Raw genomic sequence first — 57,671 nt, forward strand, 5'->3', positions numbered from 1 at the left:
TAGCGTTTCCAAGCCTGAGAATAAGGAAATTTTAAGATGCTTCCGCTCCGGCGGCCCGGCTTCGTCAGCATGACAAATAAATAGCTTCGGCTTTATAGCTTCACCTGTAATGTCACGTAAACGCTACGTCCATCGGAAGGTAGAATGCCGGGGCCGGGGTAGCCGGTGGCTCGCCGGGTGAAATAAGTCCGGTTTGCGAGATTATTTAAACTGCCTTCGAGCCGAAATCGACTAAACTGATACGACAGGCTGGCGTCCATAATGGCGTAGGCTGGAATCAGGCCGATAACTGCCGAAACACCGCCTTCGCGGGCATTGGTAGCATCCGAAAACTGGTCGGAAAGATATGTGTATTGGAAGGATGCTTTCAGGTTTTTGTAGCCCAAACGTACCCCACTTTTCAGGTTTACGTTCGGCACAAACTCTACCTGATTACCGACCACGCCCGCCACTTCGCTGGCATTGTAGCGAGAACGTATCAACGCTACGTTGGCGAATAAAACCCCACTCAGGTTCGGATTTTTCGGGTTCGCCATTCGTAAGAAATCACCTTCAGCGTAGGTTTCAAGGCCCATTATGATGGCCTGGCCAATGTTGCCCCGGCGACGTAACACGCGGTCATTCTGGTCGTAGAACTGCACTTCGCCGATGCGATTGTTGTAGTTGAGGTAGAACGTGCTAACATCGAAATTGTACAGCGTGGTTTGCGTGCTACGTATCCCCAAATCCAGCGAATAGCCTTTTTCATCCTGCAAATTCGGGTCAATCACCATCGACGGGTTAGCAATTCGCATGTCGCTGAACGTAATGGAACGGTAATTCTGCGACAAATTTCCATAAATATCTAACGTAGCGGCCGGTTTATAGCTGATTCCCAGCCCCGCCAGCACAAACTGCCGGCTGTTGGTTCGGTATTCGTTGGTGCGTATCGAACTAAGAATATTTCCGGCCAGATCGCGGGTGATGGTCCCATAGAAACCGTCGGCGGTGGTATGAATATATTCGTACCGAAGGCCGGGCGTAACTGACAGTTTATCACCAACGTAGAGAATGTTTTCGGCAAACAGTGCTACGTTCCGGTTCGGAAATTGATAATCGGATTGAATAGCCTGCTCATTGTCGATAAAATTGAAATCAGCGCTTTTGCCCGTACTGCCCAACCCCTGAATACTGTGGTTATAGCCGTGGTAATAGCGACCGCCCACCAACAGAATGGCCTGTTTGTTCGCTACGTAGTACCGCTTCAGATAACGCGCTTCGGTACCCCAGTTCTGAAAATCACCTTTGATTAAATCGCGCTCGCTGTTATCATCAATGCTAGCCACGCGGTTGGGCCGGAATCCAAGCGAATATCGGTAGGCATACAAGCCAAACAGTCTCAGATTGAACTCGTTATTAGCGTTGAACCTGTGGTCGAAGTGGAGAGCGGGCATAGTCCAGTTTACGTTGAACCAGTTGCGTTCACGATTACTCTGGCGCGGGTCGGCGCGGAACATCCCGTCGGTGAGGCCGCCCGGCTGCTGGGCCAGGTAGCTCATCTGTGTAATATCGAAACCCAGCGATGTATTCTCCGAAAAACGATAATCGATGTCGGCGAAAGCAGTGTAGTTGGTGAAGTTGGAATTGGGCCGCCAGCCACCGCCTTTTTTGTACTGAAAATACGTGTAATAGCTCAACTTGCCCACGGTTCCGCTGGCACTGGTGAATGCATTGTAAAACCCAAATGAACCCAACGTTTGTCGGATAATCAATTCAAATTTTCGGTCCGCAACGGGCTTTTTCATTACAAAATTGAGCAATCCGCCAAACTGCGTACCGTATTGCAGCGAAGCGGCTCCGCGCACAATCTGAATTCGACCCACGGCTTCGGTAGGTGGCGTGTAATAACTTTCAGGATAGCCCAGCGCGTCGGCACTGATATCGTAGCCGTTCTGTCGCACGTTGAAATTCGAACTACGATTCGGATCGAGGCCACGCCCACCGATGCTGAGTTGAAGTCCTGCGCCTTCGTTTTCCCAGATGTTCAGGCCAGCTACACGGGCGTAAATCTGGCGGGCGTTGTTGGTCGATAAATTGGCGACAAGTTGCTCAGGAATAATGACTTCGGATTTTTTGCCCTCATAAATCCCCATGTTTTCGACGCCCCGCATCCGGGTAAAACCAAAGTCGGATTGCTTATCCGTAACGGTCACTTCCGACAGCGTTTCAAGCCGACTGACCAGCCAAATTGCTACGTCCTGACTCCGGCCATCGATAGTTGCGTTCTGTTTCGAGGCTTTAAAATCAGGGCAAGTGGTTTGTAATATGTACTGGCCGTTGGGCAGGTTATCGAAAACGAATTTTCCCAAACTGTCGGTCAACATACTACGTCGGCCATTGTTCAGATACACCGTACAGCTCTTTACGGCTACACTATCATGCCAGGCACGTACCGTTCCCGAAAGCTGATATTGTGCGAAAGAACTGTGGGTGAGCCCACATAAAATCAGTGCAAACGCTAAAAAACTAAAAACCGTAAATCGTATCATTGAGCGGGGTAATCCATGCTTTTGGCCGAAACGATTCCTGTTCGTTAGCCAGGTTTGTGTTCGGGTCGACGAGGGGTTTTCCCATGCGACCATTCAGTGCTACGTACGAATCGACATAAACCTGCGGCTTTTCAAAACCACGCTGAGCGTAATAATCACGCAGAAAATGAGCGTATTGCAGAAGCATATCCGGTTGAGTCGACATCATTTTTTCCTGCAAAGTTGTCAGAAAATCATTGTTGTTGACAATGGTTCGATGGCCTGCATTGTCTTTGACCATAAACTGCGCATAGCCCGCTTTTTCCATCAGCATTACCCGCCACGAAAATCGATAGCCCTGTTCCGTCCAGAAAAGCTCACCCGGATAGAGCAGGAAACGTAGCGGGGTCAGCAATTGAATGACAAAGAAAAGTCCTAAAAAACTAAGAATCAGCTTCGTCGCTACTGGCCCGTACTGATACGTTCGGCGTGGTAGCAGGAACGTACCCGAAATAGACATCCAGCGACTTAATTGCCGAATTATCGTCTGGTGAAAATGAGCCGGAAAGAAAATGAGTGCCGTCACGATCATGATATACGGAAACATGCCAATCGGGAAAAGCAGGGCCGTCAGTCCGTGAAAAACGACGACCGTTACGTATGCCCAGGAACGTGTCGGGCGATACCAGAGTAGAAACGGAATTGTGAGATCATACAAACAACCGAACCAGCTAAATAGGTAGGCTACCCAGCGGTAATTGAACAAAAAACCCACCATTGGAAAGTCGTTATGTGCTGGTAACCAGATACGTAGCGGCAACGCATGCAGTAACCAGTCGCTGTTGAGTTTGGCCAGCCCCGCAAATACGTAGAGTAGCATAACAAACAAACGTAGCGAATCGAGGCACCAGGCTGGAATCTGGTCGGCAATTAAGGTACGTCGTCGGTAGGCATCGACGGAAAAATAGGCGTGAGCGGGCAGAAAAATCAGCAATAGACAAACCAGACTGGTGAAATAGTAATGGTTCAGGTACGTGCTTTTGTCGATGAGTTCGATGTAGGTAAAACTCAGAAACAGAATCACCGCAGCCAGTCGGTAGAAAAGCCCAATGGCTACCAACAAGGCCGAAATTCCGCAGATAGCAAACAATACGTAGGTATACTGCCCCAGCGGTTTGACAAACTCGAAACCGTAAAAAGGGAAAAAATAATGCGGTCTGATGTACAGTTCCTCAATCCAGCCTTTGCTCCAGAAACGAATCGTACTGCCCAGCAGCATCAGGCCGAACAGGATTCTGAAAACGGCCAACGGAGCAGCTGAAGTAATCTTGCGGAAATAAGCCTGCATGAACGAAAGTCGTCAGGAAATAGTCGTTAGTCATCAGTCGATAGTCGCTCGTAATTGGCTGGTCAGCAAACTAACGACTAATGACTGTTGAGTAACGACTGTATTAATCCCCGTCGTTATCAGTGTATGTAATGGTGATGCTCATGGCGGTGGTCATATCGACTTTGAGCATCCGAATAATTTTCTGCATCTGCGTGTAGGTCTGAACCATCGCTGTGTTGTTGGCTTTAACCTCGTCGTACAGATTGGGTTTCAGCGTATTGAGTTGCTGCGTGATGGCGTCAAACTGTTTGCTGATCGTTTCTGTCAGCGACGCACCGGTACTGGTATCTTTGGCTCCCAGTGAGTTCAGGTACGTTTTCAGACCCGGCCCTTCCTGCCCGTTTTTTGCACTTTTTCCGTTGAAGAAATCAATTGAAGCCTGATGAGCCGCTTTGGCCAACGCCAGCGAAATGTCTTTTTTGTAGAAGGCTTCCACTTTATCGGGCGCAACGGTGCCGTTGGTCATAGCCCCCGACGGAATACCGAATTTGCCCGACCGGATGTATCGTTCGTAATTCAGTACGTATCCATTGACCAGTTTTGACGTAGAGCAGCCCGCGTTGAGAGCCGTGCAGTTGATGAACGTATCGCGATAACCACCAGACGTCCAGGCAATATTGACGGTATTGAATACCGAATTCATCTGAGTGGTCAGGCGTGTAATGTACGCAATACGTTTTGCTGCATCGGTGGCTGTTGTGTACTTAGCCAGAATCGCGTCGTCGGTAGTGCCGAGGCCATTCAGCAGGTAATCCAGTGCCGGAAAACCTTGTTTGGGATAGGAAGCCGGTACGTCGAACGCGCCCGTTCCTGCTGTTACGTACGATTCGATGCCTGCTACGTCGGCAGGATAAATGTTAAAGAAGTTACGTAGCGTGTACTGTTCAGCCGGACCAACGTCGAAGAGTTCAACCTTTTGCCATTCTATGTAAGCATCCGCCCACGACTGACGAAATTCGGTAAGTGTCGTTTTATCAGGCTTGGCTGTAAATGCAGCCGATTTTGTCAGCATAGCGTCGAACTTGGTTTTGAAGTTGGCGTAGCTGGGCAAGATGATGTTGTCGGCAATGTTGGTGAGCATCGCTTTCCGGTCCGACGCTGCCTGGTCGGTTGGATTTGTCGGATTGCCGGGCGTCGGCGTATCCGTACCGCTCCCACCACAGGCCCATAACGTGGTTACGAACGCACAGACAAACCCGAGTTTTTTCCACCTGAGTTGGTTCATGATATAAAAAAGAAGACAGAGCGATACGTGGCCGATCGCTCTGTGGTGAGTTTTTAAGTTTTCTGTCTACAGTTTGTTAATGTATTCATTTAGTGAGGTCAGGTTTGGGAACCTGATTTCACTAAATTATAAACTTAAACCCAATTATTGTATATTAAATTTCGTCTTGATGGCAGAAGAAGCCGCATCAATTTTGGCGTTAGTCAGCCCCCAGAAACCGTTTGGAGCCGAGTAAACCAGATTGTTGAGCAGACCGTCGGAGAAAGCAGCATCAGCATTATTCATCTTAGCATAACGCAGACTGTAAATAAAGCCTAACCCTTCGCCCATAGCGTGCGCAGCTGCCGCCGTGTTCGTACCGGCGGTTTTCCATTTGCCCAGATAACCCAGCGCAGCACCAGCAATAGCTTTTTCCATAGCCGAGCGAATCAGAGTTGCCTGTGTTTTCAGTAACGTTTTGTCGTTGTTAACGATGGCTGCACGACCGGTTAACAGTGCTTTATGAATTTTCGGGAAATCCTCCTTATTGTATTCCCAGAGATAAGAACCGATAAAACTTTCGCCCGAAGACGTAGCAGTAGCTTTGCCGCCATACACTGGATTTGCGGTGATGATGCCAAAAATTTCGTCCCAGTTCTGCTCAAGTGCTGTGTAGTTTTTGCCGCTCACCAGTGTCTGATTATCCAGCGCCAGATTCTTATCGCTCAGCAGTACGTTAGCGATGTAATCGACCTGAAAAGCGCCAATCAGACCTTTCTGGATGATCTGTGCCCACTCAATGCCTTTATCGTCAACCAGATACGTACCAAGTTTACCCGGCTTGCCTTCTGAAGCCGTAGCCGAAGCAAATTTGCTGATAGCCGCCATTGGGGTAAATCCAGCTTCAACAGTGGCACGCTCTTTCTCTGCGTCGGCAGCCGATAACGACGAAGCCGTTACGTTCCGCAACTGTACGCCCGATGTGTTCAGGCTGGCGTTTGCCGTACCTGAAAATGGATTTCCCGTGTTCGAGAACATATTTTTCAATACCGTCGCATCCAGCACTGCGCCAGTGCTAGCGGCCGTTCCGTTATACGTATTGATCGCCCGAAACATACCCAGGCGCGCGCTGCCTACGGTCAGGTCAACGGTTTTCGCGCCTTTATCATCGACAAAAAAGTTGGCGTAGGTAGTCGTATCGGTCAGCTTGGCGTAATCGACGCTTTTACGAAGTTGGGGGGAAACGGTAGTTGGGTTTTCTTCCCAGTTATTACAAGCGGTTAAAGATGCCGTTAGTAGGACAAGAGAAGCTAATTTGGCAGGTAAATGGCGGTGAACCATGATCAATGGAGTTTTTAGTGAGCAGATTGTCGCCACAAATGTAAATACTATTTAGACTGATTATAAAAGTTATTATCGAAAATATTCCATATGTCTTCCTAAAGCGTAGCTTAAAATACCCTGGTTGATACGTTATTCCGGGTTAAAAGTGAACTGGATCGGCAGGAATATCAATTAGCTTTAGTTGTTGAATATCAGAAGATTATTCATTGGAAAGGGAATAGGCAGTTGTTTGCGCTAGATCACTCTAAAGCTTACTGACTTGTCCAGCCGCTATCATATTGGTGAGTGTGTACGCCAGTATGTTCCTGCAGTATTGCTCACTTACGTAACCCAGCTTACTACGTATTAGCCTTATAAGCTACTTGTCTGGCTGAATTCTGCTAACGGTCGGGCAAAATGACCCTTTTATACAGTTTGGCATACCTGTTACTAACTTCGTCATGGATGATAGCTGCCGAATTTATTGATTTGTACTCACTAAGCCACTACGTCGACTTCAGGACAGTGGAATACGATTGGGTTACTAACCCGTTAATGAAACTCAAGTACAAATAAGTTGGCCAAAGTTTTTTAACAGTAAGTAAAACACAAATGCTATCATGAAAACACTGTACAAACGAGTCTTGGGACTATTGCTGTGCCTGGTCGGCATAAACACGCTATCGGTTGACGCTCAAACCCTTATTAAAGACATTAAACCCGGTGCTGGCTCATCGTTGCCTGAACAACTCACCAACATAAACGGGAAACTGTATTTTGTGGCCGACGACGGGGTGCACGGGAAAGAACTCTGGAAGTCGGACGGTACAGAGCAGGGGACCGTGTTGGTTAAAGATATTATACCGGGTGCTGTTGAAGGTAATGTTAAAAACCTGACCAATATGAATGGTACGTTGTTCTTTAGCGCGAAAACACCCGTTCCTCAATTTGGCATTTACTCCAACCAACTCTGGAAATCAGATGGTACCGAGGGCGGTACGGTGGAACTTCTGGACGGGCAAGGCAGCAAGCCGGAAAGTAAAGATCCTCAGAACCTTACGAATGTAGGAGGCTTACTTTACTACTCAAATACGCTGGCGCTTGGTGGTGCTGGCTATTCAGGTTTACTCAAATCGGATGGCACAAATTCACCCGGTACCACCCGTATTACGTACTATCCATCGGAGCCATTTTTTTTTCCTAAAATCTCGCAACTGACGAATCTTAATGGCACGCTCTATTTTATATATGGGGGTGGACTATACAAGTCTACTGGTACTACTGCTTCAACCGAGCTGGTGAAAACGATTGCACCAGGACCAGCAGATAACAATAAAATTCAGCACCTGATCAATGTCAACGGCACGCTTTTCTTCACCGCGAACGACGGTCAGGCTGGCGATTTTCACCGGCTCTGGAAATCGGATGGTACGGCGGCTGGTACCGTTAAACTCGTCGATGGAATTTCAAATCCGGCTGAAGGACCAAATCCGGCCAACCTGACCGATGTCAATGGCACATTGTATTACACCAGCCGGATTATCAAAGGAGGTTCCAGCTACTGGGGGCTTTTTAAATCAAACGGCTCAAATAATCCAGGTACTGGTTTCTTCGCAACCTTTGTGAGCTCCTCAAGTGATAGTCCGCTTAGCAATGATGTTCCCTACGGTGCTACCGGCGATCCGACACTCTCACCATCGAGTCTCATCAACGTAAATGGAACCCTATATTTTGTTTTTGCCAATAAGCTCTGGAAGTCGAATGGTACGTTGGAGGGCACTGTACAAGTGATCTGTCCAGCTGCGCCAAGTTATCTGACGAATGTCGATGGCACGCTTTATTTTGTCGGTGGTCTTGGTTCAATTTTCAAAACAGATCCTTCTACTAACCAGGCTACAAGTGTTTATACGTCGAGTGATCCAACCGCTGATCTGACGAATGTGAATGGCACGCTCTTTTTCACCCACACCGATCCAGTTAAGGGTAAAGAACTTTATACGTTAAGTGCGCCACCGCCACCGGTTTCCAGCGCTCTTGAACTCAAAGCACCAAGTTATAATTGTGCGACAGGTCAATTTACCTTTCAAACCAACGGTGGCAACGGTTCACCCATCGAGTTCAAGGCCATTGGTATCACTGATTGGTCAACCAATCCCAATCAGTACGTAGACGTTGAACTACGTACTGCGGCCGATGCCGCTCCGATTCTGCTACGTGCTCGTCAGAATGGGTCAGAAGCGTTCTATACCTGGGACATTCGGGCGCAGTGCCCTGTCGGTGGCAATCCGCCCAATCCCGGCAATGGTAATCTGCAACTGACTGCACCTCAATATAACTGCCAGACGGGTGCTTTTACGTTCCAGACCAGCGGAGGTAATGGTACGCCCATTGAATTCCGGGCTATTGGCATCACTGATTGGACGACCAATCCCAATCAATTTGTTGATGTGGAACTACGTACCGCAGCCGATGCCGCTCCAATTCTGCTACGTGCCCGCCAGAACGGCGCAGAGGTTACTTATATCTGGGACATCCGGGCGCAGTGTCCTGTGGGCGGAAATCCTCCTAATCCCGGCAATGGTAATCTGCAATTGCTGGCTCCTCAATACAATTGCCAAACAGGTGCCTTTACGTTCCTGACTAGTGGCGGTAATGGTACGCCCATTGAGTTTCGCTCCATCGGTATCACCGATTGGACAACTAATCCTAACCAGTTTGTTGACCTGGAATTACGTACTGCAGCCGATGCGCAGCCCCTGCTGCTACGTGCCCGCCAGAGTGGTGCAGAGGTTACTTATATCTGGAACATCCGGGCGCAATGTCCTGTGGGGGCCAGACTTGCGGCCAGTCCGACTACCGAGCTGATTGCCAACCTCAAAGCAGGTGTCTATCCAAATCCGGTAGGGGAGGAATTTACGGTTACAATTGATAATGCACAGGATAAATCGGTACGTCTGTTTCTAACCGATCTGAATGGTCGGCCCATACTTGATCGGTCTATACATGTTACCACGCTACGTCATGAGGAGCGCTTACGTATCGATCAGGCAATTAGTGGAATGTACCTGCTACGTGTCAGCACTGCTCAAGAAGTAATCTCCATCAAAGTCATCAAACAATAAGCCGTTTTTAGATAATCTACCAATTGGTAGTCACCAGAAAATCAGTTAAACGTACTAATAAACTACCCCGACAGGCGACTAAGAAGAGCGTGTCGGGGTAGTTTATTGTACAGCCTCTTTATTTTTAGACGCCCTTGATACGTGTTAATTCACTATTAAATAGGTAGATAAACTATTGCATGCTACGTTCAGCAGTGTTATCTTTGATTCCTGCTTCTGAGTTTCACACCACGTTGTTCTGTTTTCCATTGCATAATCCAGGTGCTGAATAGTTGATGATCACACCCGTTGCGACATTTTACAGCCTTCTCTGTTTAGTTATTTTGGCGCCGTAATCAGTCGGTGAATTGATTTTCGCTTTCTGCCAATCATCGTCCTGCGTGTCAAATCATGGCTTTTCATTATTCAACCGGCACTTTGCCTCTAACTCCCCCATCCGTCTGGATTGTCGATGACGACGAGGACGATCGGCTTTTTCTGCGTTCGGCCTTCGAAGACATGACAAACCCGGTGAGTGTACTTACGCTCAACGACGGCGACCAGTTGTTACCCAAGCTGGCCAATTCGGCTGAATTACCCCAGCTCATTCTGCTCGACATCAATATGACGCGCCAGGATGGCTTCGAAACGCTCGCTCAACTGCGAAACTCTCCAAAATTTGCGAGTCTGCCGGTGGTTATGCTCACGACATCGTCAGACAATTCAGACCGTCAGCGGAGTATGGCGCTTGGCGCTGATCAGTGTCTTACAAAGCCAGCCAGTTATAAACAATTGGTAGGACTAGTGAAGGGATTGACTGAACAATGGGCACTGGCCTAATGGCTTGTCTGCAAACGTATTCGTGGAATTCTCCCTAATTTTACGGGCCAAATCTGAACCAACTGCGGCTGGTATCCGATTTTGTCTGTATGTCTTCATCACTACGTTTAGAATTAACAACTCCCGATAACGACGAGCGCCCAGTATATGTATCGGGCAATTTCTGTGACTGGTTGCCCGACATAGATGTCTTTCAGATGACACCCGTGGGCCCCGGTCAGTTTATCTATGAATTTCCTGGTGACCTGCCCTTACCCGACCAACTGGAATATAAATATACCCGTGGCGGTTGGGATCATGTCGAACTTGATGCGTTTGGTGGGCCAGTTCCCAATCGGACGGCGCTCCGAACAAACGACGTAAGGCGGGAATACGTACCGCACTGGCGATGGTTTGGCGGACCGTTTAATCCGGCGTATCTGCCCAGAATTGAGCTACTTGGCGATACGTTCAAGGTGCCAACAATCGACCGTTTTCGTCGGGTCCATGCCTTACTGCCGCACGATTATGATGAATCTGACAAGCGTTATCCTGTGCTTTACCTGCACGACGGTCAGAATCTGTTTGGTGGCGGAGCGGGGTACGGAAGCTGGGAAATTGATCAGAAAATGGCCATTCTGGCCGCCCGTCATCATCACGAAGTCATTCTGATTTCGATTGATCACGCCAATGACGAACGTATCAGAGAATTTACGTTCCATCGGACACGGGCTGGTAATGGTCGTGGACAATTTTACCTGGATTTCATCCGCCATACCCTGAAACCCATTGTCGACCGGTCATTCCGCACACTACCTGACACCGCCAATACGGGCATTGGCGGAAGTTCGTTGGGTGGCCTGATCAGTCTGTATGCCGGACTTATGCACCCCAATGTATTTGGCCGACTGATGATATTTTCGCCAGCGTTGTGGATTTCACCCAAAATTTATTTTGATGCTATTCGCTTTCAGGCACCAGTGCCGATGAAAATCTATGCTTACGGCGGTGAACAGGAATCGAAATATATGGTGCCTAATATTCAGCGGTTTAAGGATTCGCTGATTCGTCAGCAGTACGTTGGAAATCCGATAAATTTGCATCTGTCAGTCGATCCAGAAGGCACGCATCAGGAAGTTCACTGGAGCCGCGAATTTCCCAAAGCCATCGAATGGTTGTTTTATTGACGAGCTGTTTAAATTATTGAAACAAGCATTTTTTGTCATGCTGACGAAGGAAGCATCTTAAATTATCCTTACCTGCGAGTGATGATAATTTAAGATGCTTCCTTCGTCAGCATGACAAAAAATGCTACTAAATCTTATCTTCCGTGACGATAACACTTAATACTCAACCACCAGCCACTGGCGAACTACTTATCCCGATTGGTCAGACGGAGACGCTGGCCGATCAACTGACGAAACTGGCTCCGCGACTGTCTATTGATACGTTTATACTTCAGCGCGATTTTAAGGCAGAAGCGAAAGACGTACTGTCGCTTTATAGCCCCGATGGGAACAAAACGTACTTACTCGGTGTCGGCGCTGACCCGCAATCGATGGATTGGTTACGAATTTTTCGAAAATTCTTTTTTGACTATAAAAGCAAGCTCCCTGCTACGTTAGGTATCGACCTGACTATGTTACCCGGCGACGTAGTGGAGGCTGTGGTGCTGGGAATCCGGTGGGGCGGTTATGACTTACGCCTGTATCAGACCGATAAGCATGAAGGCCCGGCCATTTTTGCGGAAGCTGGTCAGATAACGCTCTACGTCGATGAGATGCAGTTGACTTCGGCGCAGGAAGCTCTGCTACGTGGTGAAGCGATTGCGCAGACGCAGCGTCAGATGCTGGATTTGATGAATGCGCCGGCCAACCTGAAAAAACCGCAAACGCTGGCCGATTGGGCTGTTACGTCGGGGCGAGAGCATAACTACAACGTAACGATTCTCGACAAAAACGAACTTGAACTTCAGCACTTGGGCGCATTGCTGAGTGTGAGTCAGGGCAGCGAAGCGCCACCGGTGCTGATTATTGCTGATTACAAGCCAGAAGGTGTAGGCAACGTGCTGAAAGTGGGGCTGGTAGGTAAAGGTGTTACGTTCGATACGGGCGGTGTTTCGATAAAAACCTCGGCGAGTATGCACCTTATGAAGAGCGATATGGGAGGGGCTGCGGCAGTACTCGGCGCGGTTGAAGTAGCGGCTAAATTAAAGCTACCGATTCATGTAATTGGTATTGTCCCCGCTACCGAAAACGCCATCGACGGACGTTCGACCAAGCCAGGCGATGTCATTACGTCGTATCTGGGTAAAACCATCGAAATCATCGATACCGATGCCGAAGGGCGGGTGATTCTGGCCGATGGGCTGGGCTATATGGTTCGTAATTACCAGCCCGATATTCTGATCGACCTTGCTACGTTGACGGGCAACGTAATAGCCGCTTTGGGATATCATGCCGCTGGGCTGTTTACATCAAATGATACGTTAGCCAGCAAATTAATCGAAGCCGCCGACCAGACGGGCGAGCGACTCTGGCGATTGCCCATCTGGGATACTTATAAGGAAGACATCAAATCGGACGTAGCAGATTTGAAGAATTTCAGTGGTAAACCGATTGCCGGAGCCATTAGTGCGGCTAAATTTCTGGAAGTCTTTACCGAAAATCATCCCGCCTGGGCCCATCTGGACATTGCCGGAATGGCTTTTGCCGATACTGAATTTGGGTCACAGAAAAACGCTACCGGATTCGGCATTCGGTTGTTAATCGCGTATTTACGCGGTCTGATTGCAGAAATGCGATAAGAAAAATTTCGAGTCTGGTGTTTTTGCTGTACTTTAAGTTCTGATACGTTGATCCAGGTTTTCGCCCGGCGCACTTCCGGAAACCTGGAACAGCTACCCTTAATCGCAAACGCCCTTCCTATGAGCCAGTTGTCTTTTTTGTGCATTGCTACGTTTTTTAAGGGACATGATTTTATGCGCGCCTGTAAAGAGATGGGCAACACGGTTTATTTGCTGACCGACCAGAAACTGGCCAACGAAGACTGGCCGCGTGAAGCCATCGATGAACTGTTTTTTCTACCATCACATAGCAATGAACCCAACGATTTGGAGCAAATGATTGTGGGGTTGGCTCATACCATGCGGTCGCGGCAGATCGACCGGGTTGTGGCGCTGGACGATTTTGACGTAGAAAAAGGGGCACTCATCCGCGAAACGTTCCGCATCGATGGCATGGGGCAGACGACCTCCCGGTATTTTCGCGATAAGCTGGCCATGCGGACTCGGGCGGCTTCGGCTGGCATTCGGGTGCCAGCCTTCAGTGCGTTATTTCACGACGAAACCGTTACAAACTTCCTGCAAACGACTGAAGGCCCCTGGCTGATCAAACCCCGTTCGGAAGCCTCTACGACCGGTATTCGCAAAGTTCATTCGCTGGACGAAGCCTGGTCGGCCATTCATCTGCTGGGCGACCTTCGGCATCACTACCTCATCGAAACGTTTAAACCGGGTAAAGTCTATCACGTCGATTCGCTGTCAGTTGATGGAAAGGCCGTGTTTTCACGGGTGAGCCAGTATCTGGCAACGCCAATGGAGGTAGCGCACGGCGGGGGCGTCTTTCGGACTGCTACGTTGCCTCTCGATGGTGATGAAACGGCGGCACTACGTCAGATTAACGATCAGGTACTGGAAGCGTTCGGAATGCGCTACAGTGCTTCGCATTCGGAATACATCCGGGGCGACCACGACGGCGAATTGTATTTTCTGGAAACGGCTTCACGAGTGGGTGGGGCGCACATTGCCGAGATGGTCGAGGCCGCATCAGGCGTCAATCTTTGGCGGGAGTGGGCCAAACTAGAAGTGGCGATGGCCCGAAAAGAACACTACGTACCACCAACTGATAGTGGTCAGTACGCAGGCTTAATTGTCTCATTAGCTCGCCAGCAATGGCCTGATTTATCGGTATTTGGTGAATCGGAAATCTGGTGGCGCATGAAAAAGGAATACCACGTTGGTGTGATTGCCAACTCCAACAGCCGGGAGCGTATTCTGGAACTGCTCGATACGTATATGCATCGGATTTATCAGGAATTCCACGCATCGGCTCCCGTCCCCGATAAGCCTACGAGTTAATGCGAATTATGGGTAGTTAGTTTTGTCATCCTGAGGCAGGAAGGGTATTAAGGTTTCCTGGAAATCTAGTAAAGAAGCTTTAAGATCCTTCCTGCCTCAGGATGACAAAAAATCTCGATTAGGTGTTATTAGCCAAAGAGTTAACTTTTAACTATCTATAATTCACATGAATTAGACCATTTATAGCCTAATTCTTCCGTAATGAATCTTTTTTGGCTTTGCCGATGGGAACCGATACGCCAAACGAGCGTGGATCGCTGGGTGGTAGGGCTTTTCGTTTTTTCCCATCTGCGGGAGGAGGGGGCGTAGTTGTTGGCACCTGCGCTGTTAGCCCTGGCCCTGAAGTGGGTGTGTCGACACCCGGAATAAATACCTGTTTCTGAACAGGTTCCTGGGTCGTTTTAGATGAATCGGCCTGTCCGAAACAGACGGAGCCGAATAAGCAAATCGCGAAGCAAACGATAGCGGATTTCATGAGAAAAGATAGTTCGTTGAGTAAAAAAGCCTTCCGTTACGTAGCGGATACATGGCAACCAATTAACTACGTTTTCCGACCAACGGTTTTTCTTAGTAGAATAAATCTCGGGTTCTTTTCAAAGCTTGCTGCTGATAGGCCGTAGATCAATCCATTAGTTAACGTGAATAATGAATTGATGAATAAATAACCAATACGTTGACTTAGCCAATAGTTATGTTATTTACCTTCATACAAAAACGCCCGGTTCATTTTCAGAAACCGGGCGTTTTCACGTAGCACAACAATCGTACTGTAATAAATTCGCTTAAAAACCTAACCTTAAGCGCGAATTGGCCTGATACGTTAGTTTACCACCGATTCCATAGCCAAGACTCAGCGCCTGAGCTACATAGCCAGCAGGCAAAGCAACGGCATGATTGAGTAAAACCCTGTCGGTCTGAGTAGGCACTGTCCCGCACGACCAGACCGTGGGGTCATTCCAATTCCCGGCCTTCATTGAGGTAATGGCTCCACTCGCGCTCCGACAGTTGTTAGAATCAATCACCCGTAGGATAAAGCTGGTGCTCACCGTCAAGCCTTGTGGGTCGGTAGCTGTCACGGTTACTGAACTCACTCCTGTTACGCTGGGTATTCCTCCAATCTGCGTGGGCGGACTGAAATTCAGTCCCGTTGGCAGACCACTCACCGTCAAACTGAGACTGTGGGGCGACTCGTTGTCGGTGAACGTAGTTTGAGGCAGTGTGTAACCAAAGGCTTCGCCCACTTTGGCCACCTGATCCGTAAGGGCCTGATTAACCCGTGGGGGCGTATTGGGCTGAGGGTTCCGGCAGAAACTCAGCCAGTTGTAGGTGAATGAAGCTACTCCGGCAGACCCTGCCTGCTGGGCTTTGAGTATAACAATGGGATTGTCATTGTAGAGTTGCAGACTGTAAGGACCAGTTGCCGTAGTAGGAGACATTTCATCCTCTACCCAGAAGCTAATGGCCTGTCCGTTGAGGCCGCTGTATTGAGGCAAAAAGCTAATGTCATAGCGGTTATTGGCGATCTGAGTACAGGTCAACGGATTAACACCTGTGATAGCAAAAGGACCCGTAGCAGTTACCGATGACGGCAGAACATTAATAGCAAAGGTTGCCGTCGCTGAAAGTCCACCGGAGTCGGTAGCCGTCAGCGAGACGGTTGACGTACCACTAAGGGAAGGTGTCCCGGAGATACTGGTACCTGTCAGCGTTAGCCCGGTTGGTAAACCACTGGATGCCAGCGTAAGTGCCTGCGGAGTCTGCGCATCGGTGAACGTATTGGCCAGGCTCAGACTGAAGGATTGCCCCTGAACGGCGACCTGGTTAGGCACCGGATTAGCCAGAGTAGGCGGGGTGTTTGCAGCCGAAGGATCTACAACTGTCAGCACAAAAGTGGTTGCCACAGTGAGACCACCGGGATCTGTAGCCGTTACGGTTACCGAACTCGTTCCCGCCAAAGTAGGAACACCTCCAATTTGATAAGGTGGCGTAAAGGTTAATCCGGCAGGTAATCCGTTAACCGTTATGCTCAGACTTTGTGGTGATTCATTATCGGTAAACGTAGTCTGGGGCAACGTATAGCCGAATCCCTGACCTACCCGAGCGACCTGATTGGTCAGCAGCTGGTCCACTCGGGGTGGGGTGTTGGGCATAGGATTCTGACAGATATCCAGCCAATTATACGTGTATGAGGCCTCACCCGGTGTGCCCGTTTGCTGGGCATGGAGAATGAGGGTTGGATTGTCGGTATAAAGCTGGAGTGTGTAAGGTCCAGGGGCCGTAGTTGGGAATATTTCACCAGCGATTGAAAAGCTGACCGGTTGCCCGTTGAGCCCGCTATACTGTGGAGTGAAGCTAATGACATAGCGGTTACTGGCAATCTGCTGACAGCTGTGGTTGGTGATGGCTGTGATAGCAAAAGTCCCTGTTGGTGGGCTGGTTTGCAGAGCGGTGACCGAAGCCTGACCCGAACAGTTACCCACTGTGCCCGTGACCGAATATACACTTGGCGCATTGACAACAATGGCAGTGGTGCTGACTCCGGTGCTCCAGAGGTAGGTGCTGGCTCCGCTGGCAGTGAGCGTTGCATTCTGACCGGGAGTGATGGTCAAGGATGGATTGACAGAAATACTCACCGAGGGGGGCGTAGTGTTCTGGAATACCTGAACCGACGTAGTGACGGTGCAACCATTGGAGCCTGTCAGCGTGACGGAATACGTAGTGGCCGACGTAGCGCTGATGGAGGGCGTAGTAGCTCCGGTGCTCCAGCGATACGTCCCCGTTCCGATAGCCGATAAACTGACCGACGGTGTTGCACAAGTCAACGTAACAGAACTCGGGTTAATACTGACCGAGGGCGCACTGGTGTTCTGACCTACCACCACACTAGCCGAAGCTGTACAACCGTTGGTGGCAGTGATCGTCACCGAGTAAGTGTTAGCTGACGTAGCGCTGATACTTTGCGTGATGGCTCCAGTATTCCACCGATATGTTCCAATTCCCACCGCACTCAAACTGACCGACGACATAGCACAGGTCAACGTAGCGCTGCTGGGCGTGATGCTCACGGTGGGTGCATTGTTGTCCTGATAAATCGTCAAACTAGTCGTACTTGAGCAGCCTGACGACGTAACGGTGACGGAATACGTTCCCCCAGCCGTGACGCTACGTACCGCACTGGTGGCACTATCATCCCACCGATATGTTCCTCCGCCGGTTGCGGTCAGGCTGATGCTGGTGGTGGTGCAGGTCAACGTAGTGCTGGTTGGGGTGAGGATAGAAGCGGTAGGGACAGATGTGTTGCTGCTGACCGTAGTGGTAGTGGTGCTCACGCAGCCATTCGCATTGGCTGCCGTCACGGAGTACGTACCGGCGGTGCTGACCACTCGCGTATTACCACTGCCCGTTATGACCTGTCCACTGGGGTTGGCGAACGTATAGGAAGTGCCCCCACTGGCCGTCAGCGTCACTGAGGTTTGGGAGCAGGTCAGAGGGCCGTTGTTTGTCAGACCGGCGGTGGGCAGTGCGTTCACTGTTATGCTGGTGGTCGCCGTTGCTGATTGGCCATTGCTGGTTACTGTCAACGTAAAGCTCTGACTGCCATTGCCCGAAGCCACCAGATTCTGACTGAAATTTGTGCCAGACGTAGCACCTATTGTGCTGCTGCTGCCGTTGGTGAGTGTGTAGTTGTAGCTGCCTGTTACGTTACCCACCGTAGCGGTGAAAGTAAAGGGGCTACCGACACAAACAGCCGAAGAACTGGCCGCAAAGCCTGCAATTGTCGGTGTCTGAGGATTCACCGTCAGGCTGACAATCCCTATTGCTTGCTGGCCTATATTATCCTGAATTGTGTAGGTAAACGAATCCGCACCAATATAGTTGAAGGCTGGCGAATAGGTGAACGTGCCGTTAGAATTCATGCTGACCGCACCACCCTGCGTAGATAAGGTTTGATACTGAACAATCGTTAAAGCCGTTCCCGCATCATTACCCAGCACACTAGATGCATTCAGGATCGTATTGGCCAGGGTCGTGTAGCTGTCGGGCTGGGCCACGGGTGCGGCTGTATTCACCGTGAGCGAGTACGTAGCACTCACTCCCGAGCAGCCATTGGCATCGGTGGCCCGTACCATGATGGGGAAAATGCCACTCTGAGTGGGCGTACCCGATAAAACGCCTGTCGTCGCTAAGCTCAATCCGGTCGGCAACGTACCACTGGCCAGCGAGAAACTTCTGGGTGTTACCCCACCACCTGCGGTAAATGTCTGGCTAAAGGGAATTCCTAACGTAGCGGTTGTGGTGGACGGATTGGAAACGGTCACGGTAGCGGTGCTGGTGCCTACGGTAGTTGTGGTTGTACTCACACAGCCGCTGGCGTTGGCTACACTCACCGAATAGGTACCCGAATTGGTGACAACAACTGTATTGGACGCACCGGGTGTACCTATTACGCCACCACTATTGGCAAACGTATAGGACGTACCACCCGAAGCCGTCAGTGTTACGTTAGTTAGCGTGCAGCTCAGCGGGCCATTGTTGGTCAAATTGGCTGTGGGTAAGCTATTCACCGTTACGTTGGCAGTAGCCGTTGTCGACTGGCCATTGCTGGTCACCGTCAGGGTATAGGTTTGGGGGCCTGAACCAATTGCGGGCACCACTACGCTGAGGGAAGTGGTAGAAGTTGGGCCGGGGCTTCCGATTGGAGGCCCTCCGTTGGAAAGCGACCAGCCGTAATCGCCGGTGAAATTGCCAATCGTTGCCGTTAAAGTGATGGGACTACCCGCACAAACCGTAGTCGGACTAGCGGCTAAACCTGTAATAGTCGGCACTGGCGCAGCTGGATTTTGCACCTCTAATGCGCCCATATCGACCCGGATTCCAATAATACGTGGGTTAGACGCTGCATCGGTGGCAGGCAGGTTAGTAGCCGAGTAAGGCCCACTGGCCACGGTGACGCTGGCGGGGTCACCCGCATTGACGGCGGGCGAGGTATTGGGCAGGGTAGGGTCATTGGCTGACACGTAGGGCGAGCTGGTGGTGGTCAGGTTGCCGGGGCCGCTGGTATAGCCCGTGATGGCCTGGTCCAGCAGACTGTACTGGGTTGTAACAACCTGCGAGCTCCCAGCTTGATTCCGGAACGTACTACTGCCTCCTGTATTCCAGAGTACACAGTTACTAAACACCAGACTAACCGGCGCATTCGGACGTGCACTATTGCTTGAAACACCGCCCGAAAGATTCAGAAAAGAGCAGTTAACGAAACGGGTCAGTAGCTGGCCATTTCCTGAATTATAAGTAAGCAACGATACATTGCTGCTGTTGGCGAATACACAGTTTGTAAACACGGGATTCAGTTGCGTGGGGGAGAGGCTGGAAGCATCATCTCGTACATCATTATAAATCCCCCCTCTTGTGTTATCCCGAAAAACACAGTTGACAAAGCTCGGATTAGTAACACCACCCTTTCTGGGTGTGTTGACTACAAAAATTCCGCTGGAATTACTTTGGTCATTGCCAGCCGTATATCCTGTAAACAGTAAGTTCCGAAACTGTGGGCTACACTCACTACCGAATTGCGCTTCGGGCGAGGTTTCGTTGGGGTCTCCATTACTGTTGTTCATGATTGCTCCCGTTCCGGTACCTGATAGCGGAGGAGTGATGACGGCTCCGTCCAGAATAGCCGTGTTAGTGAGTCGCAGAGTATTATAAATAATGTAGCGAGAGTTGTTAGCTACCGTACCATCGCCATCAATATCCGCCGATAGCGTGGTCGATGAAGGATTGCTCAGGGTGATAGGAGGGCGTTGACTCAGGTCCATTTCGGTACCCTCAAAGCCGCCGTAGATGGCTACGTCGGGTAGCATCGAAAAGGCATCGCTGATGGCGCCCGATCGTGGTTTATACACCCCCCGGGCAATCCAGATCTCGCGCAGGCTACCCACGCAGGGGTAAAGTAGGGCCGACTGCAGATCCGTAAAGGCATCCTGCCAGTTCAGGCCCGTGTTGGCACCAGTGGCATTCGCTTTCACGTACAGCCGGGTCACTCCAGATTGGCCTACCATCAGGCTGGTAACCGCCGTTGCGGACTGACCGCCATTGCTCACGAGTAAGGTGAAATTCTGCGTGCCCGACCCGCTAGTTGTTACGTTCAGGCTGAAATTGCCGCTGGCTGTGCCGGATAGAGGGCTGCTACCGTTGGTGAGGGTGTAGTTGTAGTTACCCGTTACGTTGCCTATTGTGGCGGTGAACGTAACAGGGCTGCCTGAACAAACTACTGCCGGACTGGCCGAAAAGTTGGCAATTGTGGGCGTAGCAAACGTATTGGTCAGATTAAAGATCCGGCTTGGAGAAGCGCCATTGGCACTGGCTGTCACACTGTAAGGGCCTCCCGACGTAGCATTAGCCGTCACCGAAGCCGGAGCTACTGCTCCGCTAATACTGGCCGTCACTGAGACAGGATTGATACTGGCTCCTAAACCAGGACCTGCGAACGTAACCACCCCGCCATTGACGGGCTCGATAGCCTGATTGGCGGTAACGGCTACCCGTAGCGGATTGGCAAAAGCCGTACTGACCGTAGTATTCTGATTGTTACCACTGGTCAAAACCATGTTGAAGCCTCTGGACTCAAACGAGCCAATATCCGTGTTGCCTACCCGATTGATGCCACGCGCATCGGTGGCGGGTGCCCCCGTATTTGTACCGGCATTGATGGCGGGACTACCCGGTAGCAGCGCGTGAGTTTGGGTTGGGCCACCATAGTTGCCCAGGGTTGACAGCAGGGGGGTGACGCCCACAATGTTGTTATTAACTCCGTTAGTTAGGCCACCCGAACCACCCGTGCCGATTACATTGTAGGAAGAGGAACTGATCGTGCCACCATCATTATTAATGTCATTGGCTGCTGTTCCTGCCTGATTGGTGTTGCCAGCGATGATACAATTTTTAAATGTGACGGTACTGTTATTGTAGATAGTGATGCCTCCCCCATTACTTTTATTCTGGCTGATGGTGGTGTTGATAATAGATTTATCACCTACACCCGATACGGCTCCTCCTACGTTTTCGGCAGTATTATTGCTGAATGTGCAGTTGGTGATAGTGATCGTAGTTGCTGCTCTACTTTCCATCCCTCCACCACTTAAAGCCATATTGCCTGTAAATAAACAATTGGCAACTGAGGCATTAGCACTGCCTGTAAACAATCCACCACCTGAAGTCGCTGAGTTCGAGATAAAGGTGCTATTTGTAATACTTAGGAATGAGCCATCGTGCACGACGCCACCACCGCCACCCGTATTCAAATTCAACACTGCTGAGTTTCCTTCAAAGCGGCAGTTCGTAACTGTTAGCCTCCCTCCGATCGCATTCTGTACACCCCCACCGTTCTCATTAGTCTGATTATTCCTCAAAATACAGTTAGATAGGGTCAGCGTGCCAAAGTTTTTGATTCCCCCGCCTTCAGACTGATCGGCGAAGCCATCGGCAATCGTAAACCCATCGAAGCTGACAGTGTTCGTATTAGGAATAGTAAAAATACGATAGTTCCCTCCCGAGTTTCGACGGACGGTAAGGTTGCTGGCTCCCGGCCCGATGAAGGTAATGTCTTTAGTAATATCGGGCAGCACACTGGCCAGGTTAATCGTGCCACTCACGCTAGCTGTAATGGTAAAGGGACCAGGGCAGGTAGTGGCCGCTATATCGAGCATGGCCTGTCTCAAGCTTCCCGCTCCTGCATCATTCGTGTTGGTGACGGTGTAGGTGCTGGAACAAACGTAATAGGTAAATGGCACTATATACGTGCAACTCCCTCCCTGTGGTGTTATTTTGGCGTAGAGTGTATGCAAACCCACCGATAAGCCCGATGGTGTAAACGTATTGGGAGCGGTGAACGTACCGGCCGACGTAGTAGCAGCAGTGTTTGAATAAATACCGTTGACCGTTCCGTTGTACGTACCACCATAGGTAAAGATGGGCGTGGGGGAATTGTTAACGATAACAGAAGGATTCGTACTATTTACAATCGCATTACCGGTTCGGCTTCCATATTTTAGAACACCATTGTTGGTGAACGTACCATCCGGATTGTTTAATGCGCCACTAATTTGAACCAAACCCAAATTTGTAAAATTATCCACAGCATTTACTTCATCTGCAAAAATTCTACCACACGCATTATTGGTTATTGATACATTTGAGCCTGATAACCCGTCTATATTTCCCGTTGTAATTGTACCGCTGTTACTTATTGTAGCTGTAGAAGTAGGCCATAGGGTAAACGCTTTTCCGGGAGGTATCGTTATACTCCCTGAAGAGTTATTTATAATATTTAGTGAAGTATTTTCCAATGCCATAAGATAGTTTGTATGCGAAAGTCTTCCACTATTTATTAGTGTAGCACTGACAGGATTAGTAGTATTATCAGAATTTTTAGAATACAATGCGCTCGAATTGATAGTACCATTATTCTGCAAAAGACTCCCTGGGGCCAGTTGTATTGCAAATTCAGTGTCTGATAAATTTAGAGTGCAACCACTTTGGACTAATAGGTTTGTATTAGATTGTACAGCTAAAAACTGAATATTAACAGTTAAACCATTGCTGATTATAGGGTAATTTCCCGTTTGATTAGGGTCGATGTAGACTCTATCGTTTGCAATAGGTACTCGTCCAAGACTCCAATTGGAAGGTGTATTCCAGTCTGTATCAGTGGTCCCTCTCCATACTATTAAAGTTTGAGCAATTGACTTGAAGCTTGTTGTTAAGCAAAGTCCCAGGAAGAGAAGGTAAAACGTTCGGTTCATAAAAATTGAGTTTTAAATGGCTAATTGATTGAGGTATATCGTGGATGTATCCGAGTTATTTTTCTATTGTGCACCGTCAACGTGTACAATCGTTAGGTGATTGAATGAATAACCAGCGCTACGTTCCAGGCACGTAGTGATTGCCCGCACTAAAGACGTATCGGGTTGGCGTACTGGCTGCTTTACTAGACTATGTTCATGTATGGGTTGGAGCTGAAACGTTACGTTACTCTATCATTATGGGTTAACTCCTGAGCCAGCCGTTGACCGGTGGCCCTTCTCGATAAATAAGTCCAGTAAATATCTGAATAATGACAGGCTGGATTAAGTGTGGATAGAAGTCGATTTAGGGGGGCAAGTTCACTAAACGGTCATCGCTGTGCTAACACTCTCGTCGCATTCATTAACACTCTCGTCGCATCGAGCAAAAAAAGCCCGGAAATCCGGGCTTTTAAAGAAATATGTTCACTTGAATGTAATTGTAATTAATTGGTATTCAATTTCAAGTTACTGAAAGAGTTGAACAGTAGTCTCCCCGAAGGGCCATAAATCACTCGCTGCGCAACTCCCTGATAACTAGTCGGCAACGTAACGGCGTGGTTTACCGTCACCACATCGCTGATTAGTGGCAGACGCCCGCACGACCAAACACTGATATCGTTCCAGTTGCCCGCCTTCACCGTAACCATCGATAAACAGGGCGGATAAATCGTTAGCTGAAACGTAGTAAAAACCGATAATCCACCCGGATCAGTCGCCACCACCGTTACGCTCACTGGCGACCCTACTGTGCTGGATGGCGTACCCGTGATGGTTGAGGGCGATACGAAACTCAAACCTGCCGGCAAACCACTTACCGATAGAACCAGATTAACAGGTGTTTCGGGGTCGGTAAAGGTGTTGGCTGCAATCGTGTAACTGAAGCTCTGACCCACCGTAGCCGACTGGGGCGGAATCGCATTTGCCACCGTGGGCGAACAGTTCTGATAGCTGACGTTGAGCGAAGCCGTGGAGGTGCAACCTGCCGCGTTTCGAGCCGTGACCGAGTAAAGACCTGGATTGCTGAGTATGGCCGTATTGCCCGCCGAACCACCTTGTTGGCTGGCCCCTGCACTGAAACTATAGCTGGTAAAGCCAGCCGTAGCCGTCAGTGTAGTACTTGCTGCTGAACAGGTTAAGGGGTTACTAACGGTCAGGTTCAAGGGCGAAGGCGTCGTATTGCTGATGACTGTCGCAGACGCCCTGGCAGTACACCCATTAACTGCTGTAAGGGTCACCGAATAGGTACCTGTGGTATTTACCGAAATAGCTGTTGTTGTGGCTCCCGTACTCCAGAGAAGCGTTCCTGAGCCTATGGCTGACAGAGACACCGTAGGATTCGTACAGGTTAACGTAGCACTGCTCGGGCTGATACTTACCGTGGGGACCGAACTATCCTGATTGACTGTTACAGACGTAGTACTAAAACAGCCCGTTGCTGCATTCGTCACAGTGACAGAATACGTGCCTGCGGTATTCGCCGAAATAACTGACGTAGTGGCTCCCGTGCTCCATTGATAGGCTGTTCCACCCGATGCTGTCAAATTGACCGAAGGACTCGCACAGGTTAACGTAGCAGTGCTCGGACTGATACTCGCCGTGGGGCGCGCGTTTACTGTTACGTTGGTCGTTGCCCTCGTAATACCGTTGACATTGTTTACGGTCAACGTAAAGGACTGCGAACCCGAACCGCTGGTCGTAATAGCCTGACTAAAGGCCGTACTGGACGTATTGCCCGTAGTAGTACTGCTTCCGTTCGTGAGCGTATAGGCGTAGCTACCCGTTATGCTACCAATCGTAGCCGTAAACGTAGCCGTTACACCCGAGCAAATTGGGTTCGGAGTTGCGGTAAGGCCGGTGATGGTGGGCGGCAAGGCGGTTGTAATATTGTATGTTGTATTATTGATAATGCCCTGAAAGACGCGACTATCAACGTCTTTGAAAACACCTTTCTGTATTTGGATGGCATAGGCCGTACCACCACCCAGCGTTGCATTTGGGTTCACTACCCAGCTTGTACCGCTACCCGTTACGCGGGCATCCGTAACCGGAATTGTCTCAATAGTAGAATTAGTAGATGTCTGAACAACAAGCAGATTTCCGGTACCTTTTGTTACGCTGCGGTCGAAGGTCAACGTAAAGTTAGATGTGGGTGATACGTTGGTTGCATTATCAGCCGGAACCGTCGATGACAGTATAGGTGGCGTGCCGCTTTGCTGCCATACGCCCAGGGTATTGCCTGTGCCCGTGTTCTCCCGGTCGATGATATCCACGTCGCCATCGTTATCGTAATCAAAGACAAACCAGCCTCCGTTGTTAAGCAGCTGACCAGCGAAACTTATCCCGGCAAAGGGCGTACCGGCGCTGGTGGCGTTGGGTATATCGGTAAAGCTGCCTGCGCCGTTGTTACGCACGTAGCCAAAGCCCGTTCCCTGGGTGTTGGTGCTCTGATAGAGAATATCAACGTCGCCGTCGTTATCGTAATCGCCTGGAAGTATACGACCCGGAAAGGCCATGCTCATGGTAAAGGGATTGGTTACCGATGCGAACGTACCACTGTTGTTACGCCACACGCCAAGTGTATTGCCCGTACCCGTATTTTCCCGGTCGATGATATCCACGTCGCCATCGTTATCGTAATCAAAGACAAACCAGCCTCCGTTGTTAAGCAGCTGACCAGCGAAACTTATCCCGGCAAAGGGCGTACCGGCGCTGGTGGCGTTAGGTATATCGGTAAAGCTGCCTGCGCCGTTGTTACGCACATAGCCAAAGCCCGTTCCCTGGGTGTTGGTGCTCTGATAGAGAATATCAACATCACCGTCGTTATCGTAATCGCCTGGAAGTATACGGCCCGGAAAGGCCATGCTCATGGTAAAGGGATTGGTTACCGATGCGAACGTACCACTGTTGTTACGCCACACGCCAAGTGTATTGCCCGTACCCGTATTTTCCCGGTCGATGATATCCACATCGCCATCGTTATCGTAATCAAAGACAAACCAGCCTCCGTTGTTAAGCAGCTGACCAGCGAAACTTATCCCGGCAAAGGGCGTACCGGCGCTGGTGGCGTTGGGTATATCGGTAAAGCTGCCTGCGCCGTTGTTACGCACGTAGCCAAAGCCCGTTCCCTGGGTGTTGGTGCTCTGATAGAGAATATCAACATCACCGTCGTTATCGTAATCGCCTGGAAGTATACGGCCCGGAAAGGCCATGCTCATGGTAAAGGGATTGGTTACCGATGCGAACGAAGACGGAATAAAGGCACTTGAAGTGGTTAGCGTTTTACTGGGTAGAAGCGGAATGGCAAAGCTGTTTCCCGAAAAGAAAAAGAGCGCGAATACTGCGAACAGAAACCTTAACTTAAACTTTGATGAGCAGATAATTAAACAGTTTGCGACTATAGTCAACAGGTAAAAATTATTCTTCATAAAACGAGGAGATTAAAAAATAGACGTGGTAGATGAAAGTCGTAAAACTATATAATAAGTCCAATCATATTGAAATATACTAATCTATATTTCAACGACTTGGCTGTATTGTAACAAGTGTACGATACCTGACATTTTTTATGAAAAATCGCTTTTAGGTCGGCGTTGCTGGCTGGCGACCGTATTGCGAAGGGGAGACACCAAACCGCTCCTGAAAGGTTTTCGCGAAATAAGACAGGTTATCGAAGCCAACGGTGTAGGCTATCTGCGTCACGGTCTGCTCACCAGTAGTCAGTAGTTCAGCCGCCTTCATCAGCCGGATATCGCGAACAAAATTGGTCGGCGACGTATCGAGTAAGGTTTTCAGCTTTCGGTGTAACTGCGAACGACTCAGATTGACAGTTTCAGAAAGAACTTCGACAGAGAATGCAGGTTCATCCAGGTGTTCGTGAACAACGGCTGTCAGTCGGTCGATGAATACTTGCTCGTTGGTTAACAGGGCCAGCGCAGGAGCAGAAGAATCTGCTGTGTCCGTTGCCACGTCGGCCGTTGCTACGTCGATCGTTACGTTTTGTTGGCGACCGAACCAGTTATACAAACGCTTCCGCTGTTCGAGCAGATTTCGTACTCTGATTTGCAGTTCGGTTCGGTTGAAGGGCTTGGTCAGGTAATCGTCGGCACCCAGCTCAAATCCTTCGATGCGGTCTTCGGTGGTGGCTTTGGCCGTCAGCATCACCACCGGAATGTGGCTGGTGGCCGGCTGGGTTTTCAGGGCCTGGCAAAATTCGAAGCCGTTCAGGCGGGGCATCATCAGGTCGCAAATCACTACGTTGGGCTGCAATTGCGTCGCTTTTTCCAGGCCATCCTGTCCGTCAATGGCTTCGAGAATCTGATAGTCTGATTCGAAAATGCTACGTACATAAGCCCGTATGTCGGCGTTATCGTCGATGATGAGCAGCAGATTGGTCGATGCTACGTCGGCTGTCTGGACAAACGGTTGACTTTCGCCTGTCTGAAACGCTTCAGTCCGATTGATCGCAATTAATGGCTCAGTTTCCTGACCGTTTGCTACGTCCCAATCGGCAGCCAGATTCGCGGCTGGTGATTCGGTCCTGGGTCTGGCTATCGGAACAAGGGGCAAATCAACTGTGAACGTAGTGCCCTCACCCTCCTGACTCGTTACGTTGATCGTTCCACCAAGTACCTGAACCAGTTCGTTTACCAATGCCAAACCTACGCCCGTGCCTTCGTAAGCGCGATTCTCTTGCCCGTCGACCTGGTAAAATCGCTCGAAAATGTGTGTCAGATTCGTCGGTGAAATGCCAATGCCCGTATCCTGAATCTTGACAATAACCTGTCTTTCGTTTGGATACCGAACGTTCATACGGACTTCGTTTCCCTCGGGCGTGAACTTAAAGGCGTTCGAAAGCAGGTTTGTGATGATTTTCTCCAGCTTATCACGGTCATACAGCGTCCACCAGCCCGTTTCTGACTGCTCGAATATGAATTTTATCTGTCGGCTCTGGGCCAGTGAACTGAACGAACTGGCCAGCGTACGGAAAAATACGGCAATATCGCCCGGCTCAGGTTCGGCCTTTAGCTGACCGGCTTCGAGTTTGCTGAGGTCGAGTAGCTGATTGATCAGCGTCAGTAGCCGTTTGCCGTTACGTTCCATCAGCGAGAGAACCTGCTCGGCTGGATATCGCTGTTTCAAGTCGGTCAGCGGGGCCAGAATGAGCGTAAGGGGCGTCCGAAATTCGTGAGAAATGTTTGTGAAAAACTGGGTTTTCAGACTATCCAGTTCCGACAGACGAATAGCTTCTTTTTGTTCAAAAGCGACCTTCTGCTCCAGCAACAGCCGTTGCGTCTGGAATCGGTACAGTTGCCAGCCAATAACCGCCAACACCAGAACGTAGCACAAATAGGCCCACCAACTGAGGTAAAAAGGCGGATGAACCCGAACCTGTAAGTCGACGGGTTTGCTCCAGGTTTGTCCATCGGCGGTTCCCATCATTTGAAACGTGTAACTCCCGGCAGGTAATTGGGCGTAATTGGCAAAACGATTGGTACCTGCTTCGATCCAGCGTTTATCGATACCAGCGAGCCGGTAGCGATACCGATTTTTGGCGGAGTTGGCAAAGTCCATCACCCCAAATTCGAGTGTAAGCAGATTCTGGGTATGGGCCAGATCGATACGTTGCGTATTCTCAATGGTTTCAGACAAAATACCATCCGGGTTACCAACGCCAACCGTTTCATTATTGATTTTCAGGCCAATCAGCTGCGCCTTCGGAACCTGACTGTTGGACCGGAGAACGTTACGTGCCTGAAACGTAGTGAGTCCGTGTACGCCCCCAAAAAGCAATTCGCCCGAAGGTGTTTTAAAAAAGGAACCTGTATTGAATTCATCGTCCTGTAAGCCATCGGCTTTGGTGAAGTTACAGAACGTTTTTCGTTCAGGATTGAACAGCGCCAGTCCCCGGTTCGTGCTTAGCCAAAGGTTTTTAAACTCATCCGACAAAATGCCATATACGACTTTGTTCGGTAGCCCGTCCTTTTCCGTAAAATGATCGAACTGGCGGGTTTGCTTATTCAAGCGATTCAGACCACCGCCTTTTGTGCCGACCCAAAGGTATTTGTTGGGCTGATTAGGATCGTCGAGCAGGCTGGATACCAGGTCGTTGCTCAGGCTCTGCCGATCTTTCGTGCTGTTTTTGTAAAGAGAGAAAACGGGGTTTGTCAGTGGATGATCGGCTCGGATAAGTCCTCGGGTTGTCCCAATCCAGAGTGTACCCGTCTGATCGAAATAGAGCGCACTGGTTTCGATCTCGGATATTTTCTGAGGTAAAAGTGACTGGTAGGAGAATACCCGGAACGTTTCGGTTTTCGGATCGAACAAAAGCAGTTTGCCATCTAAAAGCCCTGTCCAGAGCCGCCCCTGATTATCTTCAACGGTCCGGTTATTATAGAAACCAAAGGCAGTGTTTGGAGGTAGTTTATACTTTTTGAGAAGTTTCCAGTCCGACGAAAATTTGAACAGACTCATTTCCTGATTCTGGAAATTCGTGTTCGATATCCAGAATGTTCCCTGGCGATCCTGCATCATATAACGCGCCCGTTTGTCGGCTGGCGGTAAGTTGGCAGGCAAAAAAGAGATCAATCGATTCGTAAACCAATCAAGTTGGTCGTACGCAAATTCATGACGGATGTACGTCCGGTTTTGTTGGTCAGTGTAGATGTAAGAAAGCGTAGTCGTTGGCAGCAACGACTGAAACCGTTTTATTTTCGGATTGAACTTACGAAGGCCATACCCGCTGGTGCCAACCCAGACATTGCCCGTTTGATCGATAAGAAATTCTGTAATTGCATAAAGATTTGAAGGTAAGATCGTAAAGGCGTTACGTTTAGTCAGGCTATCCTGACGCATAAGCTCCTCGGGCGACATGAGCCATAGTAAGTCACTGACCGCAATTGCGATTAGTTTGGGTGTAAGTAGCCTTAAGGTAATCAAGGAATCCTTTCTCGGCTCCAGGGGAATATCTTTCTGAATACCTTGTCGACGAATACTAATTTTATTAGGGAGGGCAACGCACCAGAGATTCTGGTTTATATCACCTTTAGTGGTAAAAAAAACGGATGTTTTAAATGGGGCTAACGCTAATTCCCCTAAGCTTTTGAGGGTCTTCCAGTTAAAATACTGGCTGGCTCTGTCATATACAGCTAACGCCTGCCCATCCGGGCGAAAACTAAGGCTATTGATCGACGTAATTTTTTTTTCCGGAACTGCTAGTTGTGAAATCTGTACCTGCTTTGTCAGATTAGACTGCTTCGGTAAGCTGGCTTTAAGCTCGTCGGGCAGACTAATTTTGAATAATTTCTTGATATCGGCTACGACCCATATATCGCCCTTTGGGTCTTCGTAGAGGTAATTAATGGCATAATTTCCGGCATTAGCCGATGTCTGATCACGGATATCGAGATGATAAAATCGCTGGGTACGCGTGTTGAACAGATTTAGCCCCTGGTTAAGCGTGCCTACCCAAAGCCACCCCCGGCTATCGACCAGCAAGGCTGAGCAGTTGTTATCGGAAAGGCTATACTCATTATAGGGATCGTGCGTGAAAACTGTGAAATTGTGGCCGTCGTACCGGTTCAGCCCGTCTTTGGTCGCAATCCAGATGAATCCTTTCTGATCCTGTTTGAGGTCATAAATCATCCCCTGCGACAAACCATCGGATATCGTAAGTTCCTGCCAACCTGTTTGTTGTGCGAAAAGGGAAATCGGAAAGAGAAAAAGTAAATAAATAAACCGCATTCGAGAGGCCAATTTACAGTAGTAGTACGCAAAAGGAAATGCCTTCGATTGTTTAGTAGCAATAAATATACCGTTACCAATAAGTCGACTGATTGAACGAATGGATTTTGGATTGAAACCAGAAACTGGGAAATAGCCGATATATCAGGGCTGACGGTAAGGGGAGAAATAAAGGCATATTTGTGTATGCTATTTAATCTATTAATTAAATCTATTGTAAGTTAATCAAATATAATATTAATCAAATATTACTGATTGGGTTAAATTGATAACTATGCACTTGTTGAGCCTGTTTGAACTTTTGGAATTAATCCCAAAATGCGTGTTTTTGCCATGCTGAGGAACGAATCGGACCGCCGAAGCGGCATCTTAACGTATCCAAACCTGAGAGTGAAGAAACGTTAAGATGCCGCTTCGGCGGTCCGATTCGTTCCTCAGCATGACAAAAAAGCATCTCAACAAAAGTTTAAACAGGTTCGTTGTTAAATCGATAAGGCATCAAAGTTCATCGACACGGACGAATTGATAAGATTTCTTGCGGAGCTCAGTCAGTAACTCGTCCAGACGGGTATATAGCTTGTTGATACGTCGAGAATCCGTGCCGATGTGCATCAGGAGTATGAATCCGTTCAAACCGTTACGTTTCTTCTGTTCATAGACGCGAATTGATTCCAGAATTACGTCACTGCTACGGTAGTTTCGGTCGTTGGGTGTGGTGTAATCAGCGTGGCTGAGCGTACCGGGCGTGTAGTTAACCAATTGAATACCTTCGGCTTTGGTCCACGTAGCAATGCTATCGTTATACCATTCATACGGCGGCAGAAAGAACGTAGCATTACCGGATTTCCCGATGAACGTAGCGAGTGCTACGTAGTTGGCCCGTAGATCAGCAACAAACAGTTCGCGGCTAACCAGCAGACTATCAGGCTTTCTCCAGTCGCAGTACAAAAGATGCTGATCGGAGTGTGGACCAATGTAGTGCCCGTCCTGAATGAGCTGGCGAATAACCGGCGCGAACGTAGCGTTACGTAGAAAACGCCCCGTCAGAAAAAACGAAGCCCGAACGCCATGTTTCTTAAGCGTTCGGGCGATAACAGTGCCGCCATCGGCAAACTCATCACCGGTAAAAACCAGCGACAACCGACGTAGTGACGTATCACCTCGAATTTTTGCCCCTTTGTAATACGTCGATTTTGGATCAATAACTGGCTTTTTGCTACGTTGAAGAACAGGCTTGATGGTCCTTTTCGACGTAGCAATGTTACGTCCTGACGTTGGGCGCTCAGTTTGTTTGGCAGCTAGCAGATAGATCAGCGACGCGGTTCCGTCCATTGTCGGCTCGTTGGTACTGTAGTCGCCGTAGTCATCGTGATAAACCGCTACGTTGCTCTGAAAAGCTGCATATTCATCAGGCTGATAGAGCGTAATCCCAATCAGTTTCCCGTAAATGCTACCCCTCACCGGCCCATCGACTAACCCGCCATCAATGGGGTAATTTTTCAGATGCGTGAATGCCGAATGTGGGTCAGCAGGCGTGTCGCCGTTGGCAGGAAGGCCATACACAAAACTCGTTCCCCACGGATTGCAGCCAAACAGCCAGTCGAAGTTCGCCTGCTCAAACACTACGTACTGCGAATCACCGGTGAGGGTTCGATACCAATAACATTGTGTGGCAAACGACGTAGTGTAATTGTTGCTGCACCAGATGAACGGAATCCCTCGGTAAAAGGCATTCTGTTTCGCCCGTTGCCAGACCGTTTCGATGCCTTTTTTGTAATAATCCGTAACGGATTTCCGCTGACTAACAGGCAATTTTTTAGCCAGCTCCGCATGACCGACGTTCACAAACGGATACCATTGATAATGCCGCGCCGTGTCATTTGTCATCCAGGGTGTAACGGGTTCTTGCCGGGCGAAATACAGTGCTGTTTTTTGAAGTTGCTGCACCTGTTTACCTGCTTCGTTGATCAGTTTAAGCTGCTCAACCGTAGCCAGTTCCATGTCATCGACGTAGTTATCTTCTTCGTAGAAATACGGTGCGCGACCGGGCGCCGTCTGACAATTTCCAGGCTTTTTCAGTCCCAGCCGATACGCTGATTCCGACCGTTTCCGAAGCTGGCTGGCGTAAACTGGTTCGTGGGAACGTAGCAATTGGTATCCCAACGCCAGCGCACTACTGACTTTACCCGCCGTCGATGCTACGCCCGTCGCCCGATTTTTGTACTTAAACATCCCCTGCGGCTGCCCCGTCGCAAAATAAACGGGTCGCTCGTAGCCTTTGCCGTAAGCACTATCCTCTTTCGGAATCCGCATCCCGGCATGGTCGCGGTCGTCGCCGAGCTGGTTAAACAGCCAGTCGTCGGTGGGATGCATTTTTAGCAGCCAGTCGAGCCCCCAATGCGCTTCGTCCAGTACATCAGGCACGTTGTTTGTGCCGTTACGTCCGTTGGCCTGATGCTGGTCACTAAAAGCAGTTGGGAAATCGCGGGCTGCCGCCAGCAGGTGATACGTAGCATTGGCCGACGTAGTGACGTACTGCAAATAATCGGAAGCATCGTGCCAGCCGCCCACTACGTCGATGTGCGTGCTGTCGGGCATGGGGCCGTATAGCGTGTAGCCATCGTGCGTGTGGCAGGAGTCGTTCAGAAATGGATTAAAACCGCTACGTTGCTGGCGCATGTAACGTAAGCAGAAATCAGCCGCGCCATCGTAGACATCATCGCCAATCCGAAACGTGGGCGAGCGGGTTCCGTCATCAGCCTGAACGTAGTACGTTCCCGGTTTCTGAACACTCGAAAAATCCAGCCGATACGTTTGCCGAAACGGCCCGTATGCGCCAATTCCTCGGCTCAACGTACCCTGATAAATGCTCTTACCCGTTTGTTCTTCGATAAGCTGGAAGCGGGTAATCGTTTTTTCAGTCAGACTTCCCCAAACGGCCACTTTGGGCGAATGTGGCCGATAGCCTAGTAGATTGATACGTATTACAGCCGGTTCATCTGCCTGAAAGACGAAGGCAAACAGGTTGATTAGCAACGTAACACCGATACCCAGGCGAATGGAATGATTGAAACTTCGAATAGACATGATTTGGCATGATCTGTTAATACGTTGTTCAAAGACCGTTTTTGTCATGCTGAGGCACGAAGCATCTTAAATTCCCCTCGCTAATTCGTTCAGATATTTTAAGATGCTTCGTGCCTCAGCATGACAAAAATGCGCAGGTTTCAACTTGCTCTTAAAAATTAAACCGATTCTATATTTTCTTCAGCAGTTCCATCATCATTTCCTCAAAATAAGCTCCGTTGTAAGGACCAAACCAGTTCATATCGCGGGTTTCGTAGGTTGGTCGGTCGTAATACGCGTCGGGTGTTACGTAACCAATATAGCCACCGTCGAAGCTGGTAATGAAGAGGTTGACGTTTTTCTGCCTGGCCAATGGCGCAAAATCAGTGACAAATTCTCCAGAATAATCGCAGGGTGTACCTAGTAATACGTTGTTGCCGATACGTAGCGCTTTCAGTTCGGAAGGGTAGTCGCCGTAGATGGCGTAGAATAGCCAGGGACGTACCCGCCAATTGCCAATCACGCGTGGGTGCGGCTCGCGTAGGCCAAGTGGCAGGGTGAGCATGGCTAACGTACTATCTGATTTTATTTGAATTTTAGGCACTGTCCGTTCGATACGTGCCGCCAGATCACCAGCATAATTTCGAATCTCCTGAAAGTCAGTCACCCCCCGCGATTCAGGGCCGGTACTGCCTACAGCTCCCGCCAGAAATACCGCGAAACTGGCCGATTTTTTCTCCAGCCGGTCGACCAGCGAACCGGGATAATCGCGGCTGAGGTAATCACCATTTCCCCCATCGAATAACGTAGCGTGCCCGGCAAAACTGCACAGCAGCGCTGATTCGCCGGAGGCTTTCTGCAACTTCAATAACCGAACGTTGCCATCGAGGGGGCGCGTTGGGCCTGATTTGCCGATTCGATTATAAATGTGGTCGGTGGCATCGATCTGGCCGTAGCCAATCTGTACGGGTGCTACGTTGGCCTGTGCTTTTCGGATGGCATCCAGCACGCCATCGGTAATGCGCGTAACGATTTTTTCGTCGTATCCGCCAGCAATCAATTGCCCCACCAGACCCGGCGCCCAGCCACCCACGCTGTTGTGCGAATGGATAGCACCGATGTACACGTTTTCCCAGCGCAAACCCACTTCAGGTAATCGCTTTTTTAGGGCTTCAGCAACGGTTGGAGGGGTAATGAGCAGATCTAAACCCACAACCGCTACGGGTTCATTACCGTTGTTCAGGACGATGGCCCGCGCAAAAATCGAATCGCTCACTACGTGCCAGTGCTTGCCGCGACGAACGCCGTAGCCTCCTGTAGGCGTCGTGTAGGGAGGAGTGATATTGGCTTTCGCCCAACCCGCCTGAATGCCTGTTTTGGCAGCCGGTGAAGCAGGCAATTGCACCAGTCGTTGCTTGGTCTGGACGTAGTACGGCATCTGCTGATAGGGCGTATCATCGACAGGGGCCAGACTGACTGCCAGAAAAAGCAGGATAAAAACAACCAGTCCGAGCAGGACTTTAAGTACTATGCTAAAAACCCTTTTTATACCCTTTCGTTGCTTGTTAGCCATTCGTAAAAGTAATTGTCATTTTTTGATGATATACCATTCTGCTTCACCTCAACCGGCTCGATAACGTACCGGAGTAAGATACGTATCAACCAATACACCAATACCGACGCCTGCACTGTAACAAAGCAGATCGCTCCAAAGGAAACCAAAACCCAGAATCAGTCCTCCCAAACGAGTCGCCCGCAGACTGTCGATCCAGGGCTCATGGTACAACTGACTGATCTCAATGCCAAACGAGAATCCCAGCGCGGCAACTGCAATAGCCTGGGTTGACCAATGGCGGAAGATAAAGGCAAGTCCAAAAAAAATCATCAACGCCCACAACGCATCGCCTACATACATTCTGATGAATGAAAAATCGCCCAGAAATCGTCTGGATGCCAGACCAGTCAGTGAGACACTGATCGTAAGACACCCGTAAACAACTCGGTTTCTGGCTACTGACGATTTGGACATCTTTGGGGTATTTGCTGGTATAACGTGAATAATGGATTAATAAGAAGTTTATCTAATTCATTTATAGTACGTGGCTGACGCTTGGGGCTTCGACAGGCTCAGCCTGACAGTCCAACTTGAGTTAACCAATTTAAGTAGACTGTCAGGCTGAGCCTGTCGAAGCCCCAAGCGTCAGCAATACGTTAATTGAGCTATTAGTCACGTTGGTATATTTTCCGAAATTCGGGCTTTGCGTAGTATTTTTCGCAGTAGTGACGTATTCCAATAGTCAACAAAGCATCTAAAGTTATACCTGGTAAAGGTAGCGCGAATTCGGTTTTTTTATGAGACAACTCATTCCATTCTGTATTGCATTGCTCCTGCTTAGTTCGTGTACCGCTAAGAAGGAGAATGAAAAAACTGCATTCGTCGACGTACCGGTTTCGGGGCTTTCTGGCAAACAACTCGCCCTTACTCACTGCAGCCGTTGTCATGCTTTTGTGAAACCCGAGCTATTGGCAAAATCGAATTGGCGTGATGTGCTTCCAGCGATGGGCCATCGAATGGGTATCTACAGCAGCGGATTCAGGCCTGATAGTTTGTTCGATACAGGCATAAGCGGTTCCATCGTGCGCGATGTCAACATTTTTCCGGAAAGGCCCGTTCTGGCAAAAGAAGACTGGCGTAAACTAGAGCAGTATTTTCTGGAGAATGCGCCAGATACCATCCTGCCTCCACTTCGCGGACACAAGATTCAGCTTGGTCTAAAGCATTTTACTTACAAAGAAGCCCCCTTTTCGCATCGCCCCTCCCTAACCACAATGGTCAAAATTCTTCCCGATAAGCGTGGAATTGTCTTTAGTGATGGAAAAAGCCGACGTAACATTCTTACGTTTCTAACCCTCGACCTTCGCGAGAATTACAGCCTGCCAGTGGCCTCAACCCCGACGCATTTTTACGAGAAAGCAAATGAAATATACCTAACAACGGCTGGCAAAGGCGTTTTCCCGACCGATGCGCCGAATGGTTCCCTGCTACGTTGGGAAAAGAACGTAGCAGGGCCAGGTTATAAAGAATTTACGGCTATTTCGGATTTACAGCGGCCCGTTTCGATGGCTTACGGCGATGTAAATAAAGATGGGCTGGAGGACGTAGTAGCCTGCGAATTTGGCAATCAGACCGGGAAACTGGCCTGGTACGAAAACAACGGCAAAGGCGGATACACCAAACGGATTTTGCGCGAGAAGCCTGGCGCTATTTCAGCCATTCTCAACGATGCCAATCGTGATGGGTTGCTGGATATTTACGTGCTCATGGGGCAGGGCGATGAAGGTGTTTTTCTGTACGAAAATCAAGGCGCGGGTAAGTTTAAGGAAAAGCGGTTGCTAACCTTTCTGCCACTCAATGGATCGCAATACATTGAGCTGGCTGATTTTAACAAAGACGGCTTTGAAGACATCATTTATGTTTGCGGAGACAACGCCGACAAAACGCCCATTCTGAAAACGTATCACGGCATTTATATTTTTCTGAATGACGGGAAATCCAACTTTAAGCAATCGTATTTCTACCAGTTGAACGGCGCGTATAAGGCGATGGTACGTGATTACGATCTGGACGGCGATCTGGATATAGCCGCTATTTCGTTTTTTCCGGACTATCTGCGTTACCCTGAAGAAAGCTTTATCTATCTGGAGAATAAAGGTCAGTTGAAATTCCGCGATTATTCATTTCCAGAAGCCTCAAAGGGTCGATGGATCGTTATGGATGCTGGCGACATGGATGCCGACGGCGATATTGATCTGGTGCTGGGATCGTTCGTGTATTTTATCCCGCAGGGCGATACGACCGGACTAGGTAAGCGATGGCTATCTGATGGGCCATCTATCGTTGTTCTGGAAAATATAACCCGGTAGAGGTAGCGGATTCTATTCTAGGCTAGCTTTTGCGTAAAATCCCACTCTACTTCACTCTACTTTCAGGGACAAGCCCAAAACGAGCGATTTTGTCATGCTGACGCAGGAAGCATGACAAAGAAGATTCAGAAATAGTATAATCACAAAATCAAAAAGGCACCGGAGAATGTCCCCGATGCCTTCGTCACCCTTACCGGTTTCCCGGTCTCCCTAATAAGACTTTCTAAACCAATGCTATAAAAATGGTTTGGCGATGGCCAATACCTGATCTTTGGTCAGAGGCTCGTCAAATGCTTCACGTAGTGCGTCGTCCGATTTACCCGTGTTCAGGTTTTTCAGATTGACGCCACCCTGCGTAAAAGTCGTTTGTGTTGTATCGGAAACCCAGCCTTTCATGCCCAGCATCCGACGAATTTCCGATGCGTGCCGGGCTTCGACCGAGTGAATTTGCAGGGCGGTCAACAGAATGGCTTTATCGTTAATCAATTCACCAGCCTGTCCTTTATAAGCCTGAACGCCAGTATCTTCCAGAGCGCGGGCAGTTGCCAGAAACGTCGCATAAGTTGTGAACGTACCGGCTGGAAATTTAAAAGTTGGTTTCGCTACGGCACCCGCGGCCAATGCTGCTTTCAGCAGGTTTACGTGAGCCGTTTCGTGTTTGCTGATCTGGCTTATCACCGTACGGTCGGCGGCTGGAATCAAATTCGCAGCGGCCAGCCCCATTTTGTAAAAATCGTCCTCGAGATACTCAAGTGTGAGGGCGAAATTTGCTACGTCGATAGCCTTCTGCGACGGCGTGGTCGACTGAGCCATTGCTTTGTTCAACGTAGCGGCCATAAAGGTCGGAATACCCGCTGCGGCCAGATTTGACCCAAACTTTAGCAGGCTTCGGCGCGAGTAAAAACTATAGCGCTCGCCTACTTCAGGATCAGCCTTTTCTATATCGGCAATTATTTTAAATAAATTCATGACGTTGTATCGATCAGATGAGGTTACTTAGGTAGGTTGGCACCACTGATGGGTGTGGTGACGAATTTTTGCGCGGTCGTTAGCACGGTAGCCGGAGGAGCAGCTACATCGAGGCCCGTAGCCGGAGCTACTACGTCGTCGCCAGCAAAATCGGCTGACTTTGGATTCAGTAAATCACGAATTGCAGCAGCGTGCCGCGCTTCCACCGAAACAATTTTACCGGCCAATGCCAGATAATTTACATCTTTCAGCAGTGGTCCAGCGCCGTTGTAGGCCGATACGCCCAAATCCTCGAATGCCTTGGCAGTACCTAATACGCTGGCCCGGTCGCCGAAGTTGACTCCCGTAAAATTGGGCGACAGGGCCGTAATAGCCGATGCACCCAGAGCTGCCTTGAAAAATTCGCGGTGAATAATTTCGTGGTCTCGAATATCGGTCAGCAACGTTTTTTCGGCATCTGTCATACCCGTGTAGGGCGTTGCAATAACCTGTGTATAGAATGCGGCTTCTAGCTGCTCCAGCGCATAGGCATAATTCAGTATCCCTACGTCATCCTTGCCCAGATCAACGGTTGATGAAACCGTGGTTGGATTTTCCTCATTTCCACAGGCAGATAGAATAACTCCACCTGCTGTAAATGCACCTGCATAACGCAGAAATAATCGGCGACCCACCCTAACCGGTTCTAGCTGACCTGGCAGCATCGTTAGGCCTGATGAATGCTGTTTCTTTTTCATGTGTATAACGTTATTGTGTCGGAAAGCATCGTCGGATAACCCGACGACTCGGTGTACCTACGAGCCTGTCAGGCGTTTGGATTTATCAACCCGTGGATTTTTGGCAAAAAAATCCCAAAAGATTTGCCCACGCTTACTTTACACCCTTGAAATTGTCGTCATCCGGGGCTTCCTGATTAACTTGCGCGAATGATTGGCAGTCTGTTTGCTAGAGATCAGACGAAACAGATATAATTTACTTCCTAGAAATGCAGGTTCTTAAGTTCGGCGGCACCTCGATTGGGTCCGTAGAAAGTATAAAACAGGTCATTCAAATCATTGACAATTATCGTCGCAACGACGAAGCGAAGAACGACGATCGGATTACAGTCGTATTCTCGGCAATGGGTGGGGTTACGAATCAGCTAATTGAAATCGGGCGGATGGCCATGTCTGGAGAAACCGATTATATGGAACTGGTTCGGCGGATTGAAGATCGGCATTTTAACGTAGTGAAATCCCTGATTCCGGTGAAGGAGCAGAGTAAGGTTTTCGCCCACGTTCGGGGAATTATCAACGAACTGGAAGACCTGCTACGTGGTGTATCGCTCATTCGGGAACTTTCGCCCCGCACCCATGATCTGATTACCAGTTTTGGCGAACGGCTTTCAACGACGGTTATTACCGAATGTATCAAAAGCCGGGGCATTCCGGCGCAATTCTGCGATGCCCGCCAACTCATCAAAACCGACGCACAGTTTGGTCATGCTGAAGTGAATTACCAGTTGACTAACCAACTGATAAAAGATCATTTCGATAAAAATACTGATTTGCAGCTGGTTACTGGTTTCATCGGCTCGACCGTGAAAAACGAAACCACTACGTTAGGTCGGGGGGGATCTGACTATACGGCTTCCATTATTGGGGCTGCACTGAATGCTACGTTCATCGATATCTGGACCGACGTAGACGGGATGATGACGGCCGACCCGCGCAAAGTACCCAATGCGTTCAACATTCCGACCATTACGTATGCCGAAGCTATGGAACTCAGCCACTTCGGAGCCAAAGTGATTTACCCGCCCAGCCTGCAACCGGCGTTTGCACGTAACATTCCGATACGTGTACTCAATACGTTCAATGCGTCGCACAAAGGTACGACCGTGAGCCGAACCGCCGAACGGAGGCAATATACGATCACCGGTATTTCGAGTATCGACGACATTGCACTGGTCAATGTGCAGGGGTCAGGAATGATCGGCGTAGCGGGCGTATCGGCCAAACTGTTCGGTGTTCTGGCAGCTCATAAAATTAGTGTTATTCTGATTTCGCAGGCATCATCGGAACACTCCATCTGTTTCGCAATAGACCCGCGTGGGGCCGAACACGTAAAGTCTATTCTCGATGCCGAATTTGCTGCCGAAATCGAACACGGACACATCGACAACATTATTATCGAGCGCGATCTGTCGGTGATTGCTACGGTAGGAGAGGGTATGAAAAAAAGCTCCGGTATCGCCGGGAAATTATTTTCTGTGCTGGGTAAAAACGGGGTCAATATTGTGGCCGTGGCGCAGGGATCGTCGGAAATCAACATTTCGGTGGTCATCAATAAAAATAACCTCTCGAAAGCGCTTAATGCCCTGCACAATATCTTTTTTCAATCTGAAGCTCGCGTACTGAACCTATTTCTTGTCGGTACGGGGCTGATTGGCAGAACATTACTGAAACAGATTTTCGATCAGTCGGAGTTTTTGCGGGAAGAGAAACTGCTGAAAGTTTGTGTGGTTGGCATGACCAACACCAAAAAAATGCTGCTCAATCCCAAAGGTATTTCGCTCAACGACTGGCGCGAACGGCTGCTGACCGAAGGTGTTACTACGTCGCTGCCCGCCTTTGTTGATAAAATCAAAGATTACAACCTGCCCAATTCGGTTTTTATCGACTGTACGTCCGATAAAGACATTGTGCAATTCTACGAGTCGCTGCTCGACGCGAATATTTCGGTTGTTACGCCGAACAAAGTAGCCAACTCCGGCCCTTACAGCGAATATCGGCGTCTGCAACGTACCGCCCTGAATCGTGGCGTTAAATTTCTCTACGAAACCAACGTAGGAGCGGGTTTACCCATTATCAACACGGTGCAAGGCTTATTGACTTCGGGCGATCGTTTTCTGAAGATTGAAGCGATTCTGTCTGGTACGTTGTCGTTCATTTTCAATACGTTCCGTCCCGGCAGTTCCTTTGCCGACGTAGTACGGGAAGCCAAAGAAAAAGGATATACCGAACCCGATCCCCGCGACGATTTGAGTGGTCAGGACGTAGCACGCAAGATTCTGATTCTGGCTCGTGAAGCCGGTTTCCCGCTCGAACCCGAAGACATAACGATTACCAATCTGTTACCTGATTCCTGTCTGGCAGCGCCCACGGTTCCCGCGTTTTTCGATGAATTAGAACGTAACAACGCCTATTTCGAAAAGCTGCTGACCGATGCCGAAGCCAACGGCGAAAAATTGCGATTCGTTGCCAGTTTTGAGAACAACAAAGCCTCTATTGGACTAAAAACGGTCGGCGTCGACCATCCGTTTTATCAGCTAACGGGCGCCGATAATATCGTTTCGTTTTCGACAGAACGCTACAAAGATCGGCCATTAGTTATAAAAGGCCCCGGTGCGGGCGCCGAAGTCACGGCATCGGGTGTCTTCGCCGACGTAGTGAGCATCGGGAGTTATCTGGCGTAACGTCTGCCTTTTTTTGTCATACTGACGCAGGAATTATCTTAACGTATCCAAACCTGAGAGTGAAGAAACGTTAAGATAATTCCTGCGTCAGCATGACAAAAAAACTCATTTTTTGCTCTCAACAATGTTCAAAGAGTCTACAAGAAAGGCTGTAACGTACTGATTAACATACCGAAAAATAAAAATGAGCGGGTATAGATAGCTTTATTTATAACTTGGTAATTCATAAGAAAACCATCCTCACTATGAATCCACATCGCTCAGTATCAGTAACAAATTGCCCTGGTTTTACCCCATTCTTCTCCAATACAATCCGCCTGCTCGCTCAACCACCGCAGGCCATTTTACCAATGCCTAAGCCGAATTGACCAGAGGTGCTTTTACGCGGCCTATGGGTTTTGGCACGCGCAACCTTCTTCTGGATTCTGGGTTGAGTACCGACAAAAACAGCTGACTGGCAGCTTCATTCAATGACGTAACGATCGTTACGTTACCTACTGCTTATATCAATCAACTAGTTTGTTTTTCAAGGTGATATCTCATCGCCTATTTAATCTATTCCCATTTCTGTTTAACCGATTTAATCTATGCAAAAACGATTTACATTCCTGGTGTTGGGTTGCCTGTTGGCCCTGACATCCTGGGCACAAAGCGGCTTACAGTTTATCAACTATCAAGGTGTGGCCCGCAATAGCACGGGCCAACCGCTGGTCTCCCAGAGCATTACGTTACAAATGAGCATCACCAGCGATGGGGCTGGCACTACGGCTCTCTACACCGAATCCCACACCCTAACCACCGACACTCGAGGGCAGTTCAGCCTGAAAATCGGGGGTGGTACGCCCTCGGTTGGTACATTCGCAGGCATCAGCTGGAACACGGGTGATCGTTATCTGAAAGCGGAATTAATGCAGGGCATGACGCCGGTCTTGTTGGCCATCACTCAGATGGTGGCCGTGCCGTATGCACTGTATGCGGAGAAATCTAATCAGCCGGGTCCCACCGGCCCGCAAGGTCCGGCAGGGCCGGTTGGTGCTACAGGTCCGGCCGGGCCTCAAGGTCCAGTTGGGCCTATGGGTTTAACTGGACCGACGGGTGCATCGGGCACAACGGGGGCAACTGGCCCCGCCGGACCGCAGGGGGCAACCGGCCCGATTGGTCCAGCCGGGCCACAAGGACCGGTGGGCGTAACTGGACCGACCGGTGCTTCGGGTGCCACAGGTGCCACGGGTCCGGCTGGTCCACAGGGGCCACAAGGTGCCATAGGACCGCAAGGACCAGTCGGAGCAACGGGTCCGACGGGTGCTTCAGGTACAGTTGGTGCCACTGGTCCAGCAGGCCCCCAAGGGCCCATCGGAGCAACTGGCCCGATTGGGCCAGCCGGACCGCAAGGGCCTGAGGGTCTAACCGGACCGACGGGTGCTTCTGGAGCCACCGGTGCCACGGGCCCGATTGGTCCAGCCGGGCCACAAGGCGTAGCTGGACCGGTGGGCGCCACGGGTCCAGTCGGCCCGCAAGGTCCTCAAGGTGATATCGGTCCTACGGGCGCAACCGGACCGATTGGTCCAGCCGGGCCACAAGGTCCAGTGGGTCTGACTGGACCGATGGGTGCTTCGGGAGCCACGGGTGAAACGGGACCGCAAGGTGCTACAGGACCAGCAGGACCAGTTGGCGCAACCGGGCCAATTGGTCCTGTTGGCGCTACTGGCCCACAAGGTCTGATTGGTGATCAGGGACCTGCTGGTATTCCAGGTCCTCCAGGCCCACAAGGTGATATTGGCCCAGCCGGTCCACAAGGGCAAGTTGGTGACCCTGGCCCTGCTGGAGTACCAGGCCCGCAAGGTGCAATGGGACCAATTGGCCCTATAGGCCCACAAGGCGCCACTGGGCCAATTGGTGCTCCTGGTCCTCAAGGCGCAACCGGACCTGCTGGCCCACAAGGGTTACAAGGACTAATCGGTCCACAAGGCCCTCCAGGTCCGGCGGGTGCGGGAACTACGGCGCTTCAGTTGGTGGCGACGACAGTGTCAAATCCGACAATACCTTCTAACACCACAGCAAACATCAGCTTTACCAGCTATACAGTAACACCAGGGGCAGGAACCTTTGATGGAACTGTTTTTACCACTTCATCCTCTGGAACCTATTCAATAACCATTGATTTACTTTACCAAACTCAACCGAATAACTTTTTCGCTCAAGGAATAATGGTTAATAATGTTTCTGTTGTTGATCGTTTCACAATAGCAAATGGAGGGGGAATAGCTCCCTCTTCTTCTACAACAGTATTGACGTTAAGTGCCGGCCAAACTGTGAGGATCTTAAACTATGGCACTAGTGCTGCTATTCAAGTGCCCAATGGACCTTTAATTAATCGGTATACAATAACCCGCCTTAATTAAGAAATAGCAACTACGTTGATTTTACCAAAACATGCTGGAAGCTATTTACTTTTTATGGCACCCATGAAGTTGTGTTTGAAAGGATGTTTACAAGAAATGAAAACACATGACAAAAAACTATATTCTACTCTGGCTAGTCATCCTGGCCGCAGTTGGCAGTAGCTCCACCCAACTCAAGGCTCAGTCGCCCATCGACCGCCGGGTGATTGGCTCCTCGGGTGGCAGCGCTACAGTCGGCTCAGGTGCCAATGCCATCGACATCAGCTTCACCGTGGGTGAGGTCAGTGTCGGCAGTTTCTCGGCCGTCAATGCCCAGCTCACCGCCGGGTTCCAACAGCCCGTCTTCGATAACACACTCACCACTATTACCTCACACCTGCCCAATCCGTCGGTGGTAGGTCAGGTGTATACTGTAGCCGTCAGCGTCTCCGCTCTCTCAGGGGGCAGCCCCACCCCCGAGGGCTACGTCACCCTGAGCGATGGCACAGGATCAAGCTGCACCGTTACGTTAGGTAGTGGAACCGGCAGTTGTCAACTCACATCCACCTCGCCGGGTGCCAAAACCCTAACGGCTACCTATGAAGGCAGTGCTACGTTCGCGGGCAGTTCGGCCACGGCTACCCAGCAGGTCAATCCGGCCAATACCGCTCCGATGGTGGCTACGGCTATCAGCTCGCAGACGGCTACGTTGGGAGCCAGCTACAGCTTCACCATCCCGGCCACTACGTTCACCGATGCTGAAACGCCCAACAGCCTCACCCTGGCGGTGAGTGGACTGCCCGCCGGTCTGAGTTTCGTCTCGCCCAGCACCATCACCGGTGTGCCGTCCACTACGTTGGGTTCACCCTTCAACGTGAGCGTGGTGGCGACCGATCCGGGTGGCTTATCAGCCGTCACTACGTTCAGTCTGAGTGTGGCGCCTGCTGGCTTTGCCATCACCAGTGCAACGATGCTGGACTGTAATCACATCTCCTATTACGCCCGTCGGATCAACTTCAACGTCAGCTACAGCGGCACTAACGGACAGCCCATCAGTCTCTCGGTGGTCAACGAGCTGCTGGCCACTACGTATACGGGTCCTTTCTCCTTGACGGTCTACACCGATAATCCAGTCATCACGATAACGGCTCGTCAGCAGGGCACGCCGGGTATGGCTAGTTTCAACTACAACTGGCAGGCGTATTGTGCCAATGGCTCACCGATGGTGCTCAATCCGGTTCCACCCCAGAGTGCTACGTTGGGAGCGGCTTTCAGCTACACCATCCCGGCCACTACGTTCACCGATGCCGAAACGCCCAACAGTCTGACGTTGAGTGTGAATGGTTTACCGTTGGGCTTGAGTTTCGTCTCGCCCAACACCATCACGGGGGTTCCCTCTACTACGTTAGGCACGCCTTACAACGTAACGGTGACGGCGGTGGACCCTGGTGGTCAATCGGTGTCGACGACGTTTCAGCTAAATGTGGTTAACCCGAACGGTTGTGTGAGCATGTACAGTGTGAAGGTGGGCGTCTGGAGCGACCCTACGGTATGGTCGTGTAATCGGGTTCCGTTGAGTACGGACGTAGTGACGGTGAACCATGCGGTGAGTCTACCGGCGAGTTATGAGGGATTTGCCCAGCGGTTGCTTTATAGTGCTGGCGGGCGATTGATCTTTGGTAGCGGAAGTAGGTTGCGGCTGAGCGGGAATTAGCGCTGGCTGCTCCCGTATCGGTTAATTTAACTGAGACCACGAATGATCGCCAGCAACGTAGCGGGCGACTATTCGTGGTCTCATTGTTTTTAGTCCAACGAAAAACCCTACCATTCCTGGTAGATTAATGTTATAATGACTTTGCCGAGCTTTATTTGGTCGTATAGCGACCGCGTCAGCAAAGCGGATGTTGTTTTTTGAAGCTTCAGACGACTTTATAAATAAGGGCATAACGTAATGATTACCTACCGAAAAGTAAAAAATAGACTGCGCACAATAGTTTATTAATAAATTGGCGTCCATAATAAAACGTATACGTTATGAGCGCGAAATACTTGAATTCGGTAACATATAGTTTTAATTTATTGTCTTTCGTTTTAGTAAGTTTTCGTCGATCAGGTTAGAGAAAACGGATTGGTTTTCCTAGCTCCAGACTTGCCTACTATGCTTCATAGGTATTGCCTGGTCGATACGTTAAGCTCACGCTTATCTACTGTGTTTCGTGCTCAACAGCATTTCCTGATACGGATATAGTTGTTAGCTGTGTTTGTTCTGTACTTCGATTAGGCTGTCTCTACATTATCTACTGCTTACCGGCTTGATTTCAGGGTAATGTCTTATCCTTTTTTCCATCTATTTCCTTTTTCTGTTTAACCAATTTAATCTATGCAAAAACGATTTACATTCCTGGTGTTGGGTTGCCTGTTGGCCCTGACATCCTGGGCACAAAGCGGCTTACAGTTTATCAACTATCAAGGTGTGGCCCGCAATAGCACGGGCCAACCGCTGGTCTCCCAGAGCATTACGTTACAAATGAGCATCACCAGCGATGGGGCTGGCACTACGGCTCTCTACACCGAATCCCACACCCTAACCACCGACACTCGAGGGCAGTTCAGCCTGAAAATCGGGGGTGGTACGCCCTCGGTTGGTACATTCGCAGGCATCAGCTGGAACACGGGTGATCGTTATCTGAAAGCGGAATTAATGCAGGGCATGACGCCGGTCTTGTTGGCCATCACTCAGATGGTGGCCGTGCCGTATGCGCTGTATGCCGAGAAATCTAATCAGCCGGGTCCAGCGGGACCTGCAGGACTGACGGGCGCAACCGGTCCTCAGGGTCCAATTGGGCCGATAGGAGCTACGGGCGCAACGGGTCCGGCCGGGCCACAAGGTCCAACTGGACCGATAGGCTTACCGGGTGCCACCGGAGCAACGGGTCCAGCAGGTCCCCAAGGTCCGGTAGGTCCAATGGGGGTAACGGGTCCGACGGGCGCTTCAGGCGCCACCGGTGCAACGGGTCCGGCGGGACCCATGGGCGCTACTGGTCCTCAAGGCCCACAAGGCCCTATTGGCCCTATGGGTTTGACAGGCCCGACGGGCGCTACGGGTGCCACAGGCGCTACTGGTCCTCAAGGCCCTCAAGGTCTTGTTGGCCCGATGGGTTTGACTGGCCCGGCGGGTGCTACGGGTGAAACGGGTCCTCAAGGTCCACAAGGTGTAGCTGGTCCTATTGGCCTCCAAGGGCCTCAAGGTGATCCAGGGCCAATTGGTCCTATCGGCCCCCAAGGGCCTGTTGGTCCGATGGGTGCAACAGGACCGACCGGTGCAACAGGTGCCACAGGTGAAACCGGTCCAGCCGGTCCACAGGGGATACAAGGCGATCCTGGACCAGTTGGTCTGCAGGGGATACAGGGTGAAACTGGGCCAGCAGGGCCAGCTGGCCCTGCTGGCCTTGTGGGACCCGTAGGAGCGACGGGCCCTATAGGTCCAGCCGGTGACACAGGTCCCCAAGGTGATCCGGGTCCTGCTGGCCCCGCTGGACCACAAGGTCCGGTTGGCCCAGCGGGGCCAGCAGGAGCAACTGGTCCACAAGGGATACAAGGCCTAGTTGGTCCAGCCGGAGCTACTGGAGCTACTGGCCCGCAGGGTGCAACAGGCCCACAAGGGCCGGCGGGTGCGGGAACTACAGCTGTTCAGTTGGTAGCTACTACTGCAACTACAACAATACCTGCTAATGGAACAGCAACTATTAACTTCACCGGAGTTACGGTAACGCCGGGGTCAGGCACTTTTACCAGTGGGGTATTTACGCCTGCCAACACAGGTAACTATCTGATCGTGGTGAATTTAGAAAATACTGGAGACATCAATGGTTCATCGGGTGTGGTTGATTTGATCATAAACAATGTTGTGTATAAAACCACCCAAACATTGACAGGTCATGTTGAATTCACCGTAATGGCAGCACTAACCGCCGGCCAACCTGTTAGGCTTAAAGGATATGGTGGCGCTGCTGGCTTTCCTATCAGTAATTATAATAATTCATCCCACAGATATTCCATTATCCGTCTTAACTAATCGCCGGGAATTATAGGGTTACGGATTTTGAAAAAAATCCATAACCATTTCCTGGAATTAGTCCGTGAATAGGATACACAACCAATAAGCCGGATCAAAACATGACAAAAAACTATATTCTACTCTGGCTAGTCATCCTGACCGCAGTTGGCAGTAGCTCCACCCAACTCAAGGCTCAGTCGCCCATCGACCGCCGGGTGATTGGCTCCTCGGGTGGCAGCGCTACAGTCGGCTCAGGTGCCAATGCCATCGACATCAGCTTCACCGTGGGTGAGGTCAGTGTCGGCTCCTTCACTGCTGTCAATGCCCAGCTCACCGCTGGCTTCCAGCAGCCCGTCTTCGATAACACCAGCACCACTATTACCTCACACCTGCCCAATCCGTCGGTGGTAGGTCAGGTGTATACTGTAGCCGTCAGCGTGTCCGCCCTGTCCGCGGGCAGCCCCACACCCGAGGGCTACGTCACCCTGAGCGATGGCGCGGGGGGAAGCTGCACCGTTACGTTAGGCAGTGGTACGGGAAGCTGTCAGCTCACATCCACCACGCCCGGTTCCAAGACGTTAACCGCTACCTATGAGGGTAATGCTACGTTTGCTGGAAGCTCAGCCACAGCTACCCATCAGGTCAACCCGGCCAATACCGCCCCGACGGTGGCTACGGCCATTAGTTCGCAGACGGCTACGTTGGGAGCCAGCTATAGCTTCACCATCCCGGCCACTACCTTCACCGACGCCGAAACGCCTAACAGTCTTACGCTTTCGGTAAGTGGACTGCCCGCCGGACTGAGTTTCGTCTCGCCCAGCACCATCACCGGTGTGCCGTCCACTACGTTGGGTTCACCCTTCAACGTGAGCGTGGTGGCGACCGATCCGGGTGGCTTATCAGCCGTCACTACGTTCAGTCTGAGTGTGGCGCCTGCTGGCTTTGCCATCACCAGTGCAACGATGCTGGACTGTAATCACATCTCCTACTACGCCCGTCGGATCAACTTCAACGTCAGCTACAGCGGCACTAACGGACAGCCCATCAGCCTCTCGGTGGTCAACGAGCTGCTGGCCACTACGTATACGGGGCCATTTTCGTTGACGGTCTACACCGATAATCCAGTCATCACGATAACGGCTCGTCAGCAGGGCACCCCGGGGATGGCTAGTTTCAACTACAACTGGCTGACGTATTGTGCCAATGGCTCACCGATGGTGCTCAATCCGGTTCCACCCCAGAGTGCTACGTTGGGGGCGGCATTCAGTTATACCATTCCAGCCAACACCTTCACCGATGCCGAAACGCCGAATAGTCTCACCTTGAGTGTGATTGGTTTGCCAGCGGGCTTGAGTTTTGTATCGCCTAACACGATTACGGGCGTTGCGTCGACGACGTTGGGAACCCCCTACAACGTGACGGTGACGGCGGTGGACCCCGGTGGTCAGTCGGTGTCGACGACGTTTCAGCTAAATGTGGTTAACCCGAACGGTTGTGTGAGCATGTACAGTGTGAAGGCGGGCGTCTGGAGCGACGCGAGTGTTTGGTCATGTAACCGGGTACCGTTGAGCAGCGACGTAGTGACGATCAATCACGCCGTTACGTTGCCTGTGAGTTATCTGGGATTAGCCCAACGGGTGATTTATAGTAGTTCAGGAAGGCTATTGTTTGGAGCAAGCAGTACGTTGCGGCTGAGCGGTAATTAGTGCTGGCTGATACGTATTGATTAAAACAGTGAAACCACTCTCGGTATTTTTAATTAAATACTAAGAGTGGTTTCACTGTTTTAGCACCTTACTCCTTTAAAAGACAGCGTAATAAGCCGGTTTAATCATTGACACTGATACCCAAACGTCTGTCGGTTGTTTTTGGTGAAAGGTGTCTGCGAACCAGTTAAGTAGAGTAAGGCTGTCTGGGCCTGCGTCGTAATTTTGCTGTCAGCGTCGTAAACCGGTTTGAACGTCGATGATTCGATCATCGAGCGGTTACCGCTGTTGATATTGTACATTTTCTGCGTAATAGGTGTATTGATGTGCCAGAAACGACCGGGTTTGGCTTCTACAGCCTGACTGAGTGCTATTAAAGTCAATATCGGTAACTCTGTTACGTGCGTGTAAGGGGACGGCTTCTGGTCGAACGTGTATTCAACTTCCTGCTCGCCAATGGCACCACCTGCCAGCACGAATCGCCCTCGTTCATTGGTTAAATTGCCAGCATTGTCGTACGTGAACGTATAGCTACGCTCCGTTACCGTCGAACTGGACGGTAGTATCTGTCTATTTTCGGTGATACGTGTCAGGTTACCGGATTGAGCATATTCCATACTAAATGTAGATTGAACCTTACCGCTTCGGGTGAACGTAGCACTGTTGGGCAACGTAGCAGAGCCGTAGGTCAACGTAATAACATCCTGACCACTGTTAGCTCTGGTTATCAGACTGTTATTGTACTCGATCTGGAAACTGGCATCGCTATTTTTTGACCGCTCTGACAGACTGGTCAGCGCATTACCCGAATAGGTGAAGGTACGTTTCAGTTCATCCGTCAGTTGGCCGCTGGTTTCGATAAGTTGATCGGTGGTGCTGGTTAGTTGGCAGACCGGTGCAAGTGCTGGTTCGTCTTTCGGCTGACAGGCGAAGACGATAATTGCCAGTGCGAGAGGGTAATTCAAACGTAACAGAAGTTTCATAATCGTTGGTAAAGCAGTGGGTGAACGTACTAGCTAATCTACTAAATAACGGCGAAAAATTGTAAATTTGTAAGGTATAACTTTCTTATGTTAATCGAAACCAATCAGCAACTTCTCCTTGAGCGTATTCGAGACATCGGCCACCCCGAAGCTGTCCGGCGCTTTTTTGGGTTGCTCAAGGAATTGATCGACATTGTGAACCTGCCAAACGGCGATGCGCGGCTGGCATTTACGGTACGTAAAGATCAGCGGGCGATTACGGCGAATATCAATTTTTTCTGGGCGCTACGGCTGGTGAAACCCCATCGGGGCGAACCCGAATTCTGGCTGACTGTCAAGAAATCATGTCAGGAGGAACTCCAGGTTTTCGACGAACTGGATTTTGGTACGATCAGCGAAAAGTCGTCTTACGTAGCGGCAATTATCGGGCAATCGAATTCGCATCTGCTCTACAAACCCGCCATTCAGACATGCTGGCACGACTGCCTGACCGAACTGGTCGAAATTGCCAAGCGTGGTCCGCATTCGGCACGGCATAATCCGGATGTATACCGGGCCGCCGAAGACGAAGCGTATCTGAGTGAGGTTATTCGGCTCGCAGATAACCCCGAACTTGGTGAAATACACCTGAATGGCCATTCGGTTGAAGAGCCTGAATCAACGTATCAACATCATCCAGAACGACCGTCGCAGCCGCTTAATCTGATTTTGTTTGGCCCGCCGGGAACGGGAAAAACGTTCGCGCTCCAGCCTTATCTACGTAACGAAAACGCCAGTCTCATTACGTTCCATCCGGCCTATAGCTATGAAGAATTTGTAGAAGGCTTACGCCCGGAAAGCGCTAATGGTCAGATTAGTTATAAAATTCGCAAAGGTGTTTTTCACAGTGCCTGTACATCTGCGATTCAGCGGGCGGGCTATGGTACGTTGGCCGATTGTTTGAACGATACGCCGGAAAATCGGCGGCAGAAACTGAACAAAGCCCCGGCGCATTATCTGCTCATTGATGAGTTGAACCGGGCGAACGTAGCAAGCGTATTTGGTGAACTCATTACGTTGCTCGAACCCGATAAACGGCTCGGCGCTAAAAACGAATTGTGGCTCACACTGCCCTACTCAAACGAGCGATTTGGTGTGCCCGGCAATTTGTACGTAGTGGGTACGATGAACACCACCGACCGTTCTATCGCCCTGCTCGATATTGCGTTACGTCGGCGGTTTGCGTTTCGGGAAATGTTGCCCGATGCATCGTTATTGGGTGTTGTCGACGGTATCGATCTGGCACAACTGCTACGTACCATCAACGAACGTATCGAATGCCTGCTCAATCGGGATCATCAGATTGGTCATGCATATCTGACGAACGTAACGACGCTGGCTGAATTATGCAGCGTTTTTCGCGACCGGATTATTCCGCTTTTGCAGGAATATTTTTTCAGCGACTGGGCTAAAATTCAACTCGCTCTGGGCGACAATCCGGCCTGGGGAAAAGAGCCTGAGCAACGTCTGATCTGGGTAAAAAAGAAATACACGGCATCGACTGCGAACAAACTATTCGGCGAACTTCCTGATATGCTGGATGATTTAATTACGTATGAAGTCAATCCTGATCTACAGCAGGGAAATTACGACCAGATAACACCGGAAGTTTTTATTCGAATTTATCAGAAAGTTTAGTCATGTAACGCGGACAAGATGTCCGCACTTATAAATAACATTACTTGCGGACAAGCTGCTGGAACGCCAGTCCAACCCCATTACCTATGAAAGCATTAGTTCTCACCGAGTACAATCAGTTCGATCTACAGGAGCTTCCCAGGCCGACCATTCGCCCCAACGAGGTATTGGTACGTGTGAAAGCCGTCGGTATTTGCGGCTCCGACGTTCATGGTATGGACGGCAGCAGCGGCCGACGTATTCCGCCCATTGTGATGGGGCACGAAGCCAGCGGTATCATCGCCGAAGTCGGTTCCGACGTAAAAAACTGGTCAGCCGGCGACCGCGTTACGTTCGACTCGACCGTGTATTCGCTCGATGATTGGTATAGCCGCCGTGGGCAATATAATCTCAGCGACGGTCGCGAAGTGGTCGGCGTATCGACACCCGATTTCAAGCGACAGGGCGCTTTTGCTGAGTTTGTGTCCGTTCCGCAACACATTCTGTACGCCGTTCCCGATAATGTGAGTTTCACGCAGGCCGCTTTGGTGGAACCTGTAGCCGTTGCCCTTCACGCGCTTAGCCTGACGCCCATTCAGGTGAATGATTCGGCGGTGGTGGTCGGTGCAGGCATGATTGGCCTGTTCGTGATTCAGGCGTTGAAACTGGCGGGCTGCGGCACCATCATCGCTATTGACCTTGATGATGACCGGCTGGCGTTGGCGCAGAAATTGGGGGCAACGTTTCAGATTAATGCCAGTTCGGGCAACCTAGCGAGTCAGGTGCAGGCGCTCACGCAGGGGCGCGGGGCCGACGTAGCATTTGAAGTTGTCGGCGCTGGCCCTACCGTCAAAACTGCCATCGATTGCGTGAGGAAGGGCGCTACCGTTACGTTGGTTGGTAACCTGGCTCCAACCGTTGAAATGCCTTTACAGGCCGTCGTCACGCGTCAGCTACGTTTGCAGGGTTCCTGCGCCATCAACGGTGAGTATGAGGCTGCGCTGGTCTTGATTTCGTCGGGTCGAATAAACGTTGAAGCCATTTTGAGCGCTGAAGTTCCTCTCGAAGAAGGTGCTGACTGGTTCAAGCGACTTTACGCCAAAGAAAAAGGTTTGATTAAGGTAGTGCTGAAGCCGTAATACTCTATTTAGCCGCTTCGTACTGGTAAATTGCGAAGTGATCGGTCAACTCCAACTGATTTTCTGAGAGTTGAGTGATGGCTGCTTTTTTGTTGGTAGCACACAACCCATTGGGACAGAAATACCAACTCGTATACTGAATGGCTGTGGCCAGGAAGGTGTACGTGCGTGGGCTACAGCAATCCGCTTCTGTGAGAACATTGTTACGTCTGTAAACAATATTTCCATCGGCCTTATACTCAACGGTATAATAAGCATCTGAATCCCAGGTTCGCCAGTTATTGCTTGATAAGTCTCGTGTTCGGATCAGATGCCAGTTTCGAAAGAGAAGCGAAGGTATTGTAGGTGCTTCATCGCGTTGGCAACCCATCGCGCAAATCAATAGTAAAACTATTCCAACGGCGTATCTCTTCATCATGTTGCGTATTTATGACATGACCCTAACGGAGCGCTATTCGTTGGAATAATGTTATATCACCTATCAGCCAAAACGGCCATCAACGCTTCGTTATTGAGGACGCCACGCGGGCCGTGTGTCTCAAAATACGTTACTGATTCTGCGCCCGCCTTACGTAGCATTTGCAGGCTAATTCGTGTCCACTCAGCAGCGAACTTAGTATTTTGTCGCTCATCGGTGAGCGGAGTATAGCCAAATCGGTTGGCCGGTAAAGCCGGGTTAAACCGGGGAAGTAGCGTTATTGGTGATACGTGAACGGGTTTATCACCAGCTAGTTTTTTCGCCGAACGTACTACGTCGAAATGGGCCGTTGCGTTTTCCATAATGGTTTGGTCATCAATCGCGTGGGCCTGTGGATTAGCCGAGAACGTAACAAAATCAACCAAATCATACCGAAACGGATTCCGGTTGAATTCAGCAAAATTGGCATTCGTTCCTCCGCCAATCCGAATGTCAGGCAGGGTGTCTCGAAAGAAAGGAACTACCTCAGTTAAAAGGGTATCAGACGTAGTCTGATTGATACTATTAAATAAGGACAGACTTTGAACGGAAATACTTTCTGTTGACAAAAAAGCCAGAAAATCAGGAAGTTGATTTTTTGTGCCTTTTTCGAAAAACAAAGCCAGTTCGAGCGGAACGTTCAGTAACTGGGCATCCAGCCAGGCGTTCTCAAGATAATCCGACCACTTAGGATGAGCGAAAAATACATCGGCTCGTAAGTGCGAAAGGTCTAGCTTTTTTAGGCGTCTGGCTTCTTCGCCCAGCAACAGTAGTCCGTCGATCCGGTGGCCCAGACCTATTCGTAGTTTAGTGGTTGGAACGTCTGCATCAACTCGATTTTCGACGACTGAAACGGTTTGGTCTGCAAGTTTAATGGGTTGGAAACGAACGGCTTGCTCAATAATGGTGCCTGTCTGAACGGTTGCCGGAATTGGTATCGTCAGGGGAGTGGAATACGTTTTAAAGGACGCATCCGTCCAGTTACGCTGGTCTTCTGTTTCAAATACATCGCCTGAAAAATCGAGCCGCAACGTATCGCCGAAAGCCGTTTCCCAGGTCATGGTCTGGATATTCAGAAACGGCTGATGGGGACTGATGAATTCCGGAAAACGACTCGTTATCTGTGTTCCATCAGGACTTGTAATCTGGCATGGCTGGCCTGTTGTGGCCACAATCGGGTGTAGTATGCACAGCCCGACGCGATTTCGTTGGAACGTACGTAGTGCTTCGGCTCGAAACTGTACCTCGATACTGCCGTCGGATTCGCCCTTGATACGTATGTATCCCTGCGCTTGCATTTCAAGGTCGTTCACAAACCAATCGTACTCGATCTGGAACGTATCATCTTGCCTCTCAATACGTTCATTGCTGATACGTATCGGTGCTGTGTCCCAGTTGGGATCGCGGAAGGCAAAATAAATCATCCGCAAAAGCTCGCGGGAACCCGCCGACAGCGTCCGCAAAAAACCATTTTCGTAATGGACTGTAATAGGACCAGCGTTCAAAATCATAGAAATTTAAGTTTATTGTCAATAGTCGTCAGTCATTAGTCGATAGTCTTTTGAGATTAAGTTGATTTTAAAGTTAAAGACTGATGACTATCGACTATTTTTACCTCGTTGCTAATCCCATTATTTGTTCTTCGGTAGCTTCGTCTCCGTTTACTTCCCCGCTTAGCTGCCCTTCACACATGACCAGAATCCGGTCCGATAAAGCTAGTAATTCGGGTAGCTCACTCGAAATTAATAATATGGCTTTGCCTTCAGACGCTAGTTGACGTAGCAGGGCATATACTTCCGACTTGGCACCAATGTCCATGCCGTGCGTGGGTTCATCGACCAATAATACGTCGGGGTTGGTGAGCAGCCATCGGGCCAGCATTACTTTTTGTTGATTACCGCCACTCAATTTGCCAACCCGTTCGCGAACCGACGGCGTGCGGATAGATAACTTTTCCCGATACGTTTCGGCTACGTTTTCACTAGCTCTACTATCAAATAAACCAGTAGTAGTTCGGGAAGGGCGAATGGTAACAATATTCTGCGTGATAGTTTGGTCTGCGAACAGCCCCAGCGTCTTACGTTCTTCGGGCAAATAGCCGATGCCCAACTCAACCGCGTCAGCTGGGTGTATTGGCTGAATTGGTTTGTCGTGCAGATAAATAGTTCCTGAATTCGTTTTGTCGGCACCGAAAATGGCCCGCGCCAACTCCGTCCGTCCGGCCCCAATCAGGCCAGCCAACCCCAAAATTTCGCCCCGATTTAACTGAAAACTCACGTTGCTGAAGCCAGTTCCCGATACGTTATCAACGATCAGCACGGCTTCATTGGTAGCCGTCGACGGTTGGCGTGCCATTACTACGTCGCGGCCAACCATGCGTCGGATCAGTTCGGTTGGGTTGGTATCGCGCACTGTCAAAGTACCCTGATAACGACCATCTTTCAGCACGGAAACGCGGTCGGCCACGGCAAAAATTTCGAGAAGCCGGTGTGAAATGTAAACAATCGTTTTGCCTGAATCACGGAGTTGTGCAACCAGTCGGAACAATGTCTGCGTTTCGCGTTCGGTGAGGGAGGCCGTTGGTTCGTCGAGCAATAACAGGTCGGGTTCCTGCGAGAGTGCCTTGGCAATTTCAACCATTTGTTTTTGCCCGGTCGATAACGTACCAACCAACCGTTGAGGCTGCAAATCGGTTAAATTCAGTTGATTCAATAGATTTTCAGTTGCACTGAACAAAGTACGATATTGAATCAAACCCCATTGGTTTCGGGGTTGCCGGTTAGCAAAAATATTCTCCGCTATAGATAAACT

At 50.0% G+C, this 57,671-nt stretch carries 30 protein-coding genes (1 of these 30 running past the window's edge); 13 read left to right on the plus strand and 17 right to left on the minus strand.

Annotated elements, in window-relative coordinates; genetic code table 11:
- Nucleotides 1–92: 92 nt before the first annotated feature.
- The 4 genes from IC229_RS00005 to IC229_RS00020 all read right to left on the minus strand — a co-directional run bounded on the left by IC229_RS00005 (nucleotide 93) and on the right by IC229_RS00020 (nucleotide 6,442).
- Nucleotides 93–2,528: a TonB-dependent receptor domain-containing protein gene (locus tag IC229_RS00005; protein WP_190884866.1), complete on the minus strand. Its 2,436-nt coding sequence runs from the start codon at nucleotides 2,526–2,528 to the stop codon at nucleotides 93–95.
- Complete coding sequence (locus IC229_RS00010; protein ID WP_190884867.1) at nucleotides 2,506–3,855, minus strand: HTTM domain-containing protein; 1,350 nt, start codon at nucleotides 3,853–3,855, stop codon at nucleotides 2,506–2,508. The genes IC229_RS00005 and IC229_RS00010 overlap by 23 nt, the downstream gene beginning before the upstream one ends.
- A gap of 103 nt (nucleotides 3,856–3,958) precedes the next feature.
- Entirely contained in the window at nucleotides 3,959–5,122 is a 1,164-nt protein-coding gene (locus IC229_RS00015; protein WP_190884868.1) for an imelysin family protein, read from the minus strand.
- Between the two features lie 144 nt (nucleotides 5,123–5,266).
- Complete coding sequence (locus IC229_RS00020; RefSeq protein WP_190884869.1) at nucleotides 5,267–6,442, minus strand: DUF4856 domain-containing protein; 1,176 nt, start codon at nucleotides 6,440–6,442, stop codon at nucleotides 5,267–5,269.
- 602 nt (nucleotides 6,443–7,044) lie between these two features.
- Here IC229_RS00020 and IC229_RS00025 point away from each other — a divergent pair.
- The 5 genes from IC229_RS00025 (at nucleotide 7,045) to IC229_RS00045 (ending at nucleotide 14,482) form a co-directional block, all read left to right on the plus strand.
- Nucleotides 7,045–9,546: an ELWxxDGT repeat protein gene (locus IC229_RS00025; protein ID WP_190884870.1), complete on the plus strand. Its 2,502-nt coding sequence runs from the start codon at nucleotides 7,045–7,047 to the stop codon at nucleotides 9,544–9,546.
- A gap of 390 nt (nucleotides 9,547–9,936) precedes the next feature.
- On the plus strand, nucleotides 9,937–10,365 hold the full coding sequence (locus IC229_RS00030; RefSeq protein ID WP_190884871.1) for a response regulator: 429 nt from the start codon (nucleotides 9,937–9,939) through the stop codon (nucleotides 10,363–10,365).
- Between the two features lie 89 nt (nucleotides 10,366–10,454).
- A complete protein-coding gene (locus IC229_RS00035; RefSeq protein WP_190884872.1) occupies nucleotides 10,455–11,531 on the plus strand; it encodes an alpha/beta hydrolase in 1,077 nt (358 codons plus the stop codon).
- Between the two features lie 143 nt (nucleotides 11,532–11,674).
- On the plus strand, nucleotides 11,675–13,150 hold the full coding sequence (locus tag IC229_RS00040) for a leucyl aminopeptidase family protein (RefSeq protein WP_190884873.1): 1,476 nt from the start codon (nucleotides 11,675–11,677) through the stop codon (nucleotides 13,148–13,150).
- Between the two features lie 120 nt (nucleotides 13,151–13,270).
- Entirely contained in the window at nucleotides 13,271–14,482 is a 1,212-nt protein-coding gene (locus tag IC229_RS00045; protein ID WP_190884874.1) for an ATP-grasp domain-containing protein, read from the plus strand.
- 187 nt (nucleotides 14,483–14,669) lie between these two features.
- Here IC229_RS00045 and IC229_RS00050 read toward each other — a convergent pair whose 3' ends face one another.
- The 7 genes from IC229_RS00050 to IC229_RS00080 all read right to left on the minus strand — a co-directional run bounded on the left by IC229_RS00050 (nucleotide 14,670) and on the right by IC229_RS00080 (nucleotide 36,160).
- Nucleotides 14,670–14,957: a hypothetical protein gene (locus IC229_RS00050; RefSeq protein ID WP_190884875.1), complete on the minus strand. Its 288-nt coding sequence runs from the start codon at nucleotides 14,955–14,957 to the stop codon at nucleotides 14,670–14,672.
- Nucleotides 14,958–15,264: 307 nt separating this feature from the next.
- Entirely contained in the window at nucleotides 15,265–22,593 is a 7,329-nt protein-coding gene (locus tag IC229_RS00055) for a putative Ig domain-containing protein (RefSeq protein ID WP_190884876.1), read from the minus strand.
- 1,175 nt (nucleotides 22,594–23,768) lie between these two features.
- Nucleotides 23,769–26,750, minus strand: coding sequence for an FG-GAP-like repeat-containing protein (locus tag IC229_RS00060; protein WP_190884877.1), 2,982 nt, complete (start codon nucleotides 26,748–26,750; stop codon nucleotides 23,769–23,771).
- A 154-nt stretch (nucleotides 26,751–26,904) separates the two neighbouring features.
- A complete protein-coding gene (locus IC229_RS00065; protein ID WP_190884878.1) occupies nucleotides 26,905–31,065 on the minus strand; it encodes a hybrid sensor histidine kinase/response regulator transcription factor in 4,161 nt (1,386 codons plus the stop codon).
- Between the two features lie 498 nt (nucleotides 31,066–31,563).
- Nucleotides 31,564–34,152, minus strand: coding sequence for a glycoside hydrolase family 9 protein (locus tag IC229_RS00070; protein WP_190884879.1), 2,589 nt, complete (start codon nucleotides 34,150–34,152; stop codon nucleotides 31,564–31,566).
- A gap of 169 nt (nucleotides 34,153–34,321) precedes the next feature.
- On the minus strand, nucleotides 34,322–35,704 hold the full coding sequence (locus IC229_RS00075; protein ID WP_190884880.1) for a neutral/alkaline non-lysosomal ceramidase N-terminal domain-containing protein: 1,383 nt from the start codon (nucleotides 35,702–35,704) through the stop codon (nucleotides 34,322–34,324).
- A 48-nt stretch (nucleotides 35,705–35,752) separates the two neighbouring features.
- The gene (locus tag IC229_RS00080) at nucleotides 35,753–36,160 is read right to left on the minus strand and encodes a ribosomal maturation YjgA family protein (protein WP_190884881.1); all 408 of its coding nucleotides are present in this window, start codon (nucleotides 36,158–36,160) and stop codon (nucleotides 35,753–35,755) included.
- A gap of 323 nt (nucleotides 36,161–36,483) precedes the next feature.
- On the opposite strand from IC229_RS00080, the gene IC229_RS00085 reads away from it, so the two are divergent.
- Nucleotides 36,484–38,055, plus strand: coding sequence for an FG-GAP repeat domain-containing protein (locus IC229_RS00085; RefSeq protein WP_190884882.1), 1,572 nt, complete (start codon nucleotides 36,484–36,486; stop codon nucleotides 38,053–38,055).
- Between the two features lie 234 nt (nucleotides 38,056–38,289).
- Here the strand turns inward: IC229_RS00085 and IC229_RS00090 are convergent, their stop codons facing one another.
- Entirely contained in the window at nucleotides 38,290–39,024 is a 735-nt protein-coding gene (locus tag IC229_RS00090; protein WP_190884883.1) for a ferritin-like domain-containing protein, read from the minus strand.
- Nucleotides 39,025–39,047: 23 nt separating this feature from the next.
- The gene (locus tag IC229_RS00095; RefSeq protein ID WP_190884884.1) at nucleotides 39,048–39,761 is read right to left on the minus strand and encodes a ferritin-like domain-containing protein; all 714 of its coding nucleotides are present in this window, start codon (nucleotides 39,759–39,761) and stop codon (nucleotides 39,048–39,050) included.
- Nucleotides 39,762–40,009: 248 nt separating this feature from the next.
- Between IC229_RS00095 and thrA the strand changes: the two genes are divergently transcribed.
- The 5 genes from thrA (at nucleotide 40,010) to IC229_RS00120 (ending at nucleotide 50,625) form a co-directional block, all read left to right on the plus strand.
- A complete protein-coding gene (gene thrA / locus IC229_RS00100) occupies nucleotides 40,010–42,481 on the plus strand; it encodes a bifunctional aspartate kinase/homoserine dehydrogenase I (RefSeq protein WP_190884885.1) in 2,472 nt (823 codons plus the stop codon).
- Between the two features lie 587 nt (nucleotides 42,482–43,068).
- A complete protein-coding gene (locus IC229_RS35885; protein WP_317171494.1) occupies nucleotides 43,069–44,883 on the plus strand; it encodes an exosporium protein in 1,815 nt (604 codons plus the stop codon).
- 106 nt (nucleotides 44,884–44,989) lie between these two features.
- Complete coding sequence (locus IC229_RS00110) at nucleotides 44,990–46,576, plus strand: putative Ig domain-containing protein (protein WP_190884886.1); 1,587 nt, start codon at nucleotides 44,990–44,992, stop codon at nucleotides 46,574–46,576.
- 666 nt (nucleotides 46,577–47,242) lie between these two features.
- Nucleotides 47,243–48,937: a collagen-like domain-containing protein gene (locus IC229_RS35670; RefSeq protein ID WP_262893375.1), complete on the plus strand. Its 1,695-nt coding sequence runs from the start codon at nucleotides 47,243–47,245 to the stop codon at nucleotides 48,935–48,937.
- 101 nt (nucleotides 48,938–49,038) lie between these two features.
- Nucleotides 49,039–50,625 (plus strand): putative Ig domain-containing protein, encoded by a 1,587-nt coding sequence (locus IC229_RS00120; protein ID WP_190884887.1) that lies wholly within the window; start codon nucleotides 49,039–49,041, stop codon nucleotides 50,623–50,625.
- Nucleotides 50,626–50,750: 125 nt separating this feature from the next.
- Here the strand turns inward: IC229_RS00120 and IC229_RS00125 are convergent, their stop codons facing one another.
- Nucleotides 50,751–51,608, minus strand: coding sequence for a hypothetical protein (locus IC229_RS00125; protein ID WP_190884888.1), 858 nt, complete (start codon nucleotides 51,606–51,608; stop codon nucleotides 50,751–50,753).
- 87 nt (nucleotides 51,609–51,695) lie between these two features.
- Between IC229_RS00125 and IC229_RS00130 the strand changes: the two genes are divergently transcribed.
- A complete protein-coding gene (locus IC229_RS00130) occupies nucleotides 51,696–53,285 on the plus strand; it encodes an McrB family protein (RefSeq protein WP_190884889.1) in 1,590 nt (529 codons plus the stop codon).
- An 86-nt stretch (nucleotides 53,286–53,371) separates the two neighbouring features.
- Nucleotides 53,372–54,403: a galactitol-1-phosphate 5-dehydrogenase gene (locus tag IC229_RS00135; protein ID WP_190884890.1), complete on the plus strand. Its 1,032-nt coding sequence runs from the start codon at nucleotides 53,372–53,374 to the stop codon at nucleotides 54,401–54,403.
- Between the two features lie 4 nt (nucleotides 54,404–54,407).
- Here the strand turns inward: IC229_RS00135 and IC229_RS00140 are convergent, their stop codons facing one another.
- The 3 genes from IC229_RS00140 to IC229_RS00150 form a co-directional block, all read right to left on the minus strand.
- A complete protein-coding gene (locus IC229_RS00140; protein ID WP_190884891.1) occupies nucleotides 54,408–54,821 on the minus strand; it encodes a hypothetical protein in 414 nt (137 codons plus the stop codon).
- A gap of 56 nt (nucleotides 54,822–54,877) precedes the next feature.
- Nucleotides 54,878–56,371 carry a hypothetical protein gene (locus IC229_RS00145; RefSeq protein ID WP_190884892.1) on the minus strand — a complete coding sequence of 498 codons (1,494 nt, stop codon included), beginning with the start codon at nucleotides 56,369–56,371 and terminating at the stop codon, nucleotides 54,878–54,880.
- A gap of 100 nt (nucleotides 56,372–56,471) precedes the next feature.
- Nucleotides 56,472–57,671: the 3' portion of a sugar ABC transporter ATP-binding protein gene (locus tag IC229_RS00150; RefSeq protein ID WP_190884893.1), read on the minus strand. Its footprint extends 276 nt past the window's final position; the window shows 1,200 of its 1,476 coding nt (coding positions 277–1,476); its start codon lies beyond the right edge, outside the window; its stop codon occupies nucleotides 56,472–56,474.

Origin of the sequence: Spirosoma profusum, from assembly GCF_014699005.1 — a bacterium.
Taxonomy (GTDB): Bacteria; Bacteroidota; Bacteroidia; order Cytophagales; family Spirosomataceae; genus Spirosoma; species Spirosoma profusum.

Excerpts from the sequence above, each read along its gene's own strand:
- IC229_RS00005 (WP_190884866.1), bottom strand. The coding sequence starts at position 2,528 with ATGATACGATTTACGGTTTTTAGTTTTTTAGCGTTTGCACTGATTTTA.
- IC229_RS00010 (WP_190884867.1), bottom strand. The coding sequence starts at position 3,855 with ATGCAGGCTTATTTCCGCAAGATTACTTCAGCTGCTCCGTTGGCCGTT.
- IC229_RS00015 (WP_190884868.1), bottom strand. The coding sequence starts at position 5,122 with ATGAACCAACTCAGGTGGAAAAAACTCGGGTTTGTCTGTGCGTTCGTA.
- IC229_RS00020 (WP_190884869.1), bottom strand. The coding sequence starts at position 6,442 with ATGGTTCACCGCCATTTACCTGCCAAATTAGCTTCTCTTGTCCTACTA.
- IC229_RS00025 (WP_190884870.1), top strand. The coding sequence starts at position 7,045 with ATGAAAACACTGTACAAACGAGTCTTGGGACTATTGCTGTGCCTGGTC.
- IC229_RS00030 (WP_190884871.1), top strand. The coding sequence starts at position 9,937 with ATGGCTTTTCATTATTCAACCGGCACTTTGCCTCTAACTCCCCCATCC.
- IC229_RS00035 (WP_190884872.1), top strand. The coding sequence starts at position 10,455 with ATGTCTTCATCACTACGTTTAGAATTAACAACTCCCGATAACGACGAG.
- IC229_RS00045 (WP_190884874.1), top strand. The coding sequence starts at position 13,271 with ATGAGCCAGTTGTCTTTTTTGTGCATTGCTACGTTTTTTAAGGGACAT.
- IC229_RS00050 (WP_190884875.1), bottom strand. The coding sequence starts at position 14,957 with ATGAAATCCGCTATCGTTTGCTTCGCGATTTGCTTATTCGGCTCCGTC.
- IC229_RS00060 (WP_190884877.1), bottom strand. The coding sequence starts at position 26,750 with ATGAAGAATAATTTTTACCTGTTGACTATAGTCGCAAACTGTTTAATT.
- IC229_RS00065 (WP_190884878.1), bottom strand. The coding sequence starts at position 31,065 with ATGCGGTTTATTTATTTACTTTTTCTCTTTCCGATTTCCCTTTTCGCA.
- IC229_RS00070 (WP_190884879.1), bottom strand. The coding sequence starts at position 34,152 with ATGTCTATTCGAAGTTTCAATCATTCCATTCGCCTGGGTATCGGTGTT.
- IC229_RS00075 (WP_190884880.1), bottom strand. The coding sequence starts at position 35,704 with ATGGCTAACAAGCAACGAAAGGGTATAAAAAGGGTTTTTAGCATAGTA.
- IC229_RS00080 (WP_190884881.1), bottom strand. The coding sequence starts at position 36,160 with ATGTCCAAATCGTCAGTAGCCAGAAACCGAGTTGTTTACGGGTGTCTT.
- IC229_RS00085 (WP_190884882.1), top strand. The coding sequence starts at position 36,484 with ATGAGACAACTCATTCCATTCTGTATTGCATTGCTCCTGCTTAGTTCG.
- IC229_RS00090 (WP_190884883.1), bottom strand. The coding sequence starts at position 39,024 with ATGAATTTATTTAAAATAATTGCCGATATAGAAAAGGCTGATCCTGAA.
- IC229_RS00095 (WP_190884884.1), bottom strand. The coding sequence starts at position 39,761 with ATGAAAAAGAAACAGCATTCATCAGGCCTAACGATGCTGCCAGGTCAG.
- thrA (WP_190884885.1), top strand. The coding sequence starts at position 40,010 with ATGCAGGTTCTTAAGTTCGGCGGCACCTCGATTGGGTCCGTAGAAAGT.
- IC229_RS35885 (WP_317171494.1), top strand. The coding sequence starts at position 43,069 with ATGCAAAAACGATTTACATTCCTGGTGTTGGGTTGCCTGTTGGCCCTG.
- IC229_RS00110 (WP_190884886.1), top strand. The coding sequence starts at position 44,990 with ATGACAAAAAACTATATTCTACTCTGGCTAGTCATCCTGGCCGCAGTT.
- IC229_RS35670 (WP_262893375.1), top strand. The coding sequence starts at position 47,243 with ATGCAAAAACGATTTACATTCCTGGTGTTGGGTTGCCTGTTGGCCCTG.
- IC229_RS00120 (WP_190884887.1), top strand. The coding sequence starts at position 49,039 with ATGACAAAAAACTATATTCTACTCTGGCTAGTCATCCTGACCGCAGTT.
- IC229_RS00125 (WP_190884888.1), bottom strand. The coding sequence starts at position 51,608 with ATGAAACTTCTGTTACGTTTGAATTACCCTCTCGCACTGGCAATTATC.
- IC229_RS00130 (WP_190884889.1), top strand. The coding sequence starts at position 51,696 with ATGTTAATCGAAACCAATCAGCAACTTCTCCTTGAGCGTATTCGAGAC.
- IC229_RS00135 (WP_190884890.1), top strand. The coding sequence starts at position 53,372 with ATGAAAGCATTAGTTCTCACCGAGTACAATCAGTTCGATCTACAGGAG.
- IC229_RS00140 (WP_190884891.1), bottom strand. The coding sequence starts at position 54,821 with ATGATGAAGAGATACGCCGTTGGAATAGTTTTACTATTGATTTGCGCG.
- IC229_RS00145 (WP_190884892.1), bottom strand. The coding sequence starts at position 56,371 with ATGATTTTGAACGCTGGTCCTATTACAGTCCATTACGAAAATGGTTTT.